Raw genomic sequence first — 53,971 nt, 5'->3', positions numbered from 1 at the left:
CCTACACCTCGGTCTCGGCCGTCACCGACACCGGCCTGGTCGTCACGCGAGGTGCGGGCACGACGCTGGTGTGGCGTCCGCTGACAGACAACGGCACAGTGCCGGTGCCGACTGGTTTCACGGTGCTCCAGAGCACGCTCGCGGGGCTGGTGGTCGTGGAGGGCGCCACCGACGGGACCCAGGGGCGGGTCAGCCTCGCCGAGATGGAGGTCGACGACGCGGAGATCTCCACCATCGCGGACCTGCCCAACTTCGCCACGCTCGACGCCGCCGGCGACTGGGTCGCCTGGGTCCCGCCCGGGGTGATCGAGGGCGACGTGTCGACCTACGGCGAGATCCAGGTCCGCCGGATCAGCGGCGGCGACGAGGGCGTGCTGGTCCCGCCCGACGGCTTCGTCTTCCAGAACGCCGACTTCTCCTTCGAGGACAACCAGTTCCTGGTCGTCCCGGTCACCGACGGCGAGGAGCAGGGCTGGGCGCGCTGCAGCCCGGCGCTCCAGGAGTGCGTGCTGCTCGACACCCCGTCGGCCAACCAGTGACCCGGCCCCCGGTGATCCTGCCCGTCCCTGGAGAGGATCAGGTCTCGACGAGGTAGCGACCGCCGAGGACGTCGGCGACCGGTCCCACGGCGCGGTCGCCGAGCAGCGTGGCGGCGACGAACTCCGCGGCGAGACCGTCGAAGAGCCGGTGGTGGCGCAGCATGGCGTGGCGTCCGCCCTCGACGGAGACGAAACCGACCCGGTCGGCCTCGGGCCGCAGCCGGTCGGTCACGCTCCGCGCCCGGTCCCAGCTCGCGATCCGGTCGTCGGTGCCGTGGACGACGAGGACGTCGCGGCCCGGCAGCTGCGGGGAGTCGGAGAGCTGCACCCAGGGCGCGAGCGCCACGACGCTCTGGACGTCGGGCGCGCCGCCCGCCAGCAGCGCCGCCCGACCGCCGAGCGAGTGGCCGACCAGCGAGACCGGGAGGGGTCCGAGGTCGTCGCTGATCCGCCCGAGCGCCCAGTGGACGTCGCTCACCGGGGTGTGGCGGGTGTCCCAGCCGCGCGCCGAGTTGAGCAGCCGGTAGACCGCCAGTCGTCGCCGGCCGGACCGGGCGATGCGGTGGGCGACGGGCACCATGCGGAGCACGGACAGCTGGGTCGGGCTCACCCGCATCCGGTCGCGACGTGCGCCCCCGCCGTGCAGCACCAGCGCCACCCCCTCGGGGCGGCGCGGCACCGCCGCGGGGACGAGCCGGGCGTCGGTGTCCATGCCCCCGTCCTACCCGGTGGCCGGTGACCGGTGGGTGGCCCGCACGGGCGCTTCGGGCCAGACTGCGGGCATGGAGGTCGAGTTCACGGGGGACGTCTTCGAGTGGCGGGGACCGGCGCCCTACTACTACGTCGCCGTCCCCGACGACGACAGCGACGACATCAAGGAGGCCTCGCCGATGCTGACCTACGGCTGGGGGGTGATCCCGGCCCGGGTGGTCGTCGGCGACACCGAGTGGACGACCTCGCTCTTCCCGAAGGACGGCCGCTACCTCGTGCCGCTGAAGGACAAGGTCCGCAAGGCCGAGGGGATCGACGTGGGTGCCGTCATCGAGGTGTCGATGGTGCTCGGGGAGCGGCCGTGACGATCGAGGTGCGGCCGGCCCGCGGCTTCGCCGACATGAGGACGATGGTCGGTCCGAAGAAACCGACCTCCAACGTCTGCTGGTGCCTCTCCCACCGCCTCGACTCCAAGCTCAACCAGTCGCTGGTCGGACCGGAGCGGGCGGCGTACGTCGAGAAGCTGGTGCGGCGCAAGGTCGCCCCGGGTGTGCTCGCCTACGACGGCGACGAGGTCGTCGGGTGGGCGGCGGTCGCGCCGCGCAGCGAGCTGCCGTTCGCCCGGTCACGCAAGATCCCCCACGTCGACGACCTGCCGGTGTGGTCGCTGTGGTGCGTGAAGGTCCGCCCCGGCCACCGCGGCCAGGGCATCGCGCCGCAGCTGATCACCGGTGCCGTCGACTACGCGCGGTCGGAAGGCGCGCCGGCCGTCGAGGGCTATCCCGCCGACAACCGCGGGGAGAAGGTCGACCTGACGATGGCCTACGTCGGGACGCGGGCGATGTTCGAGGCCGCCGGGTTCACCCACGCCGCCGACACCGACGCCGTCTCGGGCGGCTTCCCGCGGGTCGTCATGCGCCTCGACCTGCGCTGAGCGGCTGCAGGAATCCCCGGACAGCCGGGGAATTCTGCACTTGTCAGGGGTTGCAGCCCCTGACAAGTGCCGGTCTTCCCTGACCAGTGGACGCGCCACGGGGCTTGGGAGAGCCCTCGTAGGGTCGAGGACATGCAGACCAGGATGATCGGCAAGCAGTCCGTCGGCGCCATCGGCCTCGGGCTGATGACCTTCGACCAGACCGGGACCCAGCCGCGCGAGCAGCTGGCCGACACGGTGCGCGCCGCGCTCGACGCGGGCGTCACGCTCTTCGACACCGCCGACGCCTACGGCCCGGGCGACGAGAAGGGCGCCGGTGCCCAGGGCGAGAACGAGCGGCTGATCGCCTCGCTCCTCGACGAGCTCGGCGTGCGCGACCAGGTGTTCCTCGCGACCAAGGGCGGTCACGTCCGGACCGACGGTGGTGGCTGGGACGTCGACAGCTCCGCGACCCACCTCCACGAGGCCGTCGACGCCAGCCTCGGCCGGCTCGGCGTCGACCAGATCGCGCTGTGGCAGCACCACCGGCCCGACCCGAAGGTCGACTACGCAGACGTCATCGGCACGCTCAAGGAGATCGCCGACTCGGGCAAGGTCGCGGCCATCGGGCTCTCCAACGCCAACCCGCAGCAGATCCGCGACGCCCACGCCGTCCTCGGCGACGCGCTGGTCAGCGTGCAGAACCAGTTCAGCCCGAAGTTCCGGTCCTCCAAGGCCGAGATCGACGTGTGCGACGAGCTCGGCATCGCCTTCCTGCCGTGGAGCCCGCTCGGCGGTCTCGCCGACGCCAAGGAGCTCGCCGAGAAGCACCCGGCCTTCGCCGAGATCGCCGGCGAGCGCGGGGTCAGCGCCCAGCAGGTCGCGCTCGCGTGGGAGCTCGCGCAGTCGCCGGTCGTGATCCCGATCCCGGGGGCCAAGCGGCCGCAGTCGGTCACCGACTCCGCCGCGGCTGCGGCCCTCGAGCTCTCCGAGGAGGAGCTCGCGCGCCTCGACGCCAGCTGACTCAGGACTCGGTGGTCGATTCGGCGACCGCGTCCAGCATCCGCTGCGCCGTGGCCCGCACGGTGTGCGCGAGCTCCGGCCCGCGCACGACCCGGAAGGGCCACGGCGACGCGGCCAGCCACTCGGCGTACATCCACGGGTTGCTGGTCGAGCCGACGACGCGGGTGCGGTCGTCGCCGTCGGGCTCGAACCGGCCCATCGCGCCGGGCATCCGCCGCCGCGCCTCGTCGTACGGCGCCTCGAGGACGACCTCGACGTCGTACTCCCACCCGGCGCCGAGGTGGCGCTCGAGGTCGGCGACCGGGTCGAGGTCCGCGGGCGGCTCGAACGTCGTGTCGAGCACGGTGAGGCCGCGGATCCGGTCGACCCGGTAGGTCCGCGGCGCGTTGGCGGCGTGGGAGTGGCACAGCAGGTACCACCGGCCGTGGCGCACGACGACGGCCCACGGGTCGACCTCGACGTCGAGGTCGGTGCCGGCCTCGGTGCGGTAGTCGACCCGGACCCGCCGGGAGTCGCCGACCGCGCCGACCAGGGTCGCGGTCGTCCCCGGCTCGGGCCGGGAGGGTCCGCGGTCGGGCGCCGCCGCCGTCCGTCGCACGGCCTCGGCCTGGGCGGCGACGGGCGCCGGCAGCACCCGCACGATCTTGCCGAGCGCGGCACCGACCGGGTCGTCGGTGTCGGCCGCCGCGTGGTGGCCGTCGAGGACCGCCATCACCAACCCGAGCGCCTCGGTCTGGGTGAACATCAGCGGCGGCACCCGCATCCCGCGGCCGAGCCGGTAGCCGCCGTAGGGGCCGCGGACCGACTCGACGGGGATGCCGGCCTCCCGCAGCGTGCCGACGTAGCGCCGGGCCGCCCGGTCGGTCACGCCGAGCCGCTCGCCGAGCCGCTCGGCCGTGATCCCGGGGCTGCCCTGGATCAGCTCGAGCGCGAGCAGCGCGCGAGCGGTCGGGTTCTGGACCTCCACCCGGGCATCCTGACACGGCATCCGGACGGGTTCCGTCCGGGAACGGCCGTAGCGTGACCGCCATGACCGAGACACCTCCCTGGGCACCGCCGGTCGCCGGCACCGACGTCGACCACGTCCTCGCCAGCCTCGAGCGGCTCCGCGTCACCTTCCGCTGGAAGGCCGACGGCCTCGACGAGGCCGGGCTGCGCGCGCGGATCGACAGCTCCGCGCTGAGCCTCGCCAGCCTGCTCAAGCACCTCTCGCTCGTCGAGGACCATTACTCCACGACCGCGCTCGACGGCTCGTCGATCGGCTCGCCGTGGACCGAGATCCACGACGGCACCGACGACTTCACCGAGCGGACCGCCGTCGAGGACAGTGCCGCGTCGCTCTACGAGCTCTACGACGGCGCCGTGCTCCGGGCGAAGGAGCGGTATGCCGCCGCCGTGGCTGCGGGCGGCCTCGACCAGCCCACCGCGATGGAGGAGGCCGGCCAGGCGCGCAGCCTGCGCCGGCTGTTCCACGACCTGCTGGAGGAGTACGGCCGCCACACCGGCCACGCCGACCTGCTGCGCGAGGCCGTCGACGGCCGGGTGGGCGAGGACCCGCCGCTGGACTACCGGCCCTGGTGAGGGCCGGTGAGGGCTGGTGAGGATCACCAGCGACCGGGCAGGGTGGAGGCATGAGTGAGACACCCGAGAACGAGGGCGACTTCGGCCAGACCGACCTCGACCCCCACGAGCAGGCCGACGCCCAGCGCTTCCTCGACGACCCCAGCGCGGGTGACGACGAGCCGTGGAGCCCGCCGGACCGGCTGCCCCGCGGCGCCGAGCTGGTCGGGGTCGAGACCGACGGCGGCGAGACCCTCGACCAGCGGCTGCGCCAGGAGGTCCCCGACGGCGAGGAGCCTGAGCAGTCCCGGATGGTCGGCGGCGACGACCCCGACGCGATCCCGGCCGAGGACGACGTGCTCGGCGGTCCGGCGGACGACGACATCGACGGCCCTGCCGACGACGTACGCCGCGGCGGGTCGCCCGAGGAGCAGGCCCTCCACCTCGAGGACTGAGCTGGGGAGGGCCACCCCAACAGGTGAGTGCCTACGGTCGAGGTGAGACCCCGATCGAGAGGACAGTGTCGTGCCGAAGATCAGTACCGCAGACCAGACCGAGCTCCACGTCGACGACTCCGGGGGTGACGGACGGCCGGTCGTGCTGATCCACGGCTGGCCGCTCTCCGCCGAGGCCTGGGCCGACCAGGTCCCGGCCCTCACCGACGCCGGCTATCGCGTCGTCGCCTACGACCGCCGCGGCTTCGGTCGCAGCGACAAGCCCGCGGGCGGTTTCGAGTACGACACCCTTGCCGCCGACCTGAAGGCGGTGCTCGAGGGCCTCGACCTGACCGATGCCACGCTCGTCGGCTTCTCGATGGGCGGCGGCGAGGTGGCGCGCTACGTCGCCAACCACGGCCAGGAGCGGCTCCACAGCGTCGTCTTCGCCGGCGCCATCCCGCCCTTCCTGCTGAAGAGCGACCGGAACCCCGACGGTCCCCTCGACGAGGAGACCGCCGGCGGCCTGCGCAGCGGACTCGAGGCCAGCCGCGACGACTTCTTCGACGAGTTCATGACCAACTTCTTCACCGCCGGTGAGGAGCTCAAGGTCACCGAGGAGCAGCGCCAGCAGGCCGTGGCGCTCTGCCACCAGTCCGACCAGGCCGCCGCGCTCGGCTGCATGGGCGCCTTCGGCACCACGGACTTCCGTCAGGACCTGCCGAAGATCTCGGTGCCGACCCTGGTCATCCACGGCGACAGCGACGCCATCGTCCCGTTCGAGGGCTCGGGCCGGCGCACCCACGAGGCGGTCGCCGGCAGTGAGCTGGTCGTGGTCGAGGACGCGCCCCACGGCTTCAACACCAGTCACGCCGACGAGTTCAACGCGGCGCTGCTGGACTTCCTGGCGAAGTAGCGCTTCAGCTGGTCGGGCGGCGCCAGGTCACGTGCGTGACCCACGGCGTCGTCCGGCTGGCAACCGGCTCCAGCGCGAGGTCGTCGACGCCGTCGAAGACCCGCAGCCCCTCGCCGACCGTGAACGGCACGACGTGCAGCCGCAGCTCGTCGACGAGCCCGGCCCCCAGTGCGGCGTTGAGGGTCGAGACCCCGCCGGCGATCGAGACGTTGCGGTCACCGGCGGCCTCCCGCGCCCGGTCCACCGCGGCCTCGATCCCGGCGGTCACGAAGTGGAACGTCGTGCCGCCCTCCAGCTCCAGCGGCTCCCGCTCGTGGTGGGTGAGGACGAAGACCGGTGCGTGGTAGGGCGGTTCCGGCCCCCACCAGCCCTGCCAGTCGAGGTCCCAGTCGCCCCGCCCGGGCGTGAACATGTTCCGGCCCATGACGAAGGCGCCGGCGTCGACGATCGCGGCGACCTCGTCGGTGCTGTCGTCGTGCTCGAACATCCACGTGTGGAGGCGGTGCCCGATCCTCGGGCCGAAGGGGTGCTCCAGCGACTGGTCGTGGCCGCTCCCGACGAGGTCGAGCGAGACGGCCATGTCGGCGGTGATCATGGCGTCAGCGAAGCATCCCGACGCGGCCGCCGCCACCGGCGGCCCAGCAGGCGCCGTCCCGGGTGCAGTCGAGGGTGTGGAACCCGGTGGTCGAGAGCTGCTCCCACGACCGGCCGCGGTCGCGGCTGACGCTCGTCCCGGCCTCCGGCCCGGACTCGCCGACCACGATCAGCCGGTTGCCGCGCCTCCAGGCGACGTCCTCACCGAGGTGGGCGAGGTCGCCGCCCGCGGTCCAGGTCCGGCCGTGACGTGCGTACGCCGTGCCGTCCGGCTCGGTCGCCTCCGGATCGAAGTCGCCGCCGACCACGACGCCCTGCTGCGGGTTGCGGAAGGCGAGCGCGAAGACGCCGGCCGCCTCACCGGCAGTCAGGGTCGAGTCGGTCGCGGTCCAGGTCAGGCCGCGGTCGGTCGAGCGGTAGACCCGGGCCGCCTCGCCGCCCGAGCCGAACCACGCCGTACGCCCGGCGATCGTGAGGCAGTCGCCGGAGGCGGAGAAGTTGTATTCGCCCGTCGAGTCGGGCATGACCACGTCGTCGAGCACCTCCCAGCTGGCCCCGCCGTCGTCGGTCGCGGCGATCCGGAACTCGCCGTCGACGGGGTCGCTGACCGCGAGCCCGCGCCGACCGCCGGGATAGAAGTCGAGGCAGTTGTAGAACGCGTCGGCCTCGGTGTTGCGGAAGGCCTCGGTCCAGGTCGCGCCGCCGTCGGTCGTCCGGAAGATGCGCGAGTCCTCGCCCGGGCCGATCGAGAGCACGACCGCTGTGTTCCTGCCGCGGGCCTCGACGTCGCGGAGTGAGAGGCCCTCGGTGCCCGGCGGCGTCACGTCGTCCCACGTCTCGCCGCCGTCGGTGGTCCGGAAGACCTTGCCGGCACCGCCGGAGACGCTCCCGCCGCTGACCCAGGCGGTGCGGCGGTCGACGGCGTCGAGGCCGCGGAAGCTCTGGTCGGCGTCGACCACGCTCACCTCCCAGTCGGAGGGCGTGGCTGCGGCCAGTGACTGAGTGGCCGGCACGGCGGTGAGGGGCAGGGCCAGGCAGAGGATCCCGAGAAGGCGTCGCATGTCCGAGACCCTGCCGCGCAGGGCGCCGGGTGTCCAGAGGCGACCGGAATACCCCGGCCCCGTAGGCGGTTCCACGCAGCGCACGGCACGCCCGCCGTGCCCGACCGCGGGAGGAGGCCCCGTGAGCACCATGACCAGCATGCTGGAGCGCATGACCACCTACGACGCCTACCGCTGGGCGGTCGACCTCTTCGAGCACCAGGACTACTACCGCGCCGCGGACATCCTGCGCCACGTCGTCGACCACGACGCCGAGGCGGCCCGACTTGGTGACGTGCGCGAGCTCCTGACCCGCGCCTACTACCACTCCGCCCAGCTCGGTCGGGCGATCGAGGAGGCGCGGGCGCTGCTCGACCTCGAGCCGACCAACGCCTACGCGGCGCTGCTGCTCGCCCGTTCGCTCGAGCGGTCCTCCCGCCCGGAGGAGGCCGACGCCGCGCGCCGGCTCGCCGACGCGCTCGGCGCACCGGCCTGATCGCCGGCTGATGGCCGACTACGCCCAGGAGCTCGAGTTCGGGCTCTTCCCCTCGCCCGAGGCGGCACGGCTCGACGACCTGCTCGCCCTGGTCGCGCTCGCCGAGGTCGAGGGGCTGGACGTGGTCTCCGTCCAGGACCACCCCTACCAGCAGAAGTACGTCGACACCTGGACGCTGCTGTCCGTCCTCGGCGCGCGCACCAGCACGATCAAGCTCGCGCCCAACGTCGCCAGCCTGCCGCTGCGGCCGCCGGTCGTGCTGGCCAAGGCGGCCGCCACTCTCGACCTGGTGACGGGCGGCCGCGTCGAGCTCGGGCTCGGGGCCGGCGCGTTCTGGGACGCGATCGCGGCCGCGGGCGGCCCGCGGCGTACGCCGAAGGAGGCAGTCGACGCCCTCACCGAGGCGGTCGAGCTGATCAAGGCCTTCTGGGCCGGCGGGACGCTGCGCTTCGAGGGGGAGCACTACCGCGCGGTCGGCCTCCATGCCGGCCCGCAGCCCGCCCACGACATCCCGGTCTGGCTGGGCGCCTACAAGCCGCGGATGCTGCGGCTGACCGGTCGGCTCGCCGACGGCTGGGTGCCGAGCATGGGCTACGCCGACCCGCCGGACCTGCCCGACCTCTCGGCCGTGGTCGACGAAGCGGCCGAGGCCGCCGGTCGCGCGCCGGCCGCGGTGAAGCGGCTCTACAACGTCTTCGGGCGGTTCGGCTCGGGCAGCGGGTTCCTCCAGGGGACACCGGGCGACTGGGCCGAGCAGCTCGCCGAGCTGACTCTGGACGTCGGGATGAGCACCTACGTCCTCGGCTCCGACGACCCGTCCGTGGTCGCGCGTTGGGCGGCCGAGGTCGCGCCGATGACGCGCGAGCTCGTCGAGGTCGAGCGGCTGCGCCGTGCCTCGGGCGAGCCCGCCCCGGCGCCGGTCGTCGACGAGCCCGCGGTTCCCGACCGCGTCGAGCTCGCCACCCCGACGGCGCCGCCGGCGATGGTGCGTTCGGCCGTGCCGTGGGACGAGTCGGCGCGACCGAGCCACGTCCCGGTGACGGAGGAGGCGCCGTACGGGATCCGGCCGGAGCAGGGCCAGCACCTCGTCGACATCCACGACCACCTGCGCGGCGAGCTCGCCCAGGTGCGGGACGTGCTGGAGCAGGTACGCCGCGGCCACCTGACCGTGGGCGCCGCCCGGTCGGCGATCAACACGATGACGATGCGCCAGAACAACTGGACGCTCGGCGCCTACTGCGAGTCCTACTGCCGCGTGGTCACGACCCACCACACGCTCGAGGACACCTCGGTCTTCCCCCACCTGCGTCGCAGCGAGCCGGGCCTCGGCCCGGTCCTCGACCGGCTCGAGGAGGAGCACCACGTCATCCACGACGTGTTGGAGCAGTTCGACGAGGCGCTGGTGATGCTGGTCGGCAGCGACGGGACCGGCCGTGCCGGCGAGGAGGCGCTCGACGGCGTCCAGGCCTCCCTCGACCTCCTCACCGACACCCTGCTCTCCCACCTCGCCTACGAGGAGCGCGAGCTGATCGGCCCGCTCTCCCGCCACGGGCTCAGCTGACGCGCCTCGTCACGAGCAGGGTCAGGCAGGCGCTGCGTCGGGCACGAGGCCGAGCTGCTGCATCAACGACAGCATGTCCGCGACGCCCCAGTGCTCGCACACCCGGCCGTCCGCGTCGAACCGCATGATGTCGATGAGCTGGATGTCACCGGAGGCGCCGGTCGTCGGGATCCCCATGAACTCGCCCCGGTGGGTGCCGGTGAGCCTGACGCGCGCCACGGCCTTGTCGCCGTCGGCGATGAGGTCCTCGACGGTCATCCTGAGGTCGGGGAAGGCGCCGGTCATGGCGCGGAAGAAGTCGAGGGTCCCCGCCTTGTCGGGCGCGAAGCCGGGGTTGTCCTCGTGCTCGACGAAGTCGTCGGCGACGAGGTCGCCGAATCCGGCGACGTCCCCCGCGCTGATCAGCTCGTAGGTCCTGCGCATCGTCGTGGCGTGGTCCACGGCAGCCTCCTGGTGGTCGAGGTGCGGCCCGCTCGCCGCCCAGCCCGACTGTGCCGAGGCCGGTGGGGGAGGACATCACTCGATCGAGCGATGCACCACCGCGGAGAGCTCCACCCGGTTGGAGACGCCGAGCTTGGCGTAGACGTGGCGCAGGTGGGTGTTGACCGTGTGGGGCGAGATGTACATCCGTCGCGCCGCGGCGCCGTTGGTCAGGCCCTCCGCCACCAGCAGCGACACCGTGCGCTCGGTGGAGGTGAGGCTCTCCCAGCCCTGGCCGGGCCGGTGGCGGCTCCCGCGGACGCCCGGGGGTGCCCCGACGGACCGCAGGCCGGCCCGGACCCGGCCCGCCCACGCCTCGGCACCGACGGCCTCGTAGCGCTCGAGGGCCTCGCCGAGCAGCCGGGCCGCCGCGTCATGCTGTCCCTCCCTGGCGAGGACGCTCGCGGCGTCCTCGCAGGTGCCGGTGTGCTCCACCACGAGGGGGGACCGGCGGGCGAGCTCGGCCGCCGCCAGCAGCGGCTCGGGATCGTCGTCGACCAACCCACGGCAGCGCAGCGCCGTGCTCCGCACGGTTGCCACCCCGGGGGCGAGACGTACGTCGTCCTCGACGGTCCCGGCCACCTCCGTCGCGACGTCGGTCCGGCCCAGCGCGAGGGCCAGGCGCACGAGGTCGGGAGCCAGGAAGCGGTGGTAGAAGCGGCTCGTCCGCTCGGCCTCGGCGCGCCAGCAGCGCAGCAGGAGGGCGAAGGCCCCCGGCCGGTCGCCGTCCGCCGCCATCAGCCCCGCGGCCGCGAAGGCCAGCACCCCGGCGTTGTAGGGCAGCTGCTCGCCCGCCAGCACCCCCGTGAACCCTCCCGCCAGCTCGCGTGCGGCGGGGAGGTCGCCCCGGCCCGTCGCGATGACGGTGCGATAGGCGAGCGACTGCCACTCCAGGAGCGGGTTGGCCTTCTCCCGGGCGGCCTGCTCCCCGGCCATGAGCCCGGCCACGGCGTCGTCCCAGTCGCCGACGGCGTACGACGCCTGGGCGTCGGCCATCAGGGTGGCCGAGAGCCACCACGCGGAGCCGAACTCGTCGTCCAGCGCCGCCCGGAACGCCGCCCTCGCCTCGCCGACGAGGTCGCAGTCGAACAGCGCCATCCCCAGCATCAGCCTCGGCTGGAGCGGCATCGCCCGGGCGGCGGGCGAGGCGTCGGCGAGCGACGTGGCACGCCGGGCGTGGTCCAGGGCGGCGTCGAAGCGGCCCTGACGACCCTCCGCCACCAGCAGCGCGGTCAGCGCCCACACCGACGTCGCGGGATCGCCCGTCTCCGTCGCGACGGCGAGCGCTCGGGTCGCGACGTCCTCGCCCGCGGCCGGGGCGCCGCTGTAGGTGAGGGCCCAGCTCTGCTGGGCGAGCACGACCACCTGCTCGGCCGGACTGAGGAGCCCCGGGGTCGCGAGGCCGGCCTCGACGACGGCGACGAGCTCGTCGGCCCGGTTCTGGAGGGCGAGCGCGGCGACGAGGGCGACCCGCAGCGGGGCGTCGACCTCGGCGGCGTGCGGCCGCTCGAGGACCGCCTCGGCCCTGGCCGAGGCCTCGGCCACGTCTCCGGCGCGCAACAGGGCCTGCACGACGTCGGCGGAGACGGCGTCCGCGTCGGGGTGGCCGCCGGGGAGCAGCGCCTCGGCACGCCGGATCAGGTCGAGCGTGACGGAGGGCGCTTGTCCGGCGGCGTCCTGCGCGGCGTGCCGCAGCCACGCGACGGCTTCCTCGTCGCCGCGCTCGGCCCCGAGCACGAGGTGGTCGGCCACGGCGAGCGGGTCGGCGCCGGCGGCCATGAGCGCCACGGCGGCCTCCCGGTGCAGGAGGCGGCGGGTCGGCACGGGCACCTGCTGGTAGATCGCGTCGTGCACGAGCTGGTGGCGGAAGACCACCCGGTGGTCGACCCGGTCGAGCAGCTGCGCATCGTACGCCGCGGCCAGCTGGCCGGCGACGTCCAGCGGCGGCCGGTGGGCGACCGCAGCGACGTCGCGGAGCGACACCGCGTCGCCGAGCACGGCCGCGACCCGGAGGAGCTCCAGCGTCGGTCCGGGGAGGTCGCGGAGCCGGCGGGTCACGAGCTCGCCCAGCGAGTCGGGCAGCTCGGAGACCGTCACCTCGACCTCGGAGCCGGTCCGGACGAGCGCGCCGTCCGTGGTCAGGGAGCGCAGCACGGCGGTCACCCACAGCGGGTTTCCCCCGGCCTTGTCGAGCATCGCGGTCAGCCGCGGGCCGGGCGCCGCCTCGAGCGTGCGGGTCGCGAGCGCCGTGACCTCGTCCGGCGTGAGCGGGGCGAGTCGCAGCGTGCGTCCGCCACCGTCCGTGAGGTCGTCGAGGAGTCGGACCACGCTGCCGGGAAGGGGCGCGGGCCGGGTGGTGACGACGGTCAGCAGTGGGGCGAGGGAGAGCTGTCGCGTGACCGACAGGACGGCCAGCAGGCTGGCGGTGTCGGCCCAGTGCACGTCCTCGGTGACCAGCAGGACCGGCTGCTCCGCGCACGCTGTCTCGACCAGGTCGACGATCTCCTCGACGACGCGGTAGCGGATCTCACCGGCATCGGCGGGCTCGGTACTCCGCCCCGAGAGCAGCTCGCCGATGGCGGCGGCGCGCGGGTCGGGCGACCGGGGGGTCAGGTCCAGGGCGGAGGCAGCCAGCCCGAAGGGACGCGCGCGCTCGAAGGGATGGCCGCCGCCGCAGAGCACCCGGAGGCCGCGCGACCGCGCCTCCTCGGCCAGGGTCTCGACCAGTCGGGTCTTGCCGATGCCGGCCTCGCCCTCGACGACCAGGACGGAGGACCGGCCGTCGCGGAGCCCGCTGAGCTCGGCCAGGGCGAGGTCGAGCTCGCCCTCGCGCCCGACCAGCCCGGCTGCGGGCGGCTTGACCGCCGACCCTGACATCCACCTGAGTGTCCTCCTCGGCCGAGCGGGGGTCCAGAGCCGCGATCGCGCGATCGAGTGATGTCTCCGCCGGCGGCCGGGAGCAGCATCGACCGCACTCGGGCCGGCTGTCGTCCCGGGGGCGGTGGCCCGGACAGTCCATCCACTTCCGCACCGAGGAGCGAACACATGCCACGCATGGTCATCACCCACGACGTCGTCGAGATCGAACGCTGGCTCAAGGGCAAGGACGAGCGCGCGTCGGCGCTGGAGCAGGTCGGCTCCGACGTCACCGACCACGTCGCGGCCGACGGCAGCAACCGCATCGCCGTGAGCGCCACCATCCACGACATGGCGGCGCTCCAGGCGATGCTCGACGCGCCGCCGCCCGAGGTGGCCGCGCTCATGGAGTCGCACGGCGTCGTCCCGCCCTTCACCGTCTACATCGAGCCCTAGAGCCCCGGCGTAGAAGGAGGAACGAGATGTCCATCAAGGTGATCGTCGAGCTGAAGGCCGCGCCGGGGAAGCGCGAGGAGCTCAAGGGCGTGCTGCAGTCACTGCTGGCCGACCTGGGGCCGGCCCTGAAGGAGAGGGGCGCCATCGACAGCGCCTTCTACGAGGCGGTCGACGACCCCGACACCCTGGTCGAGATCGCGGAGTGGGAGTCGGCCGCCGCCCGTGAGTCCGTGATGAGCGACCCCGCGGCGGCGGAGGCGATGGCGCCGCTGCTGGCGCTGCTCGCCGAACCCTTCCGGGCCACGGTCGTCCAGCCGCTCTGACGGCGTACGACGCCCATGCCTCACGTGGGGTTCGCGATCCCGCTGCTGCCGGGCAGGACCGGTCTGGACCGCGAGGCGCTGGCGTCCTGCTGGCGAGGTCCGCGTCGCGCGGCCTACGAGGACGCGCGGCGACGGGCCGGCATCACGCGGGAAGCCGTGTGGATCCAGTCCGTCCAGACCCACGACCTCGCCGTGGTCCACCTCGAGGCCGACGACCTCGACGCGGCGTACGGCGTGCTTCGTGGGTCGGCGGCCCCGTTCGACCGGTGGTTCCGTGACCACGTCCTGGAGGTGCACGGGATCTCGCTGGCCGACGGCGTGCCTGTCCCCGAGCTCGTCCTCGACTACGACAGCCAGGCGTGACGCCAGGAAGCCGGTGGCTGGGCAGGGCCATGCCCAGCCGCAGCTCGGTGGACAGGGGCACCGCGTCGTCGCACGCTTGGCACCACGGGACCGCTGCATGATCCGACGGAGGAGGTCCGGATGCCGGTGAGCCTGAACCACACGATCGTCTACTGCACCGACAAGCAGGCCTCGGCCTCGTTCTTGTCCGACCTCCTGGGGCTGCCGGCCCCGACGAGCTTCGGACCGTTCGCCGTGGTCCAGGTCGCGAACGACGTCTCGCTGGACTTTCTCGAGGAGGGGCCGGTGCACCCGCAGCACTACGCCTTCCTCGTCGAGGAGGACGAGTTCGACCAGATCCACGGGCGGATCCTGGCCATGAGCATCCCCTACTGGGCCGACCCAGGACGAACGCGGCCGCAGGAGATGAACACCAACGACGGCGGCCGCGGGCTCTACTGGCTGGACCCGGATCGTCACATCCTCGAGATCCTCACCGTCCCCTACGGCGGTTGGCCGAAGCCGGAAGGTGGATAGCAGCGTGTGACGCCCCCGGGGAGTCCACGACTCCGCTGCGCCGTTGGGGACGGGATGCGCCCACTCGTGTCGTAGGACAGCACCGCCTTCGCGGCGCGAGGGGCTACTCCGCCGAAAGTCCTTCGGCTCATAGGATCGCGCGTGGATCCTATGACCTCCAGGCCCCTGGGGAGGGCGACCATGTCTCACACCGTCCCGTGGACTGACGGTCTGTGGACGAACGAGCCCGCTGACGCCGCGACCGATGTCGATGGCCTCCGCGTCACCGCCCGCAAAGGTAGCGACGCCTGGCGCATCACGTCCTACGGGTTCGTCCACTCCAGCGAGCATGCACTCTTGACCCCGTTGGAGCCGGAGTCTGCGATCGAGGTGCAGTTCCGTCTCGACTTCTCCGAGCAGTTCGACCAAGCCGGCATCTTCGTGAGGGTCGACGACGAATCGTGGATCAAGGCTGGCGTCGAGCTGAGCGACGGAGAAGAGAGCCTCGGAGCTGTCGTCACCAGGGGCACGTCGGACTGGTCGCTGTCTCCGGTGCCGAGCTGGGCGGGGCGGTTGGTGACCGTCCGTGGCAGCTGGTCGGGCAACGCACTCACGGTGCGCGCGCGTGTGGACGACGAGTCGTGGCGCCTCGTTCGCGTCGCGCCCCTGGATGCGGCGGGGCCCGTCATGGCAGGGCCCTTCTGCTGTGCGCCGACCCGGGCCGGGCTCACTGTTCACTTCACTTCGTGGAGGATGACCCCCCCAGACGCCGAGCTGCACCCGAGCGCCTGAGCTTCCATGGCAGAGTGCGTGGGCTGCGTGGGCTGCGTGGGCTGCGTGGCGAGCACCCTGCGATCAAGAGCAGGGAGAAGGCGTACGCCGACCGTGGGCCGCGCACTCGCGGCGCTAAGACGCAGGGCTTCCTCGCCGAGCGACTAGCGCGACTGCGTCTGCATCACGAGGCCAGGTCGGTCGTCACCGCCCTGCTCCGCGGTCTCCGTCGCTGATGGGTGCCTACCCCCGGTGTTGCGGAGTTCGCCCATCAGCGCCTGCCTTCGACTCAGCCGGCGAGACCCCACTCGTTCAGGTTCCAGAATGGGCCTTCGGACGGGTTGATGCTGATGGGCCCGCCGAGCTTGTCGCTCCACAGGAGGACGTTGGGCACCGCGACGATCGGGATGGCCGGGACCGCCTCGCCGATGAGCCGGTCGGCCTCCTGGGACGCCTCGATGCGCGCAGCCTCGTCGGTCTCCGAGTCGATCCGGTCGAGGACCTCGTCAAGACCGTCGATCGAGACCTGACCGAAGTTGATGCCGGAGAAGTCGTTGGACTCTGTGGGAGCGTTCGTCGACTTCAGGGTCGCGGACAGGTTGAGGGGCTCGGGGAAGGTGTCGATCAAGGTGTAGAGCGCGGCCTCGAAGTCGCCGTTGGGCAGCGTCTTCACGAAGAGCTCGGCCGGGGTCGTGGTGTGGATCGACATCTCGAAGCCCGCGTCCTTGTACTGGGTCTGAAGGACCTGCAGCATGAGGTCGCGCCGCTTGTTGCCGGCGAGCGTCTCGATCGTGAAGGCCGCGCGCCGACCATCCTTCTCCCAGTAGCCCTCGGAGTCCTTCGTCCAGCCGTCCCCGGTCATGAGCGTCTCGACCTGGCCGAGGTCGAGGGTGTAGCCGTCGAAGGCCGCCTCGCCGAAGCCGCCGAGGATGGGAGTGAAGAACGACTGAGCGGGCTGGTCGATGCCGATCGACCCGAAGAGGCGCGCCACGATGGCGTCCCGGTCGATGGCGTAGGTCGCGGCCTGGCGGACGGCCTGGGAGTCAAAGGGGAAGGCGGCGTTGTTGAGCCAGATCGCCTCGAGGTTGCCGGTCTGTGCGTCGACCTGTGACTTGGTGCCCGGGATGCCGGCCTCGATCTGGCTGAGGGCGTCGAGCTGGGGGCTCGGGTAGAGGGCGTCGACCTGACCGCTCTTCAGTGCCTGGAAGGCCGCCGCGGTGTCGGTGAGGAACTGAAAGGTGACCTTGTCGAGGTGGGGAGGCTCGCCCCAGTAGTTGTCGTTGGGGACGAGCGTGACCGAGCTGCCCCGATCCCAGCTCTCGATCAGCCAGGGACCGCCGCTCCAGTCGTAGCCGTCCTTCATCGCAGCGGTGCGGTCCTGGCCCTCGAGGATGTGCGAGGGCAGCACGCCGTAGCCGTTGCTGAAGAGCGCCCGCCAGGCGGCGTACGGCTCACTGAGCGTGAGGACGACCGTCTGGTCGTCCGGGGTGTCGATCGACTCGATCTTCTCGTAGCCCGACTTGTCGAAGATGTCCTTGCCGTCGCGGACCTGAAGCGCGGTGTACTCGAAGTCGGCCGAGGTGATCGGCTCGCCGTCGGACCAGACTGCGTCGGGATTGATCGAGTAGGTGATGGTCTGCTTGCCGTCGACGTCCTCGACCTCCGGCTCCTCCGACAGCAGGTCCGAGGCCTGCGGCACCCAGTCGTCGCCGTCCTGGCGGGCGTTGAAGGCGACTGGGATCGTCGCGGTCCACATCGTGTAGCTGCCCCAGATCGAACCCGAGCAGGTGCCGAGCCAGTCGGCACAGTCTGGTTCCTGCTCGGCGCCGATCACGATCTCCCCGCCCTCGGTCACGGGGACGTCACCCTGGTTGTCGCCGTCCTGCTCCTGCGGAGGCCCGCCACCACAAGCGGCCAGCAGCAGGAGGAGGGCTGCGACCAGGGTCGTGCTGATCGACATCGGACGGGTGCGGGAACGACGTGCCATGCGGGTTACTCCCTCGTGGAACCGCGGCCTGCGCCGCGTCGGCTCATCGAAGGCTAGAACGACCCGGACGGCTTAGCAATACCTATCGACAGGTTCTTAGTCATTGTCATTGACTATTTCTCGTACAGCCCCGGCAGCCCGTCCCACCGGCGGCCGGCGAGTGTCGCCTCGACCAGCTCGAGGCTGCGTCCGAACTCGACCTCCATCCCCTCGACACCGGTCGGCTCGTGACCGGCGTCGAACCAGTCGATGACCACGTCGCCGCCCGCCTCGCGGAGCCGGTCGACGTAGCGCTGCGCCTGGGTGGGGGGCGTGCGCGTGTCCCTGCGACCCTGGTGGAGCCACACCGACGCCGTCACGTCGTCGACATGGCTGACGGCGGAGAACCGGGCCAGCACCTCGTCGATCCGCCGGGGGTCGGCGGTGCCGTCGGGCTTCATGGACAGGAAGCCGGTCCAGGACTTCCGGATGGCGGGGTTGACCTCGGCCCACGCCGCCTCCCAGTCGGCCATCGCCACGACCGCCAGGGCGCCGGCGAACCGGTCGGGCAGCCGTCCCACCGAGAGAAGGCTGAGGTGCCCGCCGAAGGACGGGCCGGTGATGAAGGTGGTCGCCGGGTCGGCGAGGCCCTGTCCACGCAGCCAGCCGACGGCGGCGTCTATGTCGGCGATCTCCCCGTCACTGGCACCGCCCCAGAACCCCTCGCGGTAGGCCTGCCCGAAGGTGACCGAGCCGCGGTAGTTGAGCGCTGCGACCGCGAAGCCGTGGTCGAGCCAGGCCTGGAGCTCCGGTCGGTAGGTGTCGACGGTGACCAGGTTGGGCCCGCCGTGCACCTCGACGATGGTGCCGCGCGCCCCGCCCGCAGGAGTCGCCCACCAGAAGTGGACCGGCGTGCCGTCCGCGCTCGGTGTGACGACTGACGCGAACGTCCGGCCGGGTGGTACGGCGGCGGGCTTGACGACCGTCTCCACTGACCCGTCGGTCATGACCTGCCGTGCGTGGAGCGGGGTGGTCGCGCTGGACGTCAGCACCACCGGCCTGCCGTCGCCGCCGAGGAATGACTTCCAGTAGTAGGGCCAGACCGAGGCGACGTCGGGGTCGGCGAAGCTGCCGGCGTCGTCGAGGACGGCGCGCGCATCGCCCGTCTGCTCGTCGATGCAGAGCAGCCGATGGACGCCGGCGTCGACGTGGACGACCAGGATCTCGCCGCGCTCGGGTGACCAGTCGAGGACCAGCGTCTCCCCCGCCAGGTCTGACAGCTCGTAGTCACGGCGTGCGCCGGTGAGGGGGTCCCAGATCGCCGGGCGCGAGTAGCCGGACCGCTCGGTCCAGAGCAGGACCCGCGGGTCGCCCGGGCTCGGCGAGAACCGCACCGCCCGGACCGGACCGGCGGGCAGGTCGTCGGCCACGCCGACGACGTCGCCGGTGGCGGTGTCCACGACCGTCACCGCCGCGCGCCGTACGCCGGGGTTGTGCTCGGTCGTGTCGACGCTCGCGAGCGCGCCATCGGCGGAGAGGTGCCCCCACCACGCCTCCTCGACCGAGCTGAAGATCGTGCGGGCCTTCGAGGGGTCGTCGAGCGGGATCAGCACCAGGTGGTGGCCGGCCTCGTCGACCAGCGTCGCCAGCACGTGCGCGCCGTCGGCGCCGGCCTCCAGGCCGCGGAGCACGTAGGGGTCGCGACCAGGCGTGAGCTGTCGGGTCTCGCTGCCGTCGACCCGACGGGCGACGAGGGTGCCCACCTCCGAGCCGCCGTCGTCGTCGAGGTCGACCAGCCAGCGACCGTCGGCCGTGAGCACGGTGTCACCCGAGACCGGGACGGGGAGGTCGTCGCCGAGCTCCCCGGTGAGCGAGGACCACACCCGACCCCGAGCACCGTGGGGCTGCTCGAAGACGACCAGGGCCAGGCCGAGGGGTCCCGGCGCGGGCCGGACGGTGTGGAGTCGGTTGCGGGGGAACCGGCCCTCTGGACTGGCTGCCATCAGCGGCCTCCTCGGAGGTGGTCGGCGATCGCCGCGCCGAGGTCGGCGGTCGAGCCCGTTCCACCGAGGTCCGGGGTGAGCGGCGCCTCCCGGGGGCCGACGGCCAGGACGGCCTCGATCGCCTCGAGCACAGCTGCTGCCGCCTCGTGGTGGCCGAGGTGCTCGAGCATCATCGACCCGCACCAGATCTGTCCCACCGGGTCGGCGATGCCCTGCCCCGCGATGTCGGGAGCGGAGCCGTGGACCGGTTCGAAGAGACTCGGCAGCTCGCGCGTGGGGTTGATGTTGGCGCTCGGCGCGATCCCGATGGTGCCGGTGCAGGCCGGGCCGAGGTCGCTGAGGATGTCGCCGAACAGGTTGCTCGCCACGACCACGTCGAACGTGTCGGGCTTGAGGACGAAGTTCGCGGCGAGGATGTCGATGTGCGCCTGGTCGACGCGCACCTCCGGGAACTCGGCAGCCATGGCCGAGACCCGCTCGTCCCAGTAGGGCATGGAGATCGAGATCCCGTTGCTCTTGGTGGCCGACGTCAGGTGGCGGTCGGGTCGTGCCTGTGCGAGCTCGAAGGCGTAGCGCAGCACCCGGTCGACACCGATCCGGGTCATCACGGTCTCCTGCAGGACGGTCTCACGCTCGGTGCCCTCGAAGATCCGGCCGCCGATCGAGGAGTACTCCCCCTCCGTGTTCTCGCGCACCACCACGAAGTCGACGTCGCCGGGACTCCGGTCTGCCAGCGGGCTGCGGACTCCCGGCATCAACCGGCACGGACGCAGGTTCACGTACTGGTCGAAGCGACGACGGAACTGGAGCAGGCTGCCCCACAGGGAGACGTGGTCGGGAACGACGTCCGGCCAGCCGACTGCGCCGAAGAACAAGGCGTCGAACTCGCGCAGCGTCTCGAACCAGTCCTCGGGGAGCATGGCCCCGGTCCGCTCGTAGTAGGCGGCGCTGGCGAAGTCGAAGTGCTCGAGCTGGAGGTCGAGGTCGAAACGGGCGGCGGCCGCCTCGAGGACGCGTAGTCCTTCCGGGACGACTTCGTTGCCGATGCCGTCGCCGGGGATCACCGCGATCCGGTGGGTGGTCATGGGTCTCCTGGGTCGGGTCAGATGACGGGTCGCTGCTCGGGGAAGTGGCAGGCGACGTGGTGGTCGTCGACCAGCCGGAGCTCGGGGGTCTCCCGGGCGCAGAGGTCGGCGGCCTTCCAGCAGCGCGTGCGGAACCGGCAGCCCGAGGGCGGGTCGGCGGGGCTGGGCACGTCACCGCTGAGCACGATCCGCTCGCGGGTCCGCTCGATACGGGGATCGGGTACGGGGACCGCCGAGAGGAGCGCCTGGGTGTAGGGGTGTTGCGGGTTGTCGTAGAGCGCGTCGACCGGGCCCTCCTCGACGATCCGGCCGAGGTACATCACGCCGACTCGGTCGCTGAGGTGGCGCACCACGGAGAGGTCGTGGGCGATGAAGAGGTAGGTGAGGCCGTGCTCGTCCTGGAGGTCCTCCAGCAGGTTGAGCACGCCCGCCTGCACGCTGACGTCGAGCGCGCTGACCGGTTCGTCGAGCACGAGCACCTCCGGCTCGGCCGCGAGCGCCCGGGCAATGCCGATGCGCTGGCGCTGGCCGCCGGAGAACTCGTGGGGGTAGCGCTCGGCGTGACGGGGGTCGAGGCCCACCTGCTCCAGCAGCTCGCGCACCCGGGTCGGGCGGCGACCCCGGTGGAGCCCGTGGATCACCAGCGGCTCGGCCAGCATCGCCTCGACGCTGAGCCGCGGGTTGAGCGACGCGTAGGGGTCCTGGAACACCAGCTGGATGCGTCGGCGCACGGCCTGGAGCGCACGACCCCTGACCCGCGCGATGTCCTCGTCACCGAGCCGAATGGTGCCCGAGTCGGGGTCGTGGAGGCGTACGACGGTGCGGCCGAGCGTGCTCTTGCCACAGCCGGTCTCACCGACAAGCCCGAACGTGCCGCCGGCCGGGACGTGGAGGCTGACGCCGGAGACCGCCTGTACCGACCCGACCGTGCGGTTGAGAACGCCGGCGCGGAGCGGGTACTCCTTGACCAGCTCGTCGATCACGAGCGCGGACGTCACCGGTCCCCCAAGAGCTCTGGCAGCCGGTGGCAGGCGGCGACGTGGCCGGCCACGACGACGGACGGCTCGGGTACGGACCGTGCACACGGGTCCTCGAGGAAGTGGGGGCAGCGCGGGGCGAACCTGCACCCTTGCGGAAGGGCGGTCGCCGCCGGCGGACTGCCGGGGATCTGTCGGAGCCGGCCCTCGTCGGGGCGACGGTCGAGCCGGGGCAACGACTCGAGGAGGCCGCGCGTGTAGGGGTGGGCGGTGTCGTGGAAGAGACCGTCGACTGGGGCCTGCTCGACCGTTCCGCCGGCGTACATCACCATCACGCGGTCGGCGGTGCCGGCCACGACGCCCAGGTCGTGGGTGATCAGGATGACCGTGGTCCCGGTGCGCTCCTGGACCGTGCGCAGCACCTCGAGCACCTGCGCCTGGACCGTGACGTCGAGGGCGGTGGTCGGCTCGTCGGCGATCAGGACCGCCGGGTCGTTGGCGATGCTCATCGCGATCATGACGCGCTGGCGCATGCCGCCGGAGAACTCGTGGGGATACTGCTCGACCCGCTGCTCGGGCGAAGGGATGCCGACCAGCCCGAGCAGCTCGACCGCCCGCGCGCGCCAGGCGTCCTTGCCGCCCTCGGCCTCGTGGACGGCCATCGCCTCGACCAGCTGGTCGCCGACGGTCATCACCGGGTTGAGGGCGGCGAGGGCGTCCTGGAAGACCATCGCGATCTCGTTGCCGCGGACCTCGCGCATCTCCTTGTCCGAGAGCCCGACCAGCTCGCGACCACGCAGCCTGATCGAGCCGGTGACCTGCGCCCTGCCGGGCAGCAGGCCGAGGATCGCGAGCGAGGTCATGCTCTTGCCCGAGCCCGACTCCCCCACGATGCCCAGCGTCTCGCCGGCCCGCACGTCGAAGGACAGGCCGTCGACCGTGACCGCCAGGCCCTCGGGGGTGTCGAAGACGACGCGCAGGTCGCGGACCGCGAGGAGCGGCTCGGTGGGGTCGTTCACAGCTGCTTCGCCTGGGGGTCGAGGGCGTCGCGGAGTCCGTCGCCGATGAAGTTGATGCTCAGCACCGTGAGCAGGATGAAGAGGCCGGGGAAGTAGAGCAGGTAGACCTGATCGGTCCCGACCAGCCCGGCGGCCTGGCTGAGCATGTTGCCCCAGCTCGTGCGCGGTGGCTGTACGCCGAAGCCGAGGAAGCTGAGCGTCGACTCGATGATGATCGCGGCGGCCGTGGCCAGCGAGATGTTCACCGCGATGACGCCGGCCAGGTTGGGCAGCAGGTGACGGAGGAGGATCCGCGGCGTCGAGGCGCCGATGACGCGGGCCGCGTCGACAAACTCCTTCTCCCGCAGCGACAGCACCTGCGACCTGACCACCCGGGCGATGTAGGTCCAGCCAAGCGCGGCCAGCACCAGCACGATGGTGGTCGGGGAGGAGCCGAGGCCGCGCAGTGCCAGTGCGAGCACGGCGATGCCGGGGACGATCAGGAAGAGGTCGGTGATCCGCATGATGACCTCGTCGACCCATCCTCCGGCGTACCCGGCCACGGCGCCGAGGACCGTGCCGACGGTGGTGGCGATCAGCGCGACGACGAGCCCGATGGTGAGCGAGATCCGCCCGGCGAACAGCAGCTCGCTGAGGAAGTCGCGCCCCAGGTCGTCGGTGCCGAGCAGGTGCGCGCCCGACGGCGGGGTCGGGCCGAGGACGAGGTCCTGGGCGCCCTGCGGACTGGGAGCGATCCAGATGGCTCCGTAGCAAGCGACCATCAGCCCGAGCAGGACGACGGTGCCGAGCAGCGCGAGGCGGTGGCGGGCGAACCGCCGCAGGATGGAGCGCGCGCCCCCGGTCGCGACGGTCGGCGTCGGCTGGTCGGCGGCGGCAGCGACGATGCCGGTGCTGGTGCTCACGAGAGCCTCACACGGGGGTCGAGGATCGCGTAGGAGATGTCGGCGATCAGGTTGCAGACGACGACGGCGACGGCCACCACGAGCATCCACGGCAGCAGCACGAACACGTCGCCGGCCAGCAGGGAGTCGAGGAAGAGCCGGCCCATGCCGGGGATCGAGTAGATCTGCTCGGTGACCACGAGGCCACCGAAGAGCAGCGCCGCGTCGAGGGCGACGACGGTGACGAAGGGCGCGAGCGAGTTGCGCAGCGCGTGGCGGATCACCACCTGTCGGCGGGGCACGCCCTTGGCGCGCGCCGTACGCACGTAGTCGCTGGACAGCGCGTCGAGCATCGCGGCCCGGCCGAAGCGGCTCCAGCTGGCGACCAGGGTGATGGTCAGCGTCAGGACAGGCAGCACCAGGTGGCGGACGTAGTCGAGGTTGAGGCCGGTCCATCCTGGCGAGTGCAGGCCGATGAAGTAGAGCGGCGGGTCCTCGAGACCCAGGCTCTGCCGCGGAGCGACCGCCAGGAGCTGGATCAGGATCAGTCCGACCCAGAACGCGGGGAGCGCGATGCCGAGGTAGGACAGCCCGGTGAGGACGTGGTCGCCGACCGTGTAGCGACGTACGGCGGAATAGACGCTCACCGCCAGGGCGATCAGCACCGCGAAGAGGAGCCCCCAGAAGATCAGCTGGAGCGTGGGCCACATCGCCTCGGCGATCATCGAGCGGACTGGCTGTCCGGTGCGGGAGCTGGTCCCCCACTCACCCTGGAGGATGCCCTTGCCCCAGAGCAGGTACTGCTCCGGCACCGAACGGTCCAGACCGAGCCGTGCGCTCTCACGGGCGATCACCGCCGGGTCGCGGCTCTGGCGGAGCTTGGCCAGTGGGTCGAAGGCGGCCCGGACGGCCACGAAGAGGACGAAGGACGCGACCAGGACGATGGGCACCGAGTACACCAGGCGCCGCACGGCGTAGCTGACCATCTCACCTCCCGATCGGCTCGATGCTAGGCCGCAGCAAAGCAGATAGTCAATGGCATTGACTTGATTCGTGGGGAGCTGGTCCACCGGGGACGCGGACATGGCAAGATCGCCGCATGAGTACCAAGGGTGCCTCCTCGGGGACCGCTGCCAAGAAGCGGCGGCCGCGCGACAGCCTCAGCCGCGACGTGATCCTCGAGGCCGCCGAGACGATCGCGGTCCGCGACGGTCTCGAGGGTTTGACCTTCGCCGCGCTCGGGCAGGAGCTGCACGCGCACGCGACCTCGATCTACCGGCACTTCCGTGACAAGGACGAGCTGGTGCTCGAGCTGATCGACGTGCTGCGGGCGAAGTCCTATGACAAGGAGCTCACCTCGACCGGCGACTGGCGAGAGGACCTGCGCTTCACCGCCAAGGCCATCCACGCGAACTACCAGCGCTACCCCTCCCTGGCCCACCAGATGTCGGTGCGTACGACGCGGCGACCGACCGAGTTCCGTAACGTGGAGTTCGCGCTCGACGCCCTACGCCGCGCCGGCCTCGACGACGCATCGGCCGCGACCACGTTGCGGGTGTTCGGCAACTTCGTGCGTTCGACCTCGGCCATGGAGGCCTCCATCCGCGCCCTTCCCGACAAGGTGAGGGCGACCGACGAGCTGGCCTGGGAGATCGAGTACCGCCAGCTCCCCGCCGAGGAGTTCCCCAACATCAGCCGGATGTCCGATGGCCTGATGACGGTGGGCGATCCGCAGATCTTCGAGGAGGCGCTCGAGATGATGCTCGACGCCATCGAGCTGCGGGCTCAGCGGCAGGCAGCCGACGGCGGCTAGCTAGCGCTCCTCCAGGAGGCGCTCGATCAGGCCGGCGACGAGCCTCGCGCGCGGCTGGAGCGCCGTGAGGTCGACCCACTCGTGCTCGGTGTGCGCACCGTCGCCCTCGGGACCGAGGCCGTCGAGGGTCTCCACCCCCAGCGCCGCGGTGAAGTTGGCGTCCGAGGCCCCACCGACTGCGGCGGTCCGCGGAGCGGGCAGGCCCAGCTCGAGCGCCACCTCCCGGCACAGGCCCACCAACCGGTCGGAGGCCCCAGCCTCCAGCGGCGGGCGGTTGATGCCGCCACGGACGGTGACGCCGACCCCAGAGGCCGGCGTCCTGCTCCGGACGGCCTCGTCGACCCGCAGCAGCTCCGCCATCGATCTGGCCCTCACGTCGAGGGTGAGGACCGCCTGGTCAGGCACCACGTTGTTGGCGGTGCCGGCCCGCGCCACGGTCGGGGTCACCGTCGTGCCGAGAGCAGGGTCTGCCAGCTGCGGAACCTCCAAGGCCCATCGGGCCAGCTCGGACAGTGCGTTACGACCCCTCTCGGGCTCGAGACCAGCGTGGGCCGCGCGGCCGCTGAAGACGAGGTCGTAGATGCTGCCTCCCTTGCGACTGGTCTTGAACGCGCCTCCCAGACTCGGCTCGAGCACGAGCACGGCCGTCGCGCCGGACGCGAGCTCCTCGATCAGGGCGCGCGACGTCACCGAACCGACCTCCTCGTCGCCGGTCACCAGCATGGCGACGCGCGAGGCGTCGGCGAGCGTCGCCACGGCCTCGAGCCCGATCAGCAGACCCGCCTTCATGTCGAAGACTCCGGGTCCGGTGGCCAGGTCACCATCCCTGCGGAACGGGCGGCTCGCGGTCGTGCCCGCCGCGAACACAGTGTCGACGTGGCCGAGAAGCAGCACGTGGGGCGAGCCCGGGTCGGGCTCCCAGAGCAGGTGCGGTACTCCGTCCACGAGTCGTTCGACCGGCGGCCGCCCGAACGCAGGCTCTCCCCATCCGCGCAGCAGCGCGTGGCTCAGGCGCAACCGATCGGCGTCGCTCGACGGAGTCTCCGCGGCAACCAGCCGCTCGAGGCAGTCGGCGTAGCGCTCGACGGTGCTCATCGGGCACCAGCCCAGAAGGCCAGTAGAGCCTCGACTACCTCGGTGGGCGCCTCCTCGGCGAGGTAGTGGTCGGTGGCGAGTCCGCGACCGGTCACCTCACCGGCGTACCGCCGCCAGACCTCCTCGACGTCAAAGTTCCGGCCGACGTAGCCGGCATCGCCCCACAGCGCCAGCACGGGGGCGGTCACCCGGCGACCGACCTCGCGGTCGGTGCGGTCGTGGTCGAGGTCCACGGTCGCCGCGGCCCTGTAGTCGGCACACGTCGCGTCCACGACGCCGGGCTGGAGGAAGGCGTCGAGGTACACGTCGACGGCCGCGGTAGGGACCGGCGTACCGGCGTCGCGGCCGGTGAAGCGTGAGCGAAGCCAGGTCTCAGGGCTCGCCGAGATCAGCGCCTCGGGCAGGCCGCCAGGGCGGGTCAGGAGGAACCAGTGGAAGTAGGCCTCGGCCATGCTCCTGTCCACGTGCTCGAACATGTGGAGCGTCGGCACGATGTCCAGGACGGCAAGGCTGCGCACCCGCTCGGGATGGTCGAGCGCAAGTCGGTGCGCGACCCGGCCACCCCGGTCGTGACCCACGAGGTCGACGGTGTCGTGCCCGAGCGTGTCCAGGAGTGCGGCGACGTCGGAGGCCATCTCCCGCTTGGCGTAGGTCGCCGGGTCCGCGACAGGTCCGGCGTGGGCAGGTCCGGAGGCGCCGTAGCCACGCAGATCGGCCAGAACCACCGACCGTCCGGCTTCGACCAGGCGCGGGACGACGTGACGCCACATGAAGGAGGTCTGCGGATACCCGTGGAGAAGCACGACGGGATCACCGTTCCCGACCGTCCATCCCGCCACCCGGACGCCGTCGCGACTGGTAGGGCAGGGACGCCATCCGAGGTCTTCCACCCGACTAGTCAATCATGTTGACTATACTCATGACAATGTTTGATCGGGAGTGAGCAGCTGCCTCGATTCTGAGAGGTCGGTGGACGCCCGACCGGCTCAGCCGTGGTGGCAGTGAGATGGCTGAAGGTTTGCCCCGACGACGACGCTGTTGTACTCCCCCCGATGGCCGGTGACGAGGAGGAGACCACGAAGGTGCTTGCTGTCCTGGTCTTGGTTAGGGGCACCCATCCCCCAAGCGCGGCGAAGTGGAGGCACGAGTTCAATCCCAGGACGAGGCGAGCGAAGTACCCGAGCTGCCAGACCGTGTACTGGGACGCCGCCGCTGACGCGAAGCCCGAGTGAAGACACCGGCTTTGGGTGCGCCCGCTAGGCGGCGGATTGTCGCACCCAAGGACCAAGCCCGTCCCGCGTCAGTCCGGGTCTACGGGAAGCGGCTGCTCCAGTCCCGTAGCCTCGGTGCGAGCGAGCGGCGTCGGTCGCAGACAGGGGTCCCGATGCAAGCTGTCATCCAGGACAGGTATGGCCATCCGGACGTCCTCCGGTTGGGCGAGCTCCCCGATCCCGTCCCCGCCGACGACGAGGTTCTGCTGCGAGTGCGTGCGGTCTCCTTGAATGGCTCGGACCGTGAGAACCTGATGGGAAGTCCGGCGTACGCGCGGTGGTCCAACGGGCTGCGCCGACCGCGGCACCCGGTGCCGGGATCCGACGTCGCGGGCGTCGTCGACGCGGTCGGCAGTGCGGTCACGGAGTACGCCGTGGGAGACGAGCTGTTCGGCGAGCTGGCCGGATACCGGGGCGGGCTTGCCGACCTCGTCTGCACGCGACCAAAGCTGTTGACCCGGAAGCCTGGCGGGCTGTCGTTCGCGGAGGCCTCGACGATCCCGCAGGCGGGCGGCATCGCGCGCAGGGCGACCGCCGATGTCCGGCCGGGAGATCGGGTTCTGGTCAACGGCGCCGGCGGCGCCGGCGGTGTGTTCGTTGTCGCACTGGCCAAGCATGCCGGGGCCGAGGTAACGGCGGTCGACAGAGCCGACAAGGGCGACTTCCTGCGCGAGATCGGGGCCGACCGCACGATCGACTTCGCCACTGAGGACTGGGCCGACGAGCGCGACAGCTTCGACCTGATCGTGGATCTCGTGGCCCGTCGCTCGCCGTTCCGCGTGCACCGCGCCCTGCGGCGCGGAGGGAGGTACGCGATGGTGGGCGGCCTGGCCAGGATCCTGCTGGGCACCGCGGTCGCCGGCCCGCTGGTGGGACGTGCGACCGGAAAGAGAATCGGCGTGCTGGTCGTCCCCCAGTCGCGAGCCGAGCTCGATGCGGTGACCGCCCTCGTCGCCCAGGGCGCCGTCGCGCCGCGGATCGACCACGTGTACCCACTCCGCGATGCCCCCGCAGCATTCGCCCGACTCGCCGCCGGCGAAAGCCGAGGCAAGCTCGTGCTCGAAGTGTCCGAGGGCTGACAGCCGGGGAAGCGACCTCCCGCCCCACGTCGAGTGCGCGTTCTGGGCGGGAGCGGTGCGCCAGACGGCCCCCCATGGCAGTCGCCAAAGGCACTGCCCTCCTCGCGGCGGAACGCAGTAGGTATGTAGCTGCCTCTATGCGGGCCGGAGAGCAGGTGCTCGCCTCTAGGGTGAGGCCGTGACGGACACCCCGCGGCTGGCGCCCGACTACCCGGTGCTCACCGAGCGGCTGGCCCTGCGGCCGATCGAGAAGGAGCGCGACCTCCCGGCGATCCACGCCTACCGGTCGATCCCGGAGGTGTGCACCTACGTGCCGTTCGTGCCGAGCACGCTGGAGGAGATGGCGGAGCGGTTCGCCGACCCGGAGCGGACGAGATCGGTGCTCGACGCGCAGGCCGAGGGACAGGTGCTGTTCACGGTCATCGAGCGGCGCGACACCGGCGAGGTGATCGGCGACCTGGTGCTGTTCTGGCACAGCGACGCCGACCGGCACGCCGAGGTCGGCTACGTCATCCACCCCGACCACGAGGGGCAGGGCTACGCGACCGAGGCCGTGCGGGCCCTGACCGACCTTGCCTTCGACCACGCCGGCGCCCACCGGGTCAGCGCCCGGCTCGACGAGCGCAACACCGGGTCGGCCCGGCTGCTGGAGCGGCTCGGGTTCCGGCAGGAGGCACGGTTCGTCGACGGGGAGTGGTTCAAGGGGGAGTGGACGACGCTGCTGGTCTACGCGGTGCTCGATCGCGAGTGGACCGTGGCTCAGAGCTCGCGGAGGTAGCAGAGCATCCGGTAGTCCTCGCCCGGCTCGATGTTGACGAAGCCGTGGCGCTCGTAGAAGCGGCGGGTGTCGGTGTCGACCTCGTCGACGTTGATGTGGACCTCGCCGGCCCCGAGGCGGCGTACCTCCTCGACCGCGGCGGTGAGCAGGGCCGTGCCGATGCCCTGGTCACGCAGCGGCGGCGCGACGTAGAGCTCCTCGAGCTGGGCGAGCGTCCCGTCGTAGTACGGCGTCGGCCGGACCGTCAGGTAGGCGAAGCCGTCCTCACCGGTCTCGCCCGCGAGCAGCACCACGACGTCCTCGCGGGCCAGCAGGACGGCGAACCGGCGGGCGAAGGTCGCAGCGTCGGGAGTCGGCGACTCGAACTCGGTGTTGAAGTCGTGGAGCAGCCGGCCGACGAGCTCCGCGTCGGCCGGCTGCGCGCGGCGTACGTCGGTCACCGGACCACCCGGTAGCAGGCCTTCTGGACGCCGTTGTCGTACGTCGCGTGCTCGGTCAGCTCGAGCTTCTGCTTCGCCGCCCCCTCGGTCGCGAACAGCCGCTTGCCGTGGCCGAGGACGAGCGGGAAGACCAGCAGGTGGTAGCGGTCGACCAGACCGGCGTCGGCCAGGCCCTGGGCGAGGCTGGCGCTGCCGTGGACCTGGATCTCGCCGCCCTCGGTCTCCTTCAGCGCCGCCACGTCGTCGAGGGAGCGCAGCAGCGTCGCCGGCTTCCATGGGCTCGCCGCGACCGACTCCTCGTCGAGCGTCGACGACACGACGTACTTCGGGATCTCGTTGTAACGGGCGAACTCCTTCATCGTCGGCCAGACCTCGTGGAAGGCGTCCCAGCTGGTGCGGCCGACGAGCAGGGCTCCCGCCTCCTCCTGCTCGCGGCCCTTCAGCTCGTAGGCCGCCATGTCTGGTGTGACGTCCTTGTAGGTCCAGCCGGCGTGCTCATAGCCGTCGTCCCCGCCGGGGGAGTCGACGACGCCGTCGAGGCTGATGAACTCGGTGACGACGATCTCGCGCATGGTGTGCTCCTCGGTTGTGGTGGCTTCTCACCCTCACCACGAAGGGGGTGGGACGAATACGACACCTCGGCCATCATTCTGTCCATGAAGCGGGTCAGCGGGCAGGTCACGGGTCGCGTCCAGGGCGTGATGTTCCGTGACTCCTGCCGCCAGGAGGCCGAGCGGCTCGGCGTCTCCGGCTGGGTCCGCAACGAGCCCGACGGGAGCGTGGGGTTCGAGGCCGAGGGCCCGCCGGCCGCCGTCGAGGCCCTGGTCACGTGGTGCCGCACCGGTCCGCCCGGCGCCCGGGTCAGCGACGTCACCACCCACGAGGTCCCGCCCGAGGGTAGCGACGACTTCCGGGTCACCTGGTGACCGGCCGCCCGGCGTACGTCGACGAGCACGCGCGGCTGCTGACGGGCGTCCCGCCCGAGCGTGCGTACGCCGCCGTGCGGTCCTACGCAGAGCGACTGACCCGCACCCCGACCGGAGCGCTCGCCGCCTTCACGCGGCTCTGGGCGACCGAGCCCGCGTCGGGCTTCGCGATCGTCGACGAGCAGCCGCCGGCGGTCGTGACCCTGGCCGGACGGCACCGGTTCTCCCGCTACGAGATGGACCTGCGGGTCGACCCGGCCGCCGACGGGTCCGTCGTGACGGTCGTGACCCTGGCCGACTTCCCCGGCGTCCGGGGGACGGTCTACCGGACCGCACTGATGGGCAGCCGCGGCCACGTCCTCGCCGTCCGGCGGATGCTGGCCTCGATCGAGCGACTTGCTTGACGTCAAGCAAACATCGGATCAGGGCAGCTCGGGCTCCAGGTCGAGCCAGCGGGCGAGGGCCTCGACCTCGGCCCGGACCGCCTTCCGGTCCTTGGCAGACCACGGCTCGTCCTCGTGGATCGCGTCGACCCGGAGCGCACCGCGGTCGCGCTCGGCGGTCGCGTCGACCTTGCCGACGAGGCGGTCGCCGACGAGGACCGGCATCGCCCAGTAGCCCCAGCGCCGCTTGGCGGCGGGCTTGAACATCTCGAGCTGGTAGTCGAACTCGAAGATCTCCTCCATCCGCTTCCGGTCGATGACCAGCCGGTCGATCGGGGAGATCACCGCGACCCGACCCTCGAAGCCGTCGAGGTCCTCGAGGTAGGCGGGGTCGACGCGCCACTTCCCGCGGACGCCCTCGACGACGGCCTCCTCGCCGGCGGCGCCGACGGCGGTGGGCTCGCCCGGGACCACGGCGGCCTTGCCGCGCGCGATGCCGAGGCCGGCCAACCGGCGCCGCTCGAGCTCGGCCACCGCCTCGGCCAGCGGCGGCACCGGGTCGTCGGGATAGACGCGCTCGGCGAGGTCCCAGAGCTTGTCGCGGCCCTCCTTGCCGGCGACCGCCACCTCCCCGCGACCCACCATGTTCTCCAGCAGCATCCGGACGTTGCGGTCGCCGTTCCACCCGCTCGAGCGCCACGGCACGGCCGTCGTGTCCGGCAGCGCCTTCGACGTCACCGGCCCCTCGTCGTGGAGCTTCTCGAGGATCTCCCGGCGGGTGTCGTCGTTGGCGGCCATCCAGTTGGCGATGGCGTCGTGGACGTCGCGGTAGTTGTCGAAGACCGCCGGCCAGTTCGCCATCCCGGCGCGGTGGAGCGCGATGTCCTGCGCCGGCCGCAGCATCTGGTGGAGCTCGACGACCCGCCCCGATCCAACCGCCTCCTCCAGCTCGCGCTGGTCGTACGCCGCGCCGAGCCGGCTCCACAGGACGAGATGGGCGCTCGGGACGACCGCCGCGCACGGGTCGTCCTGGAGCAGCGTGAGCCGCTCCAGGACCTCCTCCATCGACGTCGGGCGGTGGGCGTCGAGGAGCTGCGCGCGCACAGCGATCCGTCGCGCGTCCTGGCGGCTGAGCTGGTGCACGGCCTCAGGCACGGCGCAGCACCGCCTTCGCGAGGGCCTCCGCGCCGGGAGGGTGGTGGTCGAGGAAGAGCGACGGCTCGGTGAGCTCGAGCTCGAGCAGCCGCGGGCCGTCGGGTGTGGGGAGCAGGTCGACGCGGGCGTAGAGCAGGTCGTCGCCGAGCCCGTGGGGGATCGCCGTGAGCACCGCCTCGGCGACCTCGCGCTCCGCCTCCGACGCGTCGCGCACCGACATCTCCTCCTCGGCGTAGAGGTCCTCGACCAGCTCCATCCCCGGCGCCAGCAGCGGCCCCTTGCGCATCGCGTGGGAGAACTGGCCGTCGAGGAAGAGCAGCGCGGTCTCGCCGTGCTCGTCGACCTCGTGGAGGTAGGGCTGGACCATGACCCCGCGGCCGGCGGCGAGCAGAGACGATGCGTGGGCGCGCGAGCGGGGGTCGCCCGGCGCGAGCCGCAACGTGTCGCGCGAACCGGCGGAGACGACGGGCTTCACGACGTGCTCGACGTCGGCGAACTCGTGGTCGGGTTCGTCGCCCGGAGCGAGGAACTGCGTCGGCACGATCGGGACGCCGGCCCGCTCGAGCTCGGCGAGATAGCGCTTGTCGGTGTTCCAGCGGATCACCGGCGGCGGGTTGAGGAGCCGGCTCACCGACGCGACGTGGTCGGCCCAGTCGAGGAACGCCGGCAGCTTCGGCACGTAGTCCCACGTCCCGCGCACGACCACGAGGTCGTACGACGCCCAGTCGACGCCGGGCGCGTCCCACACGACCGGCGCGGCGTCGACGTCATGAGCGGCGAGGGCGCGCAGCAGCTCCTGCCCGTCATCGTCGAGACCTGGCAGCTCCTCGCAGGAGGCGAGCGCGACACGCGGCGTACCCATGGGACTCACCCTAGGCTGAGTCATGGCCACCACCTCGCCACCGCCCGGGGCCGACGACGCCCAGCAGTCCCCGGCCGACCGGGACCCCGCCCGCTACACGCGCAAGGGCAAGCTGCGCGGCGACGTCTACGACGCCGAGATCGAGCTGCTCCAGGAGCGGCTGGTGCAGCTGCAGTACTGGATCCAGCGGGAGGGCCTCAAGGTGCTCGTGATCTTCGAGGGCCGCGGCTCGGCCGGCAAGGGCGGCGTCATCAAGCGGATCACCGAGCGCACCAGCCCGCGCACCGTGCGGGTCGTCGCGCTGCCGAAGCCCAGCGAGCGCGAGCGCACGCAGTGGTACTTCCAGCGCTACGTCGAGCACCTCCCGGCCGCCGGCGAGATGGTCCTGTTCGACCGCAGCTGGTACAACCGCTCGAACGTCGAGTGGGTGATGGGCTACTGCACCGAGGACGAGCACCAGGAGTTCCTGCGCTCCTGCCCGGAGTTCGAGCGGATGCTCGTGCGGTCGGGGATCGTCGTGCTCAAGTACTGGTTCTCGGTCTCCTTCGACGAGCAGCGGCGCCGCTTCGAGGCCCGCAACGCCGAGCCGCTCAAGCGCTGGAAGCTCTCCGACATGGACCTCGCCGAGCACGAGCTCTACGTCCGCTACTCGATGGCGAAGGACACGACCTTCACCTACACCGACATCAAGCAGGCGCCCTGGTCTGTCGTGCCGTCCGACGACAAGCGGGCCGCCCGGCTCAACTGCATCTTCCACCTCGTCAGCCAGTTCCCCCACGAGGACGTCGCCCCCGCGCGGGTCGAGCTCCCCGAGATGAAGCAGGTCCCCTACGTGCGCCCGCCGATGCAGGAGCAGACCTTCGTGCCACAGTTGTTCTGATGATGACCTCCCGCGGCGGCGACACCGCGTTCATCCTGACCGTGCTCGCGATCGTCGTGCCCCTGCTCGCGCTGCTGCCCGTGGCCCGCCACGCCGACGAGGTCCTCGACCGGCAGCGCCCGATGTACGACGACCTCGTCCACGTCGAGTGGCTGGAGTACCAGGCGCTGCGCGACACCGGCTCTGCCGTGGAGATCGACGTCGAGGGCGAGGCCGTGGCCATCGGCGACGCCGAGTTCCAGCCGTCCGACGGCGTACGGATCGTCGTGGAGGTCCCGGCCCCCGAGCAGTTCTGCGTGCAGGTCAGCAACAGCTTCGGCGACTCCTCGGCCCGGTCGTGCTTCGACCCCGCCGATCCACCGCGCGACCCCGACCGCAGCCAGTCGGTGCAGCCCGCGGCCTAGCGGTCCAGCAGCGGCCGCGCCGGGTCCCAGGTGGTGCCGTCGCGTTCGTCGCGTCGCTTGCGCGCGATCGCCGAGAGCGACTCGAGGACGACCCGGTTGGCCAGCGCCGCGGTGATGTCGGCGTGGTCGTAGGGCGGGCTGACCTCCACCACGTCGACCCCGACGACGGGCAGCTCGAGGCAGATCCGGCGTACGGCGTCGAGCAGCTCGCGCGCGGAAAGGCCGCCCGGTTCGGGGGTGCCGGTGCCCGGCGCGTGGCCGGGGTCGCAGACGTCGATGTCGACGGAGAGGAAGACCCCCTCGCACTCGTCGGTCGCGATCGCGAACGCCTCGGTCAGGCAGTCGGCGAGTCCGCGGTGGACGATCTCGGTCATCTCGTAGGACCGCATCTGCTGGCCGGCCATCCAGTCCAGCGTCTCCGGCTCGGGCCAGTAGCCGCGCAGCCCGACCTGGAGGAACCGGTCGCCGCGCAGCGCGCCCGACTCGATCAGCCGTCGCATCGGCTGGCCGTGGCCCCACAGTGACCCGAACTCGATGTCGCCGGTGTCGGCGTGGGCGTCGAAGTGGATCATCGAGACCCGGCCGTGGCCGAGCACGTTCGCGACGCCCTTCGCGTCGGGGTAGGCGATCGAGTGGTCACCGCCGAGCACGACCGGGATCGCGCCGGCGCGGGCGACCTTCTCGACGGCGGCCTCGAGCGCGGGCAGGGCGGTCTCGACGTCGCCGGAATACATCTCCACGTCGCCGGCGTCGACGACCGTCAGGTCCTGGAGCGCGTCGGTGCGCAGCGCGAGGCTCGGCCGGGAGCCGTCGTGGGGCAGGTAGTCGGTCATCCGGATCGCCTGCGGCCCGAACCGGGTGCCGGGCCGGTGGGACGTCCCGCCGTCGAACGGCGCACCGAGCACGACGACGTCCGCGTCGGCGTAGGACGCCGCGTCGTCGAGGTCGCACGCGGGCACGCCCAGGAAGGTGATGTCGGGACCGAACTGTGCTCCGTACCTCGCCATGGGCCGACTCTAGAGTGATCGGCGTGCCCGTGACCCTGGACGACCGCACCATCGCGCGCTGGCGGCTCAGGTCCCAGCACCTCGTGGCGCCGTACGCCGCGGGCGCGGCCGGGATCGTCGACCACCCGCTGGCCGTCCAGGCGGAGAACCCGTCGCAGTCGGCGTGGGCCGTGGGGTCGCGCACCGCCGCTTCCGATCCCGCCGACCTCGCCGACCTTCTGCACTCGGGCGCGGTTCTCCGGACCCACGTGCTCCGCCCGACCTGGCACTACGTCGCTGCTGCCGACGTGCGGTGGCTGGTCGAGCTGACGGCACCGCGGGTGAGGAAGACGTATGCCGCGCGGCTGGCCGGCGGCCTGGACGGCGAGGCGGCGGTCCTCCTCGACGCGCTCGCGGAGGGGGCGCCGCTCGACCGGCCGGCACTGGCGGCCCGGCTGGAGGAGGCCGGGCGCCCGCTGACCGGGATGCAGCTGATGCTGCTGCTCGCCGACCTGGAGATGCAGCGCCTCGTCGTGAGCGGGCCACCGGCCAACGGCGTCCACACCTACGCCCCCTTCGACGACCGGGTCCACGGCGCCCGCTCCCTCGACCGCGAGGAGGCGCTGGCCGAGCTCGCGCGCCGCTACGTGACCGGCCACGGCCCGGCGACCGAGCGCGACCTCGCCTACTGGGCGACCCTCACGCTGACCGACGTACGCCGCGGGCTGGCCGCGGCCGGCGACGCGATCGCCTCGTTCGAGCACGGCGGCCGGACGTATCGGTACGCGCCCGACCAGTCACCGCCGGCCCGGGTCGAGCCGGCCGGCCACCTGCTCCAGATCCTCGACGAGATGTATCGCGGCTACCAGGACTCCCGGATGGTGCTCGACACCGCCGGTGCCGTCCCGACCGGCCGCGAGACCGCGATCGGGATGGCGCTGGTCGACGGCCAGCTGGTGGCGTCGATGAAGCGCGAGGTCGGCCGCGACCGGGTGACGTTCACGCTCACGCCGTACGCGTCGTGGACGCCCGCGTGCGCGGCCGCCGTCGAGGATGCGGCCGCTCGCTACGGCGCATTTCTCGGCCTCGATCCTGTCGTCGCCCACAACCGGACGTGAACCGTCCGCAACCCGGTCTAGCGTCCTCCGCATGACCGACTTCCGGGACCTGCGCGCGTCGACGTTCGAGTCCGTCGACCTCACGGGGTCGACCTTCCGGCGCGCCTACCTCAACGACGTGACCTTCCAGAACATCGACATGGTCGGCACGAGGATCCACGACGTCGACCTGATCGACGTCGAGATCACCGGCGAGATCCGCAACGTCACGATCAACGGGGTCGAGGTGTCCGGCTTCGTGGAGGCCGAGCTCGACCGGCAGCAGCCGGGTCGGGCGAAGATGCGGCCGACGACCGCCGACGGCTTCCGCGAGGCGTGGGACCTGCTCGACGAGCTGTGGGCCGGGACCGTCGAGCGGGCCCGCGCGCTCGAGGCCCGGCGGCCCGGGGCGCTCCACGAGAGCGTCGACGGCGAGTGGTCGTTCATCCAGACGCTGCGCCACCTCGCCTACGCGACCGAGGTGTGGGTGCTGCGCGCGCTGCTCGGCGACCCCCGCCCGTGGCACCCGCTGTCCCTGCCCTTCGACCAGATGACGCCCCACCCCGAGGTGCCGTGGGACCGCGCCGCCCGGCCCGACCTCGACGAGGCCCTCGCGCTGCGCGACGACCGGCGGGCCGCCGTACGCCGTGTGCTCGACGACCTGACCGACGAGCAGCTCGCGGGCGAGACCACCCCGGTCGAGGGCCCGAGCTGGCCGCCGGCCCGCGCCTACCCCGTCCGGGAGGTGCTCTCCACGATCCTCAACGAGGAGTGGGAGCACCGCCGCTATGCCGAACGTGACCTGACCGTCCTCGAGAACCGCTGAACCACCGCAACCGCTGAAGGAGACCAGCATGCAGATCGTCCTCGTCCCCGGCCTCTGGCTCAACGCCTCCACCTGGGACGCCGTCGTCCCCGAGCTGGAGGCCGCCGGCCACACCGCCCACCCGCTCACGCTCCCGGGCATGGCGAGCAAGGACGCCGACCGCTCGGCCGTCGGGCTCGCCGACCACGTCGGCGCGGTCGTCGAGGCCCTCGACGCGGCGTACGACGCGGGTGGGGGCGAGCAGGTGCTGCTCGTCAGCCACTCCGCCGGCTGCGGGATCGCCCACGCCGCCACCGACGCCCGGCCCGACAAGGTCGGCCGCCAGGTCCACATCGGTGGCTTCCCCGGCGACGACGGCGACCCGCTGCTGAGCGGACTGCCCGCCGAGAACGGCGAGGTCGCGATGCCGGACTGGAAGGAGATGGGCGAGGACGCCAACGTGCGCGACTTCTCCGACGAGCAGCTCACCCAGTTCTACGCCGACGCGATCCCGGTCCCCGAGCGGGTCATCAGCGAGCCGGTCCGGCTCCACGACGAGCGGCGCTGGGACGTCCCCGCGACCGAGATCTGCCCGGAGTACACCGCCGCCGACCTGAAGGAGTGGGTCGACGGCGGCCACCTCGCCGAGCTCGCGAGCATCAAGGAGAAGGACTACGTCGACCTCGGCGGCGGCCACTGGCCCCAGCTGACCCAGCCAAAAGCGTTGGCGCAGGCGATCCTCGACGCGGCACGCTGACCGGCGTGACCCTCTCCATCCAGTGTCTCGTCATCGACACCCACGACCCTGACCGGCTCGCCTCCTTCTGGCAGGCGGCGCTCGGCTGGCGGCGTACCTACGACAAGCCCCACGAGGTCGTGCTCGAGCCGCCCCTCGGCAGCCCGCAGGACGGCGTCGCCCCCGACCTGCTCTTCGGGCTCGCCGAGGTGGAGAAGTCGGGCAAGAACCGGCTCCACCTCGACCTCCGCCCCACCGATCGGGACGCGGAGGTGGCCCGGCTGCTCGAGCTCGGCGCGACCCACGCCGGCGTCGGCCAGACGGGCGAGGAGTCGTGGGTCGTCCTCGCCGACCCGGACGGCAACGAGTTCTGCGTCCTGCGCCCCTTCACCGACGACGAGCTGGCTCAGATCGCCGCCGAGGCGGAGGCCAAGGCGACCTCCTGAGAGAGCGCGACCTCGGCGAGCGCCCGGGCGTGGGCGTCGGCGGAGTCGATGAGGGGGAGCGGGCTGTCGTCGGGACCGACGAGCAGGCCGATCTCGGTGCAGGCGAGGACGACCGCCTGGGCGCCCTGCTCGGCGAGCCGCTCGATGACCGCGACGTACGCCGCGCGCGACTCGTCGAGGAGCCGGCCCTGGGTCAGCTCGTCGAAGACGACGCGGTCGACCAGGTCGCGGTCGTCCGGTCCGGGAGCGACCGCGGTGATGCCGTGGCGGGCGAGCCGCTCGGCGTAGAACGTCTCCTCCATGACCCAGCGGGCGCCGAGGACCCCGAGCCGGTCCCAGCCCTGCGGTGAGGCGACGCCGGCGACGGCGTCGGCGATGTGGAGCAGCGGGACGTCGATCGCGGCCTCGACCGCGGGGGCGACCTTGTGCATGAGGTTGGTGCAGATCGCGACCACGTCGGCACCGCCCGCGACGCAGCGGCGGCCGGCCTCGGCGAGCAGCTCGCCGGCGCCGTCCCAGTCGCCGTCGACCTGGCACTGCCGGACGGCGGCGAAGTCGAGTGACTGGAGCGCGACCTGGGCGGAGGCGTGGCCGCCCAGACGCTCGGCGACGATCTCGTTGATCAGCCGGTAGTAGCTCGCGGTCGAGTGCCAGCTCATGCCGCCGATGAGTCCGATGGTCTGCATACGACCACGATGCGCCAAGGCAAGGCCAGAAGGTAGACGTCAATCGGTTGGCGGAGCCATCATGTGGACTTATGGACCCGCGCAAGGTGCTCGTCTTCCGCACGGTGGCCCGCGCCGGCTCGCTGTCGGCCGCGGCGCGCGAGCTCGGCTGGAGCCAGCCGGCCGTCAGCCAGCAGCTCGCGGCACTCGAGCGCGAGGTCGGCGTCCCGCTGTTCGTCCGGAGCAGCCGCGGGGTCACGCCGACCGAGGCGGGACGGCTGCTGCTCCGCCGCGCCGACGCCGTCGCGGGCGAGCTCCACATGGCGGGCGAGGAGCTCGCCTCGCTCGCCGAGCTCCGTGGTGGCCGGGTCCGGCTGGTCGCCTTCCCGAGCGCGGCGGCCACGGTCGCGCCCGCGGCGCTGAAGCTGCTGGCCGCCGACCATCCGGAGGTCGAGGTCGCGCTCGTCGAGGCCGAGCCGCCGGAGGCGTGGGCGAGCGTCCGGGAGGGAGAGGCCGACGTTGCCCTCGTCTTCGGCTACGACGGCCCGCCCCCCGACTCCGCGGGATCACCGGGCGCACTCACCTGGCTGCCGCTCGCCGTCGAGCCGGTCGACCTGGTGCTGCCGCCGGACCACCCGGCGGGCCGGGCCCGCGCCGTACGGCTCGACCGGCTGGCCGACGACACCTGGATCGGGGGCTGCCCGCGCTGCCGCTCCCACCTCGTCGAGCGCTGCCGCGACGCCGGGTTCGAGCCACGCCTGGCCCACGAGACCGACGACTACGTCGCCGTCCAGGCGCTGGTCGCGGCCGGGCTCGGCGTCACGCTGCTGCCCCGTAGCGCGCTGCGGGCCTTCCGGCACCCCGACGTCGTGGTGCGCGAGAGTCCGAGCCTGGGCCACCGCCACGTCGGGCTGGTCTACCGCCCCGGCGCCGAGCAGGTGCCGGCGACCCGCGCGTTCGTCGAACGGCTGCTGCGGGTCACATCTCCTCGTGGGAGTCGGGGTCGCCCCCGAACAGCCGACCGTCCGGCCGACCCAGCGCGGTGATCGCGGCGACCTCGTCGTCGGTCAGCTCGAAGCCCTCGACGTCGAGGTTCTCCTGCTGCCGCGAGGGGGTCGCCGACTTCGGGATCGGCAGCGCACCGAGCTGGAGCTGCCAGCGCAGGATCACCTGGCCCGGGGTGACGCCCAGCCGCTCCGCGGCCGACGCCACCGGCGGTTCGGTGAACGGCGCCTGCCGCTTGCCGAGCGGGCTCCACGACTCGGTGAGGATGCCGAGCTCCGCGTTGACCGCGCGCATCTCCTGCTGCGGGAAGTAGGGGTGGAGCTCGAGCTGGTTGACCGCGGGGGTCACGCCGGTCGCGTCGATGATCCGGCGCAGGTGGGCCTCGGTGAAGTTCGAGACGCCGATGCTGCGCACGAGCCCCTCCTGCTGGAGGTCGACCAGCGCCCGCCACGCCTCGGCGTACTGGCCGACGCTCGGGTTCGGCCAGTGGATGAGGTGGAGGTCGAGGTGGTCGAGCCCGAGCCGCTGGAGCGAGTCCTTCGTCGACTGCACGGCGTCGTCGTAGCCGTGGTGGCGACCCGGGATCTTGCTGCAGACGGCGAGCTCGTCGCGGGGGACGCCGGCGCGGCGGATCGCCTCGCCGACCTCCTCCTCGTTGCCGTAGTTCACCGCCGTGTCGATCAGTCGGTAGCCGACGCGGATCGCGGAGGTGATCGCCTCGATGCCGTCGTCGCCGGTCAGCGGGTAGGTGCCGAAGCCGACCGCGGGCAGGACCTGGCCGTCGTTGAGCTCGTGGGTCATGTCGGCCACGCTACGACCATGAGCTTCCCGAACCCGTTGCACCGTCCGTATCCCGACGACGTCTACACGGGCGAGGGCGGCGAGGTCTCGGCGTGGCTGCGACGGGACGACACGGAGCCCGAGCTCACCTACAAGAACGGCGGGTCGTGCGAATACCTCGCGACCGGCGACCAGACGAACGGGCTCTACGGCCTCTACCGCTGGAGCTTCGGCGAGACCGAGTCCGGCCCCGACCCCCACTTCCACCGCGCGATCACCGAGTCGTTCTACGTGCTCGAGGGCGAAGTGCGGCTCTACGACGGCCACGAGTGGATCACCGCCCGCACCGGCGACTTCCTGCACGTCCCCGAGGGCGGGCTCCACGGCTTCCGCGGCCGCGACCACGCGCGGATGCTGCTCATGTTCACGCCCGGCGCGCCGCGCGAGGACTACTTCGAGACCCTCCACGCGTTGGGCTACGGGGCCACGATGACCGACGACGAACGGGTCGAGTTCATGCTCCAGCACGACACCTACTGGGTCTGATGGGTCAGCCGACCGTCGTCGCCCTCCACGTCGCGAAGGCCACCAGGCTCCCGATGCGCTCGGTCGAGGGGGTCGTGGCCGAGGCCGGGAAGGGGATCGTCGGCGACCGCTACCACGGCACCCGCCACCGGCACGTGACCGTGCAGTCCGCTGCCGCGCTGGCCGAGGCGGCGGCGGCGTACGGACGCGACGTGCCGTGGGAGCTGACCCGCCGCAACGTCACGGTCGAGGGGATCGACGCCATCCCGACGAAGCCCGGCACCCGGCTCCGGGTGGGTCAGGCGCTGCTCGAGGTCGTCCGCGTCGCGGCTCCCTGCAAGCTCCTCGACGACACCATCGGTCGGGGAGCGCAGGAAGCGCTGCGGCGCCGGGGAGGCACGGTGTTCCGCGTGCTCGAGTCGGGCACCATCACCGTGGGCGACGAGGTCGAGGTGGTGGAGGAGCCGTGAACGAGGTCGAGGAGCTGCTGGGCGTCTACGACGCCGACGGCGGGGTCCGCGGCGAGCTCGCCTACGTGTGGGGCCGCTGGCGCGGCACCGCCCACTGCTCGCTCTGCGACATCACCCACACCGCCTGGCGCCGCAAGCAGGAGTGGGACGCGATGGTCGCCGGGCTCCCGGTGCCGCTGCGCGTCGCGCACCGCAACGAGCTGGCGCCCGACGAGGCGCGTGCCGTCCAGGGCGTGCAGCTGGCCGCCGTCCTGGCGCGCCGTGAAGACGGGTGGCGGGTGTTCCTCCGCGCAGACCGTCTCGACGCCCTCGGCGGCGACGTCGCCGCCTTCGAGCAGGCCGTGCGTCGGGAGCTCGAGGCCTAGGCGCCGAACCAGGCGGGCAGCATGATCGTGAAGGCGAAGACGAAGCCGGTGACGATCAGGGTGACGGCCGTGAAGCCCATGATGTCGCGGATGCGCAGCCGGGCGATCGCGAGCAGCGGCAGCGCCCAGAACGGCTGGATCATGTTGGTCCACTGGTCGCCGTAGGCGATGCCCATCGTCACGATGCTCGGGTCGACGCCCAGCTTGGCGGCCGCCTCGAAGAAGATCGGCGCCTGCACCGCGAACTGGCCGCCGCCGCTGGGCACGAACATGTTGATCAGGCCGCCGGCGAGGAAGGCCCAGAGGCCGAGCGTGTACTCGTTGGAGATCGACACGAAGAAGTCGGCGAACACGGCGATCAGGCCGCTGCCGGTCATGATCCCGAGGATCCCGGCGTAGAGCGGGAACTGGAGCAGGATGTCGCCGACGTTGCGGGCCGCGTCGACCACCAGCCGACCGAGCTCGGCGGGCGACTTCACCAGCAGCATCACCAGGCAGAGGAACGTCCAGTTGACGATGTCGAGGGTGAGGACGAAGCCCTCCTGGGCGTAGTAGGTCACCAGGTAGGCCAGCAGCGCGACGCCCAGTGCGGTGGTGATGACGCGGCTGCCGTCGAGGCGCTCGGCGGGGGTCGGGCCCTCGCCGCTGCGGGTGTCGAGGAGCTCGGACTCCTCGCGCGCGAGGTCGGCGCCGGCGGGCAGCTCGACGACCGGGTCGTCGCCGCTGGGGGCGAGGCGGGCCATCGTGACCACGACGACCGCGACGGCCAGCACGATGCCGACGATGTTCCACCAGGTGAAGATCGTGTCGGTGACCGGGATCGTCGTGCCGAGCTGGTTGGCGACGTCGCTGCCGGGGGTGGCGACGGCCAGCGGCCCGGAGCCGGAGTAGCCCATGTGCCACACGACGTAGCCGGAGTAGCCCGACGCCACCAGCAGCGGGAAGTGCAGCTTCAGCCCGCGCTCACGGCCGGAGCGGGCGACCTCGATCGACAGCAGCGCCGCGACGACGAGCCCGAGGCCCCAGGTGATGAGCGAGGCGACCGCGGCGCAGAGCGCCACGAAGCCGTAGGCCTGCGGCGCGGTCCTCGGCACCGATGCCGCCCGGGTGAGCAGCCGGCGCACCGGACCGGTGTTGGCGAGCATGTGGCCCAGCAGCAGGATCAGCGCCATCTGCGTCATGAAGGCCAGCAGCCCGATCAGGCCGTCGCCCCAGCCACGGACGACGTCGACCGGGCCGGCGTCGGTGAGCAGCAGGGCGAGCACCGCGACGATGGCGGTGAGGATCACCGCGAAGGTCAGCGCGCTGGGCAGCCAGCGCTCCGAGATCCGGACGAGCGGGCGCGAGAGGGTCTTCAGCACGGTGTCCTCCGAGTAGGTGACCGGGGTGTGACCCGCAGCACGCTAGCGGAGGCGGCCCCCCCTGCCGCGACCCGGAGGGCGATGCGGGGCCGCATCAGCGCGGTCGGCGGCTCGAGCAGGTTGGTGACCCGCATCAGCGTGCGGGCGACCACGGGGTCGCGACGGGCGACGCGCTGGGCGCGGGCGACGTAGCGCGAGACCGCACCGTGTCCCGGCGGCCGTGCACCCTCGACGCCGGGCAGGTTGAGGTCGGCCCCGACGACGACGGTCCAGGCCCGCTCGGCGACGGCGGCCGCGTCGACCGCGTGGCGCCGCCGGACGTCCTCGAGCCCGCGTCCGGCGCGCCGACGCAGCGCCACCGCCTGCAGCGCAGCGAGGCTCATCCCCTGGCCGAACGCGGGGTCGACGCTGGTCACGGCGTCGCCCACGGCGGCGAACCCGCGGGGGAGGTCGACCTTGTCGAACCGCCGACGCCGGCAGTCGGGGAAGCGGTAGGTCACCGGCGGGTGGAGCAGCGCGCGCCCGGCGAGCAGCTCGGCGACCTCGGGGGCGACCACGCCGGCGGCGTAGTGCCGGAAGCCGTCGGCGTCCACGGGCGGCTGCTCCTCGTCGTAGCCACAGACCCCGATGACCCAGGTGTCGTCCTCCTGGGCGATCGCGACGCCGACCCGCGGCACCCGGGGCACAGCCGCGGACACGCACACCGACCGGCCGCCGAGGTCGCCGTCACGGCGCTCGACGTGCGTGGTCGCGTAGCGGACACCGACCCGGACCCGCTCGAGGGGCGGCTCGGCCATCCCCAGCGCCGCGAGCCACCGCACGCTCCTCGCCGACCGGCCGGTCGCGTCGACCACCAGGTCCGCGGCCAGCTCCTCCGCGGGACCGTCGGTGGCGCGGTCGCGCAGCCGTACGCCGGTGACGACGCGGCCGCTCCCGTCGGTCACGAGGCCCTGCACGTCGACGCGGTCGCGCACGACGACCTGCGGCAGCCGGATGGCCAGCCCCCGGACCGTCCGCTCGATCAGCGACCGGGACGCCGCGACGCCGTTCGCGCCGACCTCGGTGTCGGCGAGCAGCCCGCCGCCGATCCACCAGCGGCCGTTGCTGCCGATGTCGCCGCGGCTGATGGCCCCACCCGCGAGGAGGGCGTCGGTGAAGCCCGGCAGCAGCTCCTCCATCGCGAGCCGGCCGGACGCGAGCAGACCGTGCACCTGGCCGGCCTGGGGGGTGCCGGGCCGGACGCCGACGTGGCGCGCGACGTCGTCGCGCTCGAGCACGACGACCTCCCGGGAGAGCGGCGCGAGAGCGGCCGCGGCGAGCAGCCCGGCGACGCTGCCTCCGGCGACGACGACGCGGTCGTAGGTGGGGGAGGAGGAGTGGGTGGACGGCTGGGTCGACGGCTGGATGGACATGACAACCTCCTGGGTCTCGGGTGGTCGCACCGTGCTCGCGCCGGATGTCCACCCACCAGCTCAGTTGCTGTCCACCTCCGGTCCGGGTGGGCCGTGCAGCTCCCAGTCCCACAGCACCTCGACGAGCGCCTCGACGCCGGCGCGGAGGTGGCGGCGGTAGGTGCCGAAGGGCAGGTCGAGGACCTCCGCGGCCAGCTCCTGGCTGGCGGCAGGACGCAGGTAGGTGCGGTCGAGCACGCGGGCCGGCGAGTCGCCCCGGGGCTGCCGCCCGACCGCGGCCACGCCCGCCGACACGGCCTCGCGGAGCCGGGCCACCGGGTCGACCGTCGCGGGGTCCTCCCCGGAGCGGGGGCGGGCGAGGCGGGAGGTGAGCAGCGGCGAGCTCCGCAGCCGGGCGGGCCGGGCGTGGTCGCGCAGCGCGTCGCGCACCGCCTCGCCGAAGTCGTCGCGGGCCAGGGCGACCGGGGAGGCGACGGGCGGCGGCGCCGTACCTCCCGTGGCGAGCTCGGACTCGGTGAGCGCGTCCAGCCACTCGGCGTAGCCGGAGCGGCCGAAGTCGCGCGCCCACGCCGTCAGCACCCGTCCGTCCGCGAGCGGGATGTCGACGAGCGGTTCGAACCCGATGTAGCCCCAGATCGGGATCCAGGTGGCGCCGTGGGTCGAGGCCAGCGTCACCCAGCCGAGGTCGGGTCGTGCCCAGACCCGCAACGACAGCGCGGCGACGGCGTCGGAGAAGCCGCCGAGCCGGTCGGGGTCCTCGGCGTCGGCGATGACGTGGAGGAGCGTCTGCTCGCCGGGCTCCGGGGGACGGCGACGCCGGAGCTCCGCCAGCACGACCCCGGCGGCCGGGTCGGGCGTCGGCCCCGGGTCCGTGAGCTCGGCCGTGACGACCCCGCCGACGACCCGGCCACCGGGCGCGACGACCAGGTGGCCGGCCTCGGGCTGGTGCCCGAGCCAACCGGCCACGGCAGCACCCCGCTCGGGTCCGTCCGCACCGGTGAAGGCGGCGACCACCGCCTCCCGGTCCTGCGCGCTCGCAGCCGGCCGGTCGGCCAGGGTGCCGAGGTCCTCGAAGGCGTAGAGCGTGGCCGCGTCGGGGTTGCCGCGGTGGAGGAAGAGCAGGTCGGCGGCCGCGGAGGCGTGGGCGGAGCCGGTGGCGCGCGCCATCCGCTCGACCACGACGTCACGGATCCGGCGGTGGAGCAGGGAGAACTCGTCGCGGTCGCGCCAGCGCAGGTCGCGGTCGAGCGCGTCGCGCACGAGGTCGTGCACGGCCAGCCCGTCGGGGTGGGACTCCGAGTAGGGCCGGGCGCGCAGCCACGCCAGGAGCTCGTCGGCGGACTCGTCCGACACCTCGAGGACCGAGGCGAGCAGGGCGCGGTCGACCCGGCGGCTGTGGCCGCACACGTGCAGCGCGCGCCGCTGGTGCGGGTCGACGACGTCGTCGACGAAGGTCGCGAGCAGCCGGGCGGCGGCGTCAGGGTGGTCGACCAGCACACCCGGGCGCAGCGGCCCGCCCGCGACCTCGCCGCGCTCGGCGTACTCGTCGGCGGCGATCGCCAGCGCGAGCGGGTGGCCGTGGGTCGACCGGACGACGTCCTCGACGTCCACGTCGTCGGGGACCCCGCGGATGCGCAGCAGCGCCTCCGCGTCGCGGGCCGGCAGGTTCCGCAGCGGGAGGACCGAGATCAGGCTGCGCCAGCCGGGGTCGCGCCAGCGCTCGGGCGGGGGTGGGCGGCGGCTGCCCACGACCACGTGGCACCCCTCCGGCAGCGAGGGGAGGTAGCGGTCCCACAGCCAGGGCTCGTGGGCGCCGAGCGCCTCCGCGCGGTCGAGCAGCAGGACGGTGCCGGGATCGGGGGAGAGGCCGCCGACAGCGGCGACCAGCGCGTCGAGCGAGGGCGGCAGGGCGCCGGCGTCGACCCAGCGGGTGACACGTCCGTCGTCCTCCGCCTCGCACTCGGCCGCGCGCAGCAGGGTCGTCTTGCCGACGCCGCCGGGACCGTGGACGTGGAGGAGCACCCGCTCGTCGCCGGCGAGGAAGTCGCGGACCCGCGCCAGCTCGGCGTCGCGACCCACGAGGGCGCGCCGTCGCGCCGCCGAGAGACGGCCGGCCACGGTGCGGCGCATGGCCCATGATGGCGCGCGCGGCAGCGCGCCGTCACGCCTCAGCTGCCGATGTGGACGATCGCGTCGCCGGAGTTGACCAGCGGTGCCTCCGTACGGCCGATGACGATGCCGGTGCGGTTGGCGTAGACCGCGCGCAGCGTGCGGCCCCAGACGTCGACGAGGGCGCCGAGCCGCTCGCCGTCGGTGACCTGCTGGCCGAGGTGGGCGTCGAGGTCGAGGATGCCCGTACGCCGCGCCCGCACCCAGCCGCTCGCGCGGCACTCGACGCTGGCCGGGTGGTCGGGGTCGTCGGGCAGGTCGACCATGTCGAGCGCGGCGAGCACCCGGCGCACGCCCGTCACGGCCGGCTCGACGGCGTACTCGTCGAGGCGGAGGTTCTCCCCGCCCTCGTAGAGCAGGACGGTCGCGCCGCGCTCGCGCGCGGCGTGGCGCAGCGAGCCGTCGCGGATCTTCGCGTGGAGCATCACCGGCGCGGCGAAGGCCGTCGCGAGGGCGTGGGTCTTCGGGTCGTCGAGGTCGGCCCGGATCTGCGGGAGGTTGGAGCGACGGTCGGCGCCGGTGTGGAGGTCGATGCCGACCTCGCACTTCGCGACGACCTCCTCCATGAAGAGGTGGGCGATCCGGCTCGCGAGCGAGCCGCGGCGGGAGCCGGGGAACGAGCGGTTGAGGTCGCGCCGGTCGGGGAGGTAGCGGTCGCCGGCCATGAAGCCGAGGACGTTGACGATGGGGACGGCGATCAGGGTGCCGCGGAGGGTCTTCGGGTCGAGGCCCGCGAGGACCTGGCGGACCACCTCGACGCCGACGACCTCGTCACCGTGGATCGCCGCGTCGATCCACACCGTGGGGCCGTCCTCGCGGCCGTGGAAGACGCGGACGGGCAGGACGACGTCGGCGCCGGTGACGAGCCGGGTGATGGGGAGCTCGAGGTTGCGGGAGGTCCCGGCGCGGACCCGCACGGGCCCGATCCCGAAGGACTCGCGCGCCATCAGCGGCCCCGGTTCTTCCGGCGGACCGAGACCTTCGGCCGCCCGCCGAGGTAGGACTCGCTGGGGTCGACGAGGAAGCCCTGGCACAGCGCCTCGCGGCCGACCAGCATCCGGAAGCCCATCTCGTCACGGTTGCTGAGCGTCACCTCCGCGGTGACGACGCGGCCACAGAGGCTGACGTCGAGCTGCACGACGTAGCGCTCCTCCGCGTGGCCGCTGGAGCTGCGGACCTCGCGCCGGTCGACGACCTTCGACGTGACCGAGACGGCGTCCTCGTCGGAGTCCTGCCAGGGGTGGACGGAGTAGCGGACCCACAGCTCACCGTCGCGGTCGAGCTCCTCGAGGTCGAAGGCGTGGAGCGCCGACGTACGGGCGCCGGTGTCGACCTTGGCCTTCATCCAGGCGACCCCCGCGGTCGGGAGGCTCACCCACTCCCGCCATCCGACGATGGTGTTGGATGGCGGGGATCCCTCCGTTGCAGTCACCCGTCGATCCTCTCAGGTTGTCGAATGAAGCTCGCGATCCTCTCGGTTGCTCCCCGCGCCTACAGCACCCAGCGCCTGCGCACCGCCGCCCTTGACCGCGGCCACACGGTCAAGGTCCTCAACACGCTCCGCTTCGGCATCGACCTCAGCGGCGAGGAACCGGACCTGCAGTTCCGGGGCAAGCAGCTGACCGACTACGACGCGATCCTGCCGAGGATCGGCAACTCGATCACCTACTTCGGCACCGCGGTCGTCCGCCAGTTCGAGCAGATGGACGTCTACACGCCCAACACCTCCGCCGGCATCAGCAACAGCCGCGACAAGCTGCGGGCCTCGCAGATCCTGTCGCGCCACAACGTGCTGATGCCCGCGACGACGTTCGTGCGCGACCGCGCCGACGTGATCCCCGCGATCGAGCGGGTCGGCGGCGCGCCGGTCGTCATCAAGCTGCTCGAGGGGACGCAGGGGATCGGCGTGATCCTCGCCCCCGACCGCAAGGTCGCCGAGGCGATCATCGAGACCCTCCAGAGCACCAAGCAGAACGTCCTGATCCAGCGCTTCGTCAAGGAGAGCAAGGGCCGCGACATCCGTGCGCTCGTCGTCGGCGACCGCGTCGTCGCCGCGATGCGCCGGGTCGCCCAGGGCGACGAGTTCCGCTCCAACGTCCACCGCGGCGGCTCGGTCGAGGCCGTCGAGCTCGACCCGGAGTTCGAGGCCGCCGCCGTCCGCTCGGCCCAGATCATGGGGCTCAAGGTCGCCGGCGTCGACATGCTCGAGGGCAACGACGGCCCGCTGGTGATGGAGGTCAACTCCTCCCCGGGCCTCGAGGGCATCGAGAACGCCACCAAGCTCGACATCGCGGGCGCGATCATCGACTACATCGACAACCAGGTCGCCTTCCCCCAGATCGACGTCCGCCAGCGGCTCTCGGTCTCGACGGGATACGGCGTCGCCGAGCTCGCCGTCCACCAGGACGCCACCATCATCGGCAAGGCGATCGGCGACTCCGGCCTGTGGGAGAAGGACATCACCGTCCTGACGCTCCACCGCGGCACGCAGGTGATCCCCAACCCCCGCGCCTCCACGGAGCTCGAGGCCGAGGACCGGCTGCTGTGCTTCGGCAACCTCGAGGAGATGCGCTCGATGATCCCCGCGCGCCGCAAGCGCGGCCGGAAGGTCAAGCGGCTGCCGAAGCAGCCCATTCACGAGGGCTGATCCGGCAGTCCGCCTGAGTCCTTCCGGCCGTCGTCTCACTGCGAGACGTTGAACGGACCGGCCACACCTCCTGCGCTCGACCGGGCGTAGATCCGGCCGGGGTTGGTCGCCGGGGCGGCGCCGTTGCGGAGCCGGATGTCCCAGTCGCCGATGCCGGGCGGGGCCGCCGCCACGACCTGCGCCGTGGCTCCCGTGATCGCCGGACCGATGCTGCCGTCGGCGTTCACCCTGTGGAGCTGGATGACGGCTCCGAGCAGGTCACCGGTGCCGACCACCCGGAAGTCGCCCGACTTCCAGCGGGCCGTGCTGATGGTGATGCGGTCGGTGGCCGCGTTGGTCTGGCTGGTGAGCAGGTCCGACTCGGGACCGAAGCCCGCGGCGTTCCTGGCCTTGACGGTGAAGCCGTACGTCGTCCCCGGGCTCAGGCCGCTGACGGTCTGGCGCGGCACGGTCGTGACGGGCGGCTGCGTGGCGAGCGGCGTACCGGTGGCGTTGTAGACCGTCACCTGCCAGCCGTTCACCGACGAGTCGTTGTTCCACGTCAGGGCCACCGAGCTCTGGGTGGCCGTGCCCGCGAGCCCGGTCGGCTTGGCCGGCAGCGGGACCACCACGGGGGTGTAGCTGCCCTCGGCGAGGGTGAAGTTGCCGACCTGGTCGAAGGCGGCGATCTTCAGGGTCGTCGGCGCGTTGATCGGGATGCTCGTCCCGGTCAGCAGCTGGGCGTTGTCCGAGGGCAGGTCACCGGAGATTGCGGGCGAGCCGTCGGTCGTGAAGAACACCTGCCCGTTGCTCGCGACCGCGACCGCGTTGGCCTCGACCGCCGTGCCATCCGCCGCCGGCGCCGGCGAGAGCGTCAGTGTCGGTGGGGTGGTGTCACCGGTCGCGCCGCCGCCGAGCGCGAAGGGCACGCTGAGCTTGGCACCCGCCATCGATCGCACCTCGAAGGTGTAGCTCGCCGAGGCGTCCAGACCGTTGAGGGTGACCTGGGTGACGCCGGGGCCGACGCGGACGCCCTGGGTGGTCTGCTGGCCGTTGGCCGCGGCGCCGACGGCCTCGATGCTGTAGCCCGTCACCGGGTCAGCGGTCGGGACGGCGGCGACGGGGGTCCACTTCACGAGCGCGGATCCGCCGCTGCGCACGACCGAGGCGGTCCCGGTCGGGGACCCCTGGTCACCGGGTCCGGCCGGGCAGCCGCCGAAGCCGGGGCCGCCGGCCTCGCCGAACTCGGCGATCGTCAGGCCCTGCCGGTTGCCGTCGACGTCCTGGACCTCCCAGGACATCGCCCGCTCGCCGAGCGACGCCGCTGCTGCGACCTGCGCGGCGTTCAGCGTGTCGAAGACGTAGGTCGCGAGGAAGGTGCCGGGCGTCGGGAACTCCAGCGAGGAGCTGTAGCCGCCCTTGGGGGCCGGCACGAGCGGGCCGGGGATCGCGCTGATGCTGCGCCGGCCGATCAGGTCGACCAGGTCGGGCTGGATGATGCGCTGCTCGAGGAAGTCGGGGTTCACGTCGGCGCCGAAGCTGCCCTCGACGGTGACGGTCCGGGTGGCGCTGTCGAGGACCATGTCCTGGGTGACCGTCGCGGACGACGTGGTCGTGGTGTCCCGCGATCCGTCGGGGAAGGTGATCGAGACGACGTCGCCGGCCTTGATGTCCGGGGTCACGTCGAGACCGGTCCCGGCGCCCCAGCAGATGCCGCCGGGGTGGTTGACCTCGAAGGCGACGTCGGTGCCGGAGACCTCGGCCCGCGCGGAGCCGACGACGCCGACGCCGGCCCGGGTCACCTCGACGAGCGCGACCTCGCCCTCGTGGCTGGAGTAGCCCTCGACGGAGACGAAGTCACGGTCGGGGAAGATGACGATGTTGTCGGGGAACTGCGGGACCGCTGCCGAGGCGCTGTCGGCGATGAACGCCAGCGGGGTGAGCGCGAGACCGATGGTCAGGATCGCGCTGGTGAAGGCTCGTCGGCGCCGCCGCTGCGGGACCGTGGGTGACGGGGAACGCTGCATTGCTCGGACCTCCTCAGAGATGTCGAGGATCGAGTCGGTCCCAACCCCCTCGAGCGTCTTCACGTTCCTCCCACGATCTTGAGCAATGCTGGGGGCCTCGTCCGAGGAGGTCGCCGTGGAGCTGGAACGCGTGTCGGGCTGGGTGGCGCGTCAGGCCCGGGCGCCGTTCGCCGCGACGAGTGGTGCGGTCGTCCTGTTCTGCCTGTCGTTGACCCCGTCGCTGCTGCCGAGGCTCGCGCTGTCCCAGGCCCTGCTGAGCGCGCTGTGCCTGCTGCTGGGCTACGGCGCCGGTGCGCTGCTCGGCTGGCTGGTCCGCAGCTGCGGGGGCCACCTGTCCGGGCAGGCGCGGTCGAGGGCCTGGCGGGTCCTCGCGGCGCTGGGAGGTGCCGCCTGCCTGGTCTTCCTGTTGCTGGGGCTGCGGTGGGAGAACGAGGTGCGTGTCCTCGTCGGCATGGACCGGGTGGGGATCGGGCACGCGGTGGTCGGCGCAGCGGTGGCCGTGGTGCTCTTCGCGCTCCTGCTCCTGGTCGCGCGCGGGGTCAAGGCCCTCGGCCGCCTGGCGGGTCGCCAGGTCGGGCGGGTCCTCCCCGCGGGCCCGGCGACCGTGATCGGGGGACTGCTGGTGGCGGTCGTCGCCTACGAGGTCGTCGTCGGCATCGGCGGGGCCAGGCTGCTCGGCGCCCTCGACTCGACGTTCCGCACGATCAACGACGAGTTCCGCACCGACCTCCCGGCGCCGACGGTGGCCGGGGTGTCGGCCGGGCCCGGGTCGACCCAGACGTGGGACGACCTCGGCCGGCAGGGTCGGCTGTTCGTCTCGAACGCGCCGACCCTCGAGGCGATCGAGGCCTTCTCCGACGGGCCGGCCCTCGCGCCCGTCCGGGCCTACGTCGGAGCGGGCCAGGCCGGCGTCGACGTACGCCGGGAGGCCGATCAGGCCGTGGCCGAGATGGAGGCGCTCGGCGGCTTCGACCGGGCCGTCGTCAACGTCGTCACCGGAACCGGTCGCGGGTGGGTCAACGAGAACCAGGCCCAGGCGCTGGAGTACATGTGGGGTGGCGACACCGCGACCGTCAGCCTCCAGTACTCCTACCTCCCGAGCTGGATGTCGTTCCTGCTCGACCGTCAGCGGTCGCAGGACGCCGGTCGCGCCCTGTTCGACGCGATCTACGCCCGGTGGCTGGACATCCCGGAGGACGACCGGCCGCTCCTCGTCGTCAGTGGAGAGAGCCTGGGCAGCTTCGGGGGCGAGGCCGCCTTCAGCGGGCCGCAGGACATGGCCACCCGCACCTCCGGTGCCCTCTTCGTCGGTCCCACGGCCAACAACGTCCTCTGGGGACGGCTGACCGAGGAACGCGATCCCGGGAGCCCGGAGGTGCTTCCCGTGGCCGACGGAGGGGAGATCGTGCGCTTCGCCGAACGGCCCGCGGACTGGGTCGCTCCCGGGGAGTGGACGGGGACGCGGGTGGGCTACCTCCAGCACGCCAACGACCCGATCACCTGGTGGTCGCTCGACCTCGCCGTCGAGCGCCCCGACTGGCTCGAGGAGGACCGCGGGCGCAGCGTGTCCCCGCACGTGCGGTGGGTGCCGGTGGTGACCATGCTCCAGCTGGGCATCGACCAGGCGATGGCCAACTCGGTGCCGGCCGGCCAGGGCCACCAGTTCGGTCAGCTGCCGGTCTATGCCTGGGCCGAGATCCTGCCGCCCCCCGGATGGACCGACGCCGACTCCGAGCGGCTGGCGGAGACCGTGCGCCGCCGGCCGCCGGCGGGTTCGTAGGCGACGGCGAAGCGGGGTGTGTAGGCGTCGAGGCCGGGTGGGGCGGTGAGGTGGATCCGGGACTCGGGCTCGGTGAGTCGGGTGGTGCCGTGGTGGTCGACGAGGTAGGTGTCGCCGTGGGGTGTCTGCCAGAGATGTCGGCCGGGGCCGGCGGGGCGGCAGCGGAAT

General features: G+C 72.5%; 59 protein-coding genes (1 of these 59 running past the window's edge). 31 read left to right on the top strand and 28 right to left on the bottom strand.

Going from position 1 to position 53,971, the window contains the following annotated elements; genetic code table 11:
- Positions 1–539, top strand: the final stretch of a protein-coding gene (locus tag ABD091_RS09275) for a hypothetical protein (protein WP_343917659.1). 598 nt of this gene lie to the left of the window's left edge; the window shows 539 of its 1,137 coding nt (coding positions 599–1,137); its start codon lies off the left edge, out of view; it ends in the stop codon at positions 537–539.
- Positions 540–576: 37 nt separating this feature from the next.
- On the opposite strand, the gene ABD091_RS09270 is transcribed toward ABD091_RS09275, so the two are convergent.
- Positions 577–1,251, bottom strand: coding sequence for an alpha/beta hydrolase (locus ABD091_RS09270; RefSeq protein ID WP_343917657.1), 675 nt, complete (start codon positions 1,249–1,251; stop codon positions 577–579).
- Positions 1,252–1,321: 70 nt separating this feature from the next.
- Between ABD091_RS09270 and ABD091_RS09265 the strand changes: the two genes are divergently transcribed.
- The 3 genes from ABD091_RS09265 to ABD091_RS09255 all read left to right on the top strand — a co-directional run bounded on the left by ABD091_RS09265 (position 1,322) and on the right by ABD091_RS09255 (position 3,186).
- A complete protein-coding gene (locus ABD091_RS09265) occupies positions 1,322–1,615 on the top strand; it encodes a DUF1905 domain-containing protein (protein ID WP_343917655.1) in 294 nt (97 codons plus the stop codon).
- Complete coding sequence (locus tag ABD091_RS09260; RefSeq protein ID WP_343917653.1) at positions 1,612–2,184, top strand: GNAT family N-acetyltransferase; 573 nt, start codon at positions 1,612–1,614, stop codon at positions 2,182–2,184. Before ABD091_RS09265 ends, ABD091_RS09260 begins: the two co-directional genes overlap by 4 nt.
- A gap of 132 nt (positions 2,185–2,316) precedes the next feature.
- Positions 2,317–3,186 (top strand): aldo/keto reductase, encoded by an 870-nt coding sequence (locus tag ABD091_RS09255; RefSeq protein ID WP_343917651.1) that lies wholly within the window; start codon positions 2,317–2,319, stop codon positions 3,184–3,186.
- A 1-nt stretch (position 3,187) separates the two neighbouring features.
- Here the strand turns inward: ABD091_RS09255 and ABD091_RS09250 are convergent, their stop codons facing one another.
- Positions 3,188–4,153, bottom strand: a complete 966-nt coding sequence (locus ABD091_RS09250) for a helix-turn-helix transcriptional regulator (RefSeq protein WP_343917649.1) — start codon at positions 4,151–4,153, stop codon at positions 3,188–3,190.
- A 62-nt stretch (positions 4,154–4,215) separates the two neighbouring features.
- On the opposite strand from ABD091_RS09250, the gene ABD091_RS09245 reads away from it, so the two are divergent.
- The 3 genes from ABD091_RS09245 (at position 4,216) to ABD091_RS09235 (ending at position 6,096) form a co-directional block, all read left to right on the top strand.
- A complete protein-coding gene (locus ABD091_RS09245; RefSeq protein ID WP_343917647.1) occupies positions 4,216–4,767 on the top strand; it encodes a mycothiol transferase in 552 nt (183 codons plus the stop codon).
- Positions 4,768–4,817: 50 nt separating this feature from the next.
- Positions 4,818–5,201 (top strand): hypothetical protein, encoded by a 384-nt coding sequence (locus tag ABD091_RS09240; RefSeq protein ID WP_343917645.1) that lies wholly within the window; start codon positions 4,818–4,820, stop codon positions 5,199–5,201.
- A gap of 70 nt (positions 5,202–5,271) precedes the next feature.
- A complete protein-coding gene (locus ABD091_RS09235) occupies positions 5,272–6,096 on the top strand; it encodes an alpha/beta fold hydrolase (RefSeq protein ID WP_343917643.1) in 825 nt (274 codons plus the stop codon).
- Positions 6,097–6,100: 4 nt separating this feature from the next.
- Here ABD091_RS09235 and ABD091_RS09230 read toward each other — a convergent pair whose 3' ends face one another.
- Entirely contained in the window at positions 6,101–6,691 is a 591-nt protein-coding gene (locus tag ABD091_RS09230; RefSeq protein ID WP_343917641.1) for a dihydrofolate reductase family protein, read from the bottom strand.
- A gap of 4 nt (positions 6,692–6,695) precedes the next feature.
- Positions 6,696–7,751 (bottom strand): WD40/YVTN/BNR-like repeat-containing protein, encoded by a 1,056-nt coding sequence (locus tag ABD091_RS09225; protein ID WP_343917639.1) that lies wholly within the window; start codon positions 7,749–7,751, stop codon positions 6,696–6,698.
- 121 nt (positions 7,752–7,872) lie between these two features.
- Here ABD091_RS09225 and ABD091_RS09220 point away from each other — a divergent pair, with 121 nt between their 5' ends.
- Complete coding sequence (locus tag ABD091_RS09220; RefSeq protein ID WP_343917637.1) at positions 7,873–8,226, top strand: tetratricopeptide repeat protein; 354 nt, start codon at positions 7,873–7,875, stop codon at positions 8,224–8,226.
- A gap of 10 nt (positions 8,227–8,236) precedes the next feature.
- Positions 8,237–9,787, top strand: a complete 1,551-nt coding sequence (locus ABD091_RS09215; protein ID WP_343917635.1) for an LLM class flavin-dependent oxidoreductase — start codon at positions 8,237–8,239, stop codon at positions 9,785–9,787.
- 21 nt (positions 9,788–9,808) lie between these two features.
- Here ABD091_RS09215 and ABD091_RS09210 read toward each other — a convergent pair whose 3' ends face one another.
- Both ABD091_RS09210 and ABD091_RS09205 read right to left on the bottom strand, forming a co-directional pair.
- Positions 9,809–10,228 carry an ester cyclase gene (locus tag ABD091_RS09210; protein ID WP_343917633.1) on the bottom strand — a complete coding sequence of 140 codons (420 nt, stop codon included), beginning with the start codon at positions 10,226–10,228 and terminating at the stop codon, positions 9,809–9,811.
- Positions 10,229–10,303: 75 nt separating this feature from the next.
- Positions 10,304–13,144, bottom strand: coding sequence for a helix-turn-helix transcriptional regulator (locus ABD091_RS09205; RefSeq protein ID WP_343917631.1), 2,841 nt, complete (start codon positions 13,142–13,144; stop codon positions 10,304–10,306).
- Positions 13,145–13,312: 168 nt separating this feature from the next.
- Between ABD091_RS09205 and ABD091_RS09200 the strand changes: the two genes are divergently transcribed.
- From ABD091_RS09200 to ABD091_RS09180, 5 genes are all read left to right on the top strand, one after another.
- Positions 13,313–13,579, top strand: a complete 267-nt coding sequence (locus ABD091_RS09200) for a hypothetical protein (protein WP_343917629.1) — start codon at positions 13,313–13,315, stop codon at positions 13,577–13,579.
- A 26-nt stretch (positions 13,580–13,605) separates the two neighbouring features.
- Entirely contained in the window at positions 13,606–13,902 is a 297-nt protein-coding gene (locus tag ABD091_RS09195) for a putative quinol monooxygenase (RefSeq protein ID WP_343917627.1), read from the top strand.
- Between the two features lie 15 nt (positions 13,903–13,917).
- Positions 13,918–14,265, top strand: coding sequence for a hypothetical protein (locus tag ABD091_RS09190; RefSeq protein ID WP_343917625.1), 348 nt, complete (start codon positions 13,918–13,920; stop codon positions 14,263–14,265).
- Between the two features lie 120 nt (positions 14,266–14,385).
- Entirely contained in the window at positions 14,386–14,781 is a 396-nt protein-coding gene (locus ABD091_RS09185) for a VOC family protein (protein ID WP_343917623.1), read from the top strand.
- Between the two features lie 180 nt (positions 14,782–14,961).
- Entirely contained in the window at positions 14,962–15,552 is a 591-nt protein-coding gene (locus tag ABD091_RS09180; RefSeq protein ID WP_343917621.1) for a DUF1349 domain-containing protein, read from the top strand.
- Between the two features lie 268 nt (positions 15,553–15,820).
- On the opposite strand, the gene ABD091_RS09175 is transcribed toward ABD091_RS09180, so the two are convergent.
- The 7 genes from ABD091_RS09175 to ABD091_RS09145 all read right to left on the bottom strand — a co-directional run bounded on the left by ABD091_RS09175 (position 15,821) and on the right by ABD091_RS09145 (position 24,448).
- Positions 15,821–17,518, bottom strand: coding sequence for an ABC transporter substrate-binding protein (locus ABD091_RS09175; protein ID WP_343917619.1), 1,698 nt, complete (start codon positions 17,516–17,518; stop codon positions 15,821–15,823).
- A gap of 113 nt (positions 17,519–17,631) precedes the next feature.
- On the bottom strand, positions 17,632–19,500 hold the full coding sequence (locus tag ABD091_RS09170) for a S9 family peptidase (RefSeq protein WP_343917617.1): 1,869 nt from the start codon (positions 19,498–19,500) through the stop codon (positions 17,632–17,634).
- Positions 19,500–20,585, bottom strand: coding sequence for a tartrate dehydrogenase (locus ABD091_RS09165; RefSeq protein WP_343917615.1), 1,086 nt, complete (start codon positions 20,583–20,585; stop codon positions 19,500–19,502). Before ABD091_RS09165 ends, ABD091_RS09170 begins: the two co-directional genes overlap by 1 nt.
- Positions 20,586–20,602: 17 nt before the next feature.
- Complete coding sequence (locus ABD091_RS09160; RefSeq protein WP_343917613.1) at positions 20,603–21,583, bottom strand: ABC transporter ATP-binding protein; 981 nt, start codon at positions 21,581–21,583, stop codon at positions 20,603–20,605.
- Positions 21,580–22,581 (bottom strand): ABC transporter ATP-binding protein, encoded by a 1,002-nt coding sequence (locus ABD091_RS09155; RefSeq protein ID WP_343917611.1) that lies wholly within the window; start codon positions 22,579–22,581, stop codon positions 21,580–21,582. Before ABD091_RS09155 ends, ABD091_RS09160 begins: the two co-directional genes overlap by 4 nt.
- Positions 22,578–23,483, bottom strand: a complete 906-nt coding sequence (locus ABD091_RS09150; protein WP_343917609.1) for an ABC transporter permease — start codon at positions 23,481–23,483, stop codon at positions 22,578–22,580. Before ABD091_RS09150 ends, ABD091_RS09155 begins: the two co-directional genes overlap by 4 nt.
- Positions 23,480–24,448 (bottom strand): ABC transporter permease, encoded by a 969-nt coding sequence (locus ABD091_RS09145; protein ID WP_343917607.1) that lies wholly within the window; start codon positions 24,446–24,448, stop codon positions 23,480–23,482. Before ABD091_RS09145 ends, ABD091_RS09150 begins: the two co-directional genes overlap by 4 nt.
- A gap of 113 nt (positions 24,449–24,561) precedes the next feature.
- On the opposite strand from ABD091_RS09145, the gene ABD091_RS09140 reads away from it, so the two are divergent.
- Positions 24,562–25,275, top strand: coding sequence for a TetR/AcrR family transcriptional regulator (locus tag ABD091_RS09140; RefSeq protein ID WP_343917605.1), 714 nt, complete (start codon positions 24,562–24,564; stop codon positions 25,273–25,275).
- Here ABD091_RS09140 and ABD091_RS09135 read toward each other — a convergent pair whose 3' ends face one another.
- Both ABD091_RS09135 and ABD091_RS09130 read right to left on the bottom strand, forming a co-directional pair.
- On the bottom strand, positions 25,276–26,370 hold the full coding sequence (locus ABD091_RS09135; protein WP_343917603.1) for a M20 family metallopeptidase: 1,095 nt from the start codon (positions 26,368–26,370) through the stop codon (positions 25,276–25,278).
- Positions 26,367–27,173 carry an alpha/beta fold hydrolase gene (locus ABD091_RS09130; RefSeq protein WP_343917601.1) on the bottom strand — a complete coding sequence of 269 codons (807 nt, stop codon included), beginning with the start codon at positions 27,171–27,173 and terminating at the stop codon, positions 26,367–26,369. Before ABD091_RS09130 ends, ABD091_RS09135 begins: the two co-directional genes overlap by 4 nt.
- 581 nt (positions 27,174–27,754) lie before the next feature.
- Between ABD091_RS09130 and ABD091_RS09125 the strand changes: the two genes are divergently transcribed.
- Positions 27,755–28,720: an NAD(P)-dependent alcohol dehydrogenase gene (locus ABD091_RS09125; protein ID WP_343917599.1), complete on the top strand. Its 966-nt coding sequence runs from the start codon at positions 27,755–27,757 to the stop codon at positions 28,718–28,720.
- Positions 28,721–28,898: 178 nt separating this feature from the next.
- Positions 28,899–29,498: a GNAT family N-acetyltransferase gene (locus ABD091_RS09120; RefSeq protein WP_343917597.1), complete on the top strand. Its 600-nt coding sequence runs from the start codon at positions 28,899–28,901 to the stop codon at positions 29,496–29,498.
- On the opposite strand, the gene ABD091_RS09115 is transcribed toward ABD091_RS09120, so the two are convergent.
- Positions 29,480–29,938, bottom strand: coding sequence for a GNAT family N-acetyltransferase (locus ABD091_RS09115; RefSeq protein WP_343917595.1), 459 nt, complete (start codon positions 29,936–29,938; stop codon positions 29,480–29,482). The genes ABD091_RS09120 and ABD091_RS09115 overlap by 19 nt on opposite strands.
- Positions 29,935–30,510, bottom strand: a complete 576-nt coding sequence (locus ABD091_RS09110) for a dihydrofolate reductase family protein (RefSeq protein ID WP_343917593.1) — start codon at positions 30,508–30,510, stop codon at positions 29,935–29,937. Before ABD091_RS09110 ends, ABD091_RS09115 begins: the two co-directional genes overlap by 4 nt.
- Positions 30,511–30,594: 84 nt before the next feature.
- On the opposite strand from ABD091_RS09110, the gene ABD091_RS09105 reads away from it, so the two are divergent.
- Positions 30,595–30,864, top strand: coding sequence for an acylphosphatase (locus tag ABD091_RS09105; protein ID WP_343917591.1), 270 nt, complete (start codon positions 30,595–30,597; stop codon positions 30,862–30,864).
- A complete protein-coding gene (locus tag ABD091_RS09100; RefSeq protein ID WP_343917589.1) occupies positions 30,861–31,268 on the top strand; it encodes a hypothetical protein in 408 nt (135 codons plus the stop codon). The genes ABD091_RS09105 and ABD091_RS09100 overlap by 4 nt, the downstream gene beginning before the upstream one ends.
- A gap of 18 nt (positions 31,269–31,286) precedes the next feature.
- Here ABD091_RS09100 and ABD091_RS09095 read toward each other — a convergent pair whose 3' ends face one another.
- Positions 31,287–32,402: a DNA glycosylase AlkZ-like family protein gene (locus ABD091_RS09095; protein ID WP_343917587.1), complete on the bottom strand. Its 1,116-nt coding sequence runs from the start codon at positions 32,400–32,402 to the stop codon at positions 31,287–31,289.
- The gene (locus ABD091_RS09090) at positions 32,395–33,264 is read right to left on the bottom strand and encodes an ATP-grasp domain-containing protein (protein ID WP_343917585.1); all 870 of its coding nucleotides are present in this window, start codon (positions 33,262–33,264) and stop codon (positions 32,395–32,397) included. Before ABD091_RS09090 ends, ABD091_RS09095 begins: the two co-directional genes overlap by 8 nt.
- A gap of 22 nt (positions 33,265–33,286) precedes the next feature.
- Here ABD091_RS09090 and ppk2 point away from each other — a divergent pair, with 22 nt between their 5' ends.
- Positions 33,287–34,144 carry a polyphosphate kinase 2 gene (ppk2, locus tag ABD091_RS09085; RefSeq protein WP_343917583.1) on the top strand — a complete coding sequence of 286 codons (858 nt, stop codon included), beginning with the start codon at positions 33,287–33,289 and terminating at the stop codon, positions 34,142–34,144.
- On the top strand, positions 34,144–34,548 hold the full coding sequence (locus tag ABD091_RS09080) for a hypothetical protein (protein WP_343917581.1): 405 nt from the start codon (positions 34,144–34,146) through the stop codon (positions 34,546–34,548). Before ppk2 ends, ABD091_RS09080 begins: the two co-directional genes overlap by 1 nt.
- Here ABD091_RS09080 and speB read toward each other — a convergent pair.
- Complete coding sequence (speB, locus tag ABD091_RS09075; RefSeq protein WP_343917579.1) at positions 34,545–35,555, bottom strand: agmatinase; 1,011 nt, start codon at positions 35,553–35,555, stop codon at positions 34,545–34,547. The two genes, ABD091_RS09080 and speB, sit on opposite strands and share 4 nt — an antisense overlap.
- A gap of 23 nt (positions 35,556–35,578) precedes the next feature.
- Between speB and ABD091_RS09070 the strand changes: the two genes are divergently transcribed.
- From ABD091_RS09070 to ABD091_RS09055, 4 genes are read left to right on the top strand one after another with little or no spacing between them, the layout of a single operon-like run.
- The gene (locus ABD091_RS09070) at positions 35,579–36,652 is read left to right on the top strand and encodes a winged helix DNA-binding domain-containing protein (RefSeq protein ID WP_343917577.1); all 1,074 of its coding nucleotides are present in this window, start codon (positions 35,579–35,581) and stop codon (positions 36,650–36,652) included.
- A gap of 31 nt (positions 36,653–36,683) precedes the next feature.
- Entirely contained in the window at positions 36,684–37,457 is a 774-nt protein-coding gene (locus ABD091_RS09065; RefSeq protein WP_343917575.1) for a DinB family protein, read from the top strand.
- 28 nt (positions 37,458–37,485) lie between these two features.
- Positions 37,486–38,193 carry an alpha/beta fold hydrolase gene (locus ABD091_RS09060; RefSeq protein WP_343917573.1) on the top strand — a complete coding sequence of 236 codons (708 nt, stop codon included), beginning with the start codon at positions 37,486–37,488 and terminating at the stop codon, positions 38,191–38,193.
- A gap of 5 nt (positions 38,194–38,198) precedes the next feature.
- Positions 38,199–38,618, top strand: coding sequence for a VOC family protein (locus tag ABD091_RS09055; RefSeq protein ID WP_343917571.1), 420 nt, complete (start codon positions 38,199–38,201; stop codon positions 38,616–38,618).
- Here ABD091_RS09055 and ABD091_RS09050 read toward each other — a convergent pair.
- Complete coding sequence (locus ABD091_RS09050; protein WP_343917569.1) at positions 38,579–39,304, bottom strand: aspartate/glutamate racemase family protein; 726 nt, start codon at positions 39,302–39,304, stop codon at positions 38,579–38,581. The two genes, ABD091_RS09055 and ABD091_RS09050, sit on opposite strands and share 40 nt — an antisense overlap.
- A 71-nt stretch (positions 39,305–39,375) precedes the next feature.
- Between ABD091_RS09050 and ABD091_RS09045 the strand changes: the two genes are divergently transcribed.
- Complete coding sequence (locus ABD091_RS09045) at positions 39,376–40,329, top strand: LysR family transcriptional regulator (RefSeq protein ID WP_343917567.1); 954 nt, start codon at positions 39,376–39,378, stop codon at positions 40,327–40,329.
- On the opposite strand, the gene ABD091_RS09040 is transcribed toward ABD091_RS09045, so the two are convergent.
- Complete coding sequence (locus ABD091_RS09040) at positions 40,262–41,089, bottom strand: aldo/keto reductase (RefSeq protein ID WP_343917565.1); 828 nt, start codon at positions 41,087–41,089, stop codon at positions 40,262–40,264. The genes ABD091_RS09045 and ABD091_RS09040 overlap by 68 nt on opposite strands.
- Before the next feature lie 18 nt (positions 41,090–41,107).
- Between ABD091_RS09040 and ABD091_RS09035 the strand changes: the two genes are divergently transcribed.
- Genes ABD091_RS09035 through ABD091_RS09025 form a run of 3 tightly spaced genes read left to right on the top strand, consistent with a single transcriptional unit; the run spans position 41,108 to position 42,428 of the window.
- On the top strand, positions 41,108–41,614 hold the full coding sequence (locus tag ABD091_RS09035) for a cupin domain-containing protein (RefSeq protein ID WP_343917563.1): 507 nt from the start codon (positions 41,108–41,110) through the stop codon (positions 41,612–41,614).
- A complete protein-coding gene (locus ABD091_RS09030) occupies positions 41,614–42,063 on the top strand; it encodes an MOSC domain-containing protein (RefSeq protein ID WP_343917561.1) in 450 nt (149 codons plus the stop codon). The genes ABD091_RS09035 and ABD091_RS09030 overlap by 1 nt, the downstream gene beginning before the upstream one ends.
- Entirely contained in the window at positions 42,060–42,428 is a 369-nt protein-coding gene (locus ABD091_RS09025; protein WP_343917559.1) for a hypothetical protein, read from the top strand. The genes ABD091_RS09030 and ABD091_RS09025 overlap by 4 nt, the downstream gene beginning before the upstream one ends.
- Here ABD091_RS09025 and ABD091_RS09020 read toward each other — a convergent pair.
- From ABD091_RS09020 to ABD091_RS09000, 5 genes are read right to left on the bottom strand one after another with little or no spacing between them, the layout of a single operon-like run.
- Complete coding sequence (locus ABD091_RS09020; protein WP_343917557.1) at positions 42,425–43,789, bottom strand: short-chain fatty acid transporter; 1,365 nt, start codon at positions 43,787–43,789, stop codon at positions 42,425–42,427. The two genes, ABD091_RS09025 and ABD091_RS09020, sit on opposite strands and share 4 nt — an antisense overlap.
- The gene (locus ABD091_RS09015) at positions 43,783–45,201 is read right to left on the bottom strand and encodes an NAD(P)/FAD-dependent oxidoreductase (protein ID WP_343917555.1); all 1,419 of its coding nucleotides are present in this window, start codon (positions 45,199–45,201) and stop codon (positions 43,783–43,785) included. The genes ABD091_RS09020 and ABD091_RS09015 overlap by 7 nt, the downstream gene beginning before the upstream one ends.
- 60 nt (positions 45,202–45,261) lie before the next feature.
- Positions 45,262–47,331, bottom strand: a complete 2,070-nt coding sequence (locus ABD091_RS09010) for an ATP-binding protein (RefSeq protein WP_343917553.1) — start codon at positions 47,329–47,331, stop codon at positions 45,262–45,264.
- A 38-nt stretch (positions 47,332–47,369) separates the two neighbouring features.
- Positions 47,370–48,317 (bottom strand): succinylglutamate desuccinylase/aspartoacylase family protein, encoded by a 948-nt coding sequence (locus ABD091_RS09005; protein WP_343917551.1) that lies wholly within the window; start codon positions 48,315–48,317, stop codon positions 47,370–47,372.
- A complete protein-coding gene (locus ABD091_RS09000) occupies positions 48,317–48,802 on the bottom strand; it encodes an ATP-dependent zinc protease family protein (protein ID WP_343917549.1) in 486 nt (161 codons plus the stop codon). The genes ABD091_RS09005 and ABD091_RS09000 overlap by 1 nt, the downstream gene beginning before the upstream one ends.
- A gap of 24 nt (positions 48,803–48,826) precedes the next feature.
- Here ABD091_RS09000 and ABD091_RS08995 point away from each other — a divergent pair, with 24 nt between their 5' ends.
- Entirely contained in the window at positions 48,827–50,017 is a 1,191-nt protein-coding gene (locus ABD091_RS08995) for a RimK family alpha-L-glutamate ligase (protein ID WP_425571487.1), read from the top strand.
- Positions 50,018–50,052: 35 nt separating this feature from the next.
- On the opposite strand, the gene ABD091_RS08985 is transcribed toward ABD091_RS08995, so the two are convergent.
- Complete coding sequence (locus tag ABD091_RS08985) at positions 50,053–52,023, bottom strand: fibronectin type III domain-containing protein (RefSeq protein ID WP_343917547.1); 1,971 nt, start codon at positions 52,021–52,023, stop codon at positions 50,053–50,055.
- A gap of 115 nt (positions 52,024–52,138) precedes the next feature.
- Between ABD091_RS08985 and ABD091_RS08980 the strand changes: the two genes are divergently transcribed.
- Positions 52,139–53,803, top strand: a complete 1,665-nt coding sequence (locus tag ABD091_RS08980; RefSeq protein ID WP_343917545.1) for an alpha/beta hydrolase — start codon at positions 52,139–52,141, stop codon at positions 53,801–53,803.
- Positions 53,804–53,971: the final 168 nt, after the last annotated feature.

Origin of the sequence: Nocardioides aestuarii, from assembly GCF_039527245.1 — a bacterium.
Lineage (GTDB): Bacteria > Actinomycetota > Actinomycetes > Propionibacteriales > Nocardioidaceae > Nocardioides > Nocardioides aestuarii.
The sequence above is the reverse complement of the archived record's forward strand: the minus strand, read 5'-3'. Positions and strand labels throughout refer to the sequence as shown.

What these genes read in the sequence shown, in the direction of transcription:
- ABD091_RS09240 (WP_343917645.1), top strand. Translation starts at nt 4,818, where the DNA reads ATGAGTGAGACACCCGAGAACGAGGGCGACTTCGGCCAGACCGACCTC.
- ABD091_RS09175 (WP_343917619.1), bottom strand. Translation starts at nt 17,518, where the DNA reads ATGGCACGTCGTTCCCGCACCCGTCCGATGTCGATCAGCACGACCCTG.
- ABD091_RS09205 (WP_343917631.1), bottom strand. Translation starts at nt 13,144, where the DNA reads ATGTCAGGGTCGGCGGTCAAGCCGCCCGCAGCCGGGCTGGTCGGGCGC.
- ABD091_RS09245 (WP_343917647.1), top strand. Translation starts at nt 4,216, where the DNA reads ATGACCGAGACACCTCCCTGGGCACCGCCGGTCGCCGGCACCGACGTC.
- ABD091_RS09165 (WP_343917615.1), bottom strand. Translation starts at nt 20,585, where the DNA reads ATGACCACCCACCGGATCGCGGTGATCCCCGGCGACGGCATCGGCAAC.
- ABD091_RS09180 (WP_343917621.1), top strand. Translation starts at nt 14,962, where the DNA reads ATGTCTCACACCGTCCCGTGGACTGACGGTCTGTGGACGAACGAGCCC.
- ABD091_RS09080 (WP_343917581.1), top strand. Translation starts at nt 34,144, where the DNA reads ATGATGACCTCCCGCGGCGGCGACACCGCGTTCATCCTGACCGTGCTC.
- ABD091_RS09170 (WP_343917617.1), bottom strand. Translation starts at nt 19,500, where the DNA reads ATGGCAGCCAGTCCAGAGGGCCGGTTCCCCCGCAACCGACTCCACACC.
- ABD091_RS09195 (WP_343917627.1), top strand. Translation starts at nt 13,606, where the DNA reads ATGTCCATCAAGGTGATCGTCGAGCTGAAGGCCGCGCCGGGGAAGCGC.
- ABD091_RS09050 (WP_343917569.1), bottom strand. Translation starts at nt 39,304, where the DNA reads ATGCAGACCATCGGACTCATCGGCGGCATGAGCTGGCACTCGACCGCG.
- ABD091_RS09255 (WP_343917651.1), top strand. Translation starts at nt 2,317, where the DNA reads ATGCAGACCAGGATGATCGGCAAGCAGTCCGTCGGCGCCATCGGCCTC.
- ABD091_RS09215 (WP_343917635.1), top strand. Translation starts at nt 8,237, where the DNA reads ATGGCCGACTACGCCCAGGAGCTCGAGTTCGGGCTCTTCCCCTCGCCC.
- ABD091_RS09265 (WP_343917655.1), top strand. Translation starts at nt 1,322, where the DNA reads ATGGAGGTCGAGTTCACGGGGGACGTCTTCGAGTGGCGGGGACCGGCG.
- ABD091_RS09005 (WP_343917551.1), bottom strand. Translation starts at nt 48,317, where the DNA reads ATGGCGCGCGAGTCCTTCGGGATCGGGCCCGTGCGGGTCCGCGCCGGG.
- ABD091_RS09110 (WP_343917593.1), bottom strand. Translation starts at nt 30,510, where the DNA reads ATGCGCGAGATCGTCGTCACCGAGTTCATCAGCCTCGACGGCGTCGTC.
- ABD091_RS09045 (WP_343917567.1), top strand. Translation starts at nt 39,376, where the DNA reads ATGGACCCGCGCAAGGTGCTCGTCTTCCGCACGGTGGCCCGCGCCGGC.
- ABD091_RS09125 (WP_343917599.1), top strand. Translation starts at nt 27,755, where the DNA reads ATGCAAGCTGTCATCCAGGACAGGTATGGCCATCCGGACGTCCTCCGG.
- ABD091_RS09190 (WP_343917625.1), top strand. Translation starts at nt 13,918, where the DNA reads ATGCCTCACGTGGGGTTCGCGATCCCGCTGCTGCCGGGCAGGACCGGT.
- ABD091_RS09060 (WP_343917573.1), top strand. Translation starts at nt 37,486, where the DNA reads ATGCAGATCGTCCTCGTCCCCGGCCTCTGGCTCAACGCCTCCACCTGG.
- ABD091_RS09065 (WP_343917575.1), top strand. Translation starts at nt 36,684, where the DNA reads ATGACCGACTTCCGGGACCTGCGCGCGTCGACGTTCGAGTCCGTCGAC.
- ABD091_RS09105 (WP_343917591.1), top strand. Translation starts at nt 30,595, where the DNA reads ATGAAGCGGGTCAGCGGGCAGGTCACGGGTCGCGTCCAGGGCGTGATG.
- ABD091_RS09200 (WP_343917629.1), top strand. Translation starts at nt 13,313, where the DNA reads ATGCCACGCATGGTCATCACCCACGACGTCGTCGAGATCGAACGCTGG.
- ABD091_RS09185 (WP_343917623.1), top strand. Translation starts at nt 14,386, where the DNA reads ATGCCGGTGAGCCTGAACCACACGATCGTCTACTGCACCGACAAGCAG.
- ABD091_RS09015 (WP_343917555.1), bottom strand. Translation starts at nt 45,201, where the DNA reads ATGTCCATCCAGCCGTCGACCCAGCCGTCCACCCACTCCTCCTCCCCC.
- ABD091_RS09035 (WP_343917563.1), top strand. Translation starts at nt 41,108, where the DNA reads ATGAGCTTCCCGAACCCGTTGCACCGTCCGTATCCCGACGACGTCTAC.
- ABD091_RS09030 (WP_343917561.1), top strand. Translation starts at nt 41,614, where the DNA reads ATGGGTCAGCCGACCGTCGTCGCCCTCCACGTCGCGAAGGCCACCAGG.
- ABD091_RS08985 (WP_343917547.1), bottom strand. Translation starts at nt 52,023, where the DNA reads ATGCAGCGTTCCCCGTCACCCACGGTCCCGCAGCGGCGGCGCCGACGA.
- ABD091_RS08995 (WP_425571487.1), top strand. Translation starts at nt 48,827, where the DNA reads ATGAAGCTCGCGATCCTCTCGGTTGCTCCCCGCGCCTACAGCACCCAG.
- ABD091_RS09225 (WP_343917639.1), bottom strand. Translation starts at nt 7,751, where the DNA reads ATGCGACGCCTTCTCGGGATCCTCTGCCTGGCCCTGCCCCTCACCGCC.
- ppk2 (WP_343917583.1), top strand. Translation starts at nt 33,287, where the DNA reads ATGGCCACCACCTCGCCACCGCCCGGGGCCGACGACGCCCAGCAGTCC.
- ABD091_RS09145 (WP_343917607.1), bottom strand. Translation starts at nt 24,448, where the DNA reads ATGGTCAGCTACGCCGTGCGGCGCCTGGTGTACTCGGTGCCCATCGTC.
- ABD091_RS09090 (WP_343917585.1), bottom strand. Translation starts at nt 33,264, where the DNA reads ATGGGTACGCCGCGTGTCGCGCTCGCCTCCTGCGAGGAGCTGCCAGGT.
- speB (WP_343917579.1), bottom strand. Translation starts at nt 35,555, where the DNA reads ATGGCGAGGTACGGAGCACAGTTCGGTCCCGACATCACCTTCCTGGGC.
- ABD091_RS09270 (WP_343917657.1), bottom strand. Translation starts at nt 1,251, where the DNA reads ATGGACACCGACGCCCGGCTCGTCCCCGCGGCGGTGCCGCGCCGCCCC.
- ABD091_RS09010 (WP_343917553.1), bottom strand. Translation starts at nt 47,331, where the DNA reads ATGCGCCGCACCGTGGCCGGCCGTCTCTCGGCGGCGCGACGGCGCGCC.
- ABD091_RS09140 (WP_343917605.1), top strand. Translation starts at nt 24,562, where the DNA reads ATGAGTACCAAGGGTGCCTCCTCGGGGACCGCTGCCAAGAAGCGGCGG.
- ABD091_RS09135 (WP_343917603.1), bottom strand. Translation starts at nt 26,370, where the DNA reads ATGAGCACCGTCGAGCGCTACGCCGACTGCCTCGAGCGGCTGGTTGCC.
- ABD091_RS09040 (WP_343917565.1), bottom strand. Translation starts at nt 41,089, where the DNA reads ATGACCCACGAGCTCAACGACGGCCAGGTCCTGCCCGCGGTCGGCTTC.
- ABD091_RS09230 (WP_343917641.1), bottom strand. Translation starts at nt 6,691, where the DNA reads ATGATCACCGCCGACATGGCCGTCTCGCTCGACCTCGTCGGGAGCGGC.